Here is a 56,350-nt window from a genome sequence, read left to right as displayed (position 1 = left end):
TCCGCGGCGACGGGCATCATCGCCGCGAACCACATCCTGCGCGCCGAGGGCGGCGCGGCGGAGCCGGTGCGCTCGGTCCGGCCCCGGGGGCTGCTGGCCGGTCGCCGCACCCCAAACCGACAAAACACAACATAAGCAACGGTACGCTGCCGTACGCTTGGTTGATCAACCGTCGATCGACCGGGCGGGAGGGCAGCGGGGGATGTCACCACTGCACCGCGCCGGCGCGGAGAACCGCCCACCGACCAGCGAGATCGGCCACGACGACGCGTACCCACTGATCCGCGACGAACGGGCCTGCATCGTCACCGCACTGCGCCTGGGCTGGTGGATGGCCGACGCCTACCACCACGGGCAGCACGCGGAACTCGCCGTACCCGCCAAGGCCCGTCCATCCGTACCGCCGGCCAAGCTCTCCAACCTCACCGAGATGTCCCCCCACCGGCGCATGCGCATGTACCTCGACGGGGTGGACGTCGCACTGGCCCAGATCGCCGAACTCACCAGGCACACCGGGCCGGTGCCCGACACGTCGGCCGCCCGGGCCCTGCTACCCGCCCTGGGCCCGCCCGACCCCGCCGATCCGGTGCCGCTGCTGCTCGCCCTGGACGACCTCAACGTCGAGGTGCTGCGCTGGGCGATGGCCACCAACCACCGGGTCGGGCTGGCCTACCGGTTGGGTCGATCAGTGGCCGACACCGTCCGGGCCGGCGACGCCGCCCAGTTGCTGCGGCAGTTCGGCGGTCGGCAGATCCAGATCAGCCGCTGGCTGGACGAGTTGGCCAGCGTGCTGCCGCCGTACTCGGCCGCGGTGGTGCGCCGGTCGCTGGCCGCCTGGGCGACGGCGGTGGACCGGGCCGGCCACGGTGACCCGGCCGAGCCGGCGCCCGCCGAGCTGAGCCGGGCCCTGCGGGGCCAGGGTGACCTGTGGCGGGACGTGCTCACCGGCGGCCTGCACCCCCGCGACCTGCTCGACGAGGAGGACTACGCGGTGATCGCCCGCAACCTGATCATCCGGGATCGACGGTTGGTGGCGCAGGCGGCGCGGGGCATCTTCTGGCCCGTCCTCGTACCCCTGCTGTTGGTGCTCTTCGCGGTGGTCGGCGTGAGCGCCGCCGCGGCCGCCGGCTCACCGACCACCCGGGCCACCGTGGCCCTGGTGGGTCTCGGTGCCGGGCTTGCCGCGATCTGGCGGTCGGTCTCCGGGCCGGCGCTGGCCGTCGCCGGCGAGGTCAACCGGCCCCTGCTGGACAGCGAACTCACCGCGCGCATGGCCCTGCGGCTGAACCGGCCGCTGACCACCGCCCGGCGCTCGGTGGTCGTCGCCCCCCGGACCCGCCGTCAGCGCCGTCCGGAGGAGCCGGGCGACCGATCGAAATACGTTGCCCGGCTGTCCCACCCCGACCTACCGTGAGCGGGCAAGGTCAACCACCGCCGCGGGAGCAGAACATGACGATGTCGCACGTCACCACCGTGCCGTCGACGCTGCCCGGCGACGGTTGCCGAGCGGAAGGTCCCCGGGCGGGCCGGCCCGACTGACGCGTCCCCGTACGCGCCGAGCCGCCCCGTCCACCAGCCGGACCGGGCGGCTCTTCGCTGTCCGTCACCATCGTGAAAGGAGTCCCGGTGGACGCCGTCCTCGTCGTCAACGCCGACCTCGGCCCGCTGCACCGGGTCACCGTCCAACACGCCGTGCGGATGCTCTGCCGCCGGGTCGCCGAGATCCACGAGGCCGAGCCGGACCAGGTGATCGGGGTCTTCCCGATGCCCCGGGTGGTGCGGCTGGTCCGCTACGTGGTCACCCGGTGGAGGTTCAACTCCGGGCCGGCCTGGTCCCGCTCCGGGGTGCTGCGCCGCGACGACAGGTGCTGCGCGTACTGCGGTGGCCCGGCCTCCACCATCGACCACATCCTGCCCCGCTCGCGCGGCGGCCGGAACACCTGGCGGAACACCACCGCCGCCTGCTACGGCTGCAACCAGCGCAAGGGTGACCGGACACCGGCGGAGGCGGGCATGCCGCTGCGCCGGGAGCCGGTGAACCCGGGCTGGGGGTCGCTGGCCGGGCGGTGACGGACCGGCCGACGGGAACGGGGGGCCGCGTTCCGGGCACGTACCGGGGCGCGGCACCCGTCGGCCCCGGTCAGACGGCGCGTTCCTTCACCTGCGGGTTCGGACGGCCGTTGGGGCAGTTCACCCGGATCTCGCTGCGGTGCTCGGTGGAGGTCAACTCGACCCGGATCTGCTTCGCCGGGCCCGGGTCGTACGCCTCCGCCCGAAACCCGGGCGCGGGTGCCACCGCGAGCACCTCGGCGGAGTTACCCACGCAGCGGACGGTGATCGTCCCCCCTTGCGCCGGCACGGGCACGTCCGCGGAAAGGGTGGGCGTCGGCGCGGTCTGGCCGAGCGTGGTCGGCGTCGGGCCGGGCGCGGTGGCGGTCGGGGCCGCTGTCGGGGCCGGGGTCGCCGTCGGGCCCGGACCGGCCGGGGGGCCGGTCCGGGCAGCGGGCGCGGTCTCCTGGGCCGGCGGGACCGCGGACGGCCCGGTCGTGATCTCGTCGGCCGGCTCCACGGCGCCCGGCATCCCCACGGCGGTGGTGCCCGGGCCCCGGCCGGTCGGGGGAGGAGTCTCCCCCGGTCGACGATTGCCGAAGTCGCCGAGCGACCCGGCGATCGTGATCGCGGTGAGCACCGCGCCGCCGACCGCCAGGATGGCCAGACGCCGACGCCGACGCCACGACAGGCGTCTCGTCGGCCCGGCCGAGTCGGCGGTCGCGGTGTCGGTCGGCTCGGCTGAGCCGGCCTCCGGTGCCGCAGTGACGCCCGTTCTCTCTGAGCCTGCTCCCGGTGCCGCGGTGACGCCCGTATCCTCTGAGCCTGCTCCCGGTGCCGCGGTGGCGTCCGTTTCCTCGGACGTGGCTCCGTTCATGGCGGTGAGCAGGATGCGGGCCGCTTCGGTGGCCGGTGGCCGGTCGGCGGGGTCGCGGGCCAGACACCAGCGGTAGAGCCGGTGGACCTCGGGCGGCACGCCGTCGATCTCCGGCAGCGGGTCCGGCTCGACGTGCGTGTGCGCGCGGAGCATCCCGGTCTGCGTCTCGGCCGACCACGGCAGCCGACCGGTGAGCACCCGGTGCAGCAGCAGGCCCAGGGCGTACACGTCGCAGGCCGGCAGCACCTCGCCGGCCTCCAGTCGCTCCGGGGCGAGATAGGCCGGAGTGCCCAGCAGTCGCCCCTCGAAGTCGATCTCCGACTCGCCGGCGACGGCCGCGATGCCGAAGTCGAGCACCTTCGCGCCGGTCGGCGTGAGCATCACGTTGCTCGGCTTAATGTCGCGGTGCACCAACCCCTGTGCGTGCGCGGCCGTGAGAGCGGAGGCCACCTCGGCGCAGACCCGTAAGCCGGCACGCGGCGGCAACGGCCCGGTCGTCAGCCGTTGTTCGAGAGTGAGACCGCCGAGCAACTCCATCACCACGAACGGGACCGGGGAACCGTCCAACGGCGACTCACCATAGTCGTACACGCCTGTGACGTGCGGATGCGACAGTCGGGCAGCCGCCTTGGCCTCGGCGCGGATCCGCCGCCGAGCGGAGGTGTCCGAGGCGACGAGCACCTTCACCGCGACATCCCGTTCGAGCACCTCGTCGTACGCGCGGTGCACCACCGACATGCCGCCACTGCCGAGGCGCTCCAGGAGCCGATAGCGGCCCGCAAGCAACTGATCACGCTGCACGACGGACAGCCTGCCGTACCGGCCGGCAGCGGGCCACCCCGGATCGAGGTGTCGCGATGAGTGGTATCGAAGTGCGACTAACGGTCGCGGAAGTCCGGGTGGTTACCGAGAAATGCCTCGCCCCGGCGGGCGTTGCGGAGGATCGACACGATCAGCACCACCCAGAACGCCAGCAGCAACCCGCCGGTCACCGCGTGGAACGGCGCGTACCCCACGAAGACCTGACCGACGCTCGTCATCAGCAGCCCCGAGCACAGCACCGCGAGATAGCGTTGCTTGACGAACTGTTCGGCGGTCTCCACGAGCAGAGCCCGGTCTTCGTCGACCTCGGGTGCGTCGCGTCGAACCTGCCGATCCAGCCGACGACGGTGCGACCAGCCGAGGCCGAGCAGGGGCGACTGTCGTCCCGACCGATAGCGGCCGGTGCCGACGATCCAGACGGCTGCGGCCACCTCGATGACGACTCCGGCAAGCACCAGGACGAGCCCGAGTCTGCTGACCCAGCGCGGCGGGTCACCGTCGAAGAAGCCGGTGTTCTGGCCACCCATCGCCACACCGACCGCGATTGCGCCGACCACGGCGGCCAGCAGCACCAGGAGCACGATCAGACGGAGCCGATGCTGGCCTCGCTCGGTCCGGTCCGGATTCGTCGCTGCCGCGTCCATAGTGGTCCCCCGATCACCGCGTGCAGCGGGAACTACCCATCGACCGCGACCGCGCAAACCGATCAGTCGTCGGTCGGTGGCCGCCAGGCGAAGCGGGGCGTACGCCGCTCGGCCATCGCCGCGACCCCCTCCCGGGCCTCGCCGGTGCTCGACACCTTCCGGTGCCACCAGGCGATCCGCGCCGGCCCGGCCCGGTCGTCGACGATCTCCTTCGCGGCGGCGACGCTCAGCGGCGACCGCTGGGCGATCGTCGCGGTCAGCTCGTCCAGCCGCGCGGCGAGCCGGTCGCCCGGCAGCACCTCGTCGACCAGGCCGATCCGCAGGGCGCGCTCGGCGTCGATCAGCTCGGCGGTGAACAGCAGGTGCTTGGCGGCGGACGGGCCGACCAGCCCGGCCAGCCGGCGGGTGGTCGGCGCCGGATAGACCAGCCCGAGCCGGGCCGGCGGTACGCCGAAACGGGCGTCGTCCGCGGCGATCCGCAGGTCGCAGGCGACCGCGAGCTGGGCCCCGCCGCCGACGCAGGCACCCCGGATGGCGGCGATCGTCGGCTTGGCGAAGCGGGCCAGCCGTTCCTCGGCGGCCACCGCGATGCTGCTGTCACCGGCGTCCAACAGCTCGGCCAGGTCACCCAGGTCCGCACCCGCGCAGAACGCGTCGCCCGCGCCGGTGAGCACCAACGCCCGGACGTCCGGGTCGGGTTCCAGCCGGTCGAGCAGCTCGGGGAGCTGCCGCCACATGGTGGCGGTCATCGCGTTGCGCCGGGCCGGGTTGTGGATCACCACCGTCGCGACCGGTCCGGTCACCTCGACTGTCAACTCCGCGTCCGACACGTCCGCCCCTCCCCCGTCCCCCCCGCGACGGCGCACGCCGCCGCGGGGGACCCTGACGGCCAAGATTGCCAGAAACGGCGCGCACTGCCGCCGGCCGGGTGGGGGAACCAACGCTCGGGGTGGCGCGTCCGACGGAGATGAGACCCGCATCGACGACCGCCGTCACGATCGCGCTCCTGACCGCCGTCCTGACCGGTTGCACCGGCGTCGACCGAGCCCCCACCCCGCTCCCGCCCCCGGTCACCACCGCTGCCGGCCCGACCGTCGTCGCCACCCCGCCGACCGGCACCGCCACCCCGCCGCCGACCGTCGTCGCCACCGTCGGCCCCGGGACCGGTGGCGCGCCGACTCGGGTGATCTTGCGCACCTCCGGCGGCTTCGCCGGCCGTGGTGACGCCGTGACCGTCGAGCCGGACGGTCAGTGGACCGCGGTGGACCGGGTCGGCAGTCGGCGTACCGGCCGACTCATCCCCGCCGACCTGGGCCGCCTGACCGGGCTCGCCGCCGACCCCCGGCTGGCCGCCGAGGCGCGGCAACCGACCCGCTCGACAGTCTGCGCGGACGCGTTCGACTACCGGCTCACAGTGGGCGGCACCGAGACCGGGTACGTCGACTGCCCGGCCGACGCTCCCCCGCCGCCGGCCACCCAGGCGCTGGTCAAACTGCTGCTGCGCACCACCGGCGCTCAGACCAGGTAGTCCGCGGGCAGGCCGGTGCCCCGCAACTCGGGCGGAAGGTGCGCCACGTCGTTGACGGCGACCAGATTCGGCGGGCCGGCCGGGCTGTACCGGATCACGGTCAACCCCGCGTTGTGCAGGTTCAGGCCCAGCCAGCGCCGCTCCGGCGCGTCGAGGGCGTGCCGCACCAGCCAGGCGATCAGGAAGGTGTGCGTCACGACCAACTCGCGCACCGGCTCGTCGCCGATGGCTGCCTCGCCGGCCGGCCCGGCGAACCGGCGCACCGCCGCCGCCGTCACCCGCGGCCCGTCGACCCGCTCGGCCGCCGTGAACTGGGCCAGGAACTTTGCGTACGCCGGGGGCAGGTCGGCCGGGTCCGTGTCGTGCGGGAGGTGGTCACCGGCCAACTCCGTCGCGTACACCGGAACGTCGGGCAGCGACGTGGCGACCAGCTCGGCGGTCTGCGCGGCCCGGCGCAGCGGCCCGTGGTGGACGGCGGCGAACCGACGGCCCCGCAGGCGTTCGCCGAGCAGGACGGCCTGCCGCCGACCGCGCTCGGTGAGGCCGGTGTCCGGTTCCCCGGCGTCCGGCTCCCCCGGCTCGGTCAGATCCTGCTCGGCGTGGCGGGTCAGGTACAGCACGCGGGTCACCATGCCCATCGCAACACAGCGGACGAGATGGTCTCGACCCGCGTCCGCTCGGCTAGTGCCGCGGGAACATCTGGCCGATGCGGATCCGGTTGCCGAACGGGTCCCGGATGCCGAAGTCGATCCCGTACGGGCGCTCGGTCGGCTCGTCGGTGATCTCGACGCCCTTCGCCACCAGGTCCTCGTGCGTCTTACGGGCGTCGTCGGTGGTCATGAAGAGGTACCCACCGAGCGCGCCCTTGGTGAGCAGCTCGCGGACCTGCTCGGCGGTGGCCGGGTCCAGTGCCGGCGGGCCCGGCTTCTCCAGCAGGATCTCCCGCTCCGGGTCGCCGGGCAGGTTCACCGTCAGCCACCGCATGAAGCCGAGATCCTGGTCGGTGTTGACCTCCATGCCGAGCTTGTGCACGTAGAAGTCGAGCGCTTCGTCCTGGTCGAGGACGTAGATCTGGGAGCGGCTGATCGCGTTCATCGTCATGCCCATGACGTTAGAGGTCGACCGTGACCTGCTGCTTATCCAAAACTGCTGGGTCGGGTCCAGGCTTTGGCGAAGCACGACGGCACGTCGACAGGTGCGACGCGTTGACGCCGGAAGTCCGAGGGTGACGTGCCGACGATCTGCCGGAACGTCCGGCTGAACGTACCCAGGCTGCTGAACCCCACGGCGTAGCAGATGTCGGTGACGTCCCGGTCGGTCTCCACCAGCAACGCCATCGCCCGCTCCACCCGCCGACGTTGCAGGTAGCGGTGCGGGGTCTCGCCGAACGTGGCCCGGAAGGTACGGATGAAGTGCGCCTCGGAGACGTGCGCGATCCGGGCCAGCGCGGGGATGTCCAGAGCCTCGGCGTACGCCCGGTCCATCGCGTCCCGCGCACGCAGCATCGCCCGGTTCGACTCCTCCACCGCGCGACTCATCGGCCCCCGTCCCGCCCCCGCTCGCTGCCCGGCCCCAGGCTACGCCGGGTACTTCGCCGTCCGGTCGTGTGGCGCGTGCGCGCCGTGGGTCGCCGAAGCGTTCGCACGCGTGCCGGCTGTGCGCCGCCCACCCGCGGTAGTCGTGGCGGCGACCAGCAGCAGAGCGGCGACGCCGAGCAGGGCACCGAGCAGCACCGTGCTGTGCACGCCGTGGCCCGGTAGCGCGAGGCCGGCGACGAGGGCACCACCGGTGATGCCGACGTTGACGGCGGCGGAGACGGTGGCGGCGGCGAGGTCGGAACGGCCGGGCGCCACCTGCAGCACGACGCCACCGAGCACCGCGGTGAACGCCGCGAACGCCAGCCCGGCCAGCGCGAGCAGAGCCACGGCAGCCGCCGGCCGGTGGCCGATCGCGTACAGCCCGAGCAGTGCCACCGACTGCAGCGCGATGGTCGCGACCAGGGCGAGCCACGGGCTGCGGTCCACCACCGCTCCGACGGCGAGGATGCCGAGCACGCTGGCGACGCCGCGCGCCAGCAGGATGGCACCGACCGACGAGGCGGAAAACCCGCTGACCTCGGTGACGAACAGCGCGACATAGGTGTATGCGGCGATGGCACCGGCGGTCGTCAGGATGGCCACCGCGACCAGCAGCCAGAAGCGGTGGACGTCGGGTGTCGCGCCCCGGGCGGCGTGTCCCTCGTCCGGCGGCGTCGACGGCAGGAGCGCGGCCACCGCGACGAGCACGATCGCGCCGAGCCCGGCCACCGCCAGGAACGACACCCGCCAGCCGGCGCGTTCGCCCAACCAGGTGCCCGCCGGCACTCCCAGGACCAGGGCGACGCTGCCACCGGCGAAGACGATCGCGACCACCCGCCCGCGCAGCCCGGGTCGGAACAGCTCGGCCGCGGCCGGCACCACCACCGCCCAGAACAGGGCGTGCGTCGCCGCGGTTGCCATCCTGGCCGCCAGCAGCAGCGCGAACGTGCTCGCGAACACCGTGATCGCGGTGCTGACGACGAAGCCGGCCAGGAGCGCCGACAGGAGTCGTCGGCGCGGGATCCTCCTGGCCAGGGCCGTCAACGGGATCGACGCGACGACGACCACCGCGCCGTACGCGGTGACGAGCATGCCCACCTGCGACGGCGAGACGGCGAGGTCCGCGGCCATCGGGAGCAGCAGGCCGATCGGCAGCGCCTCGGCGGTGGTGTAGAGGAAGGTCCCGCCGGCCAGGCCGAGCAACGCTCCCACTGCTCGCCGGTGACTCATCCGACCCCTCCGATCGTTACCGCCAAAACCGTCTATGCCAGTAACAAACTAACGGCGCACCCGGTGCAGGTCAACTGGTAAAGTTCGTTTTGATGGAAACAGTCGAGGACGTCACGCGGATGCACCTGGTGGGCGGCAACCTCGCCCTGGACTTCGTCAACACCCGCACCGGTCCACCCAGCGGGCCCTCCGACGACGACGTGCTCACCGGCTATCCGGAGCTGGTCGCCTGGGGCGTCTACGCGGGCGCCCTCACCGAAACAGAGGCGACAGCGTTACGCCGGCTGTCCCGCAACGATCCGGACGGCACCCGCGCTGCCTTCTCCCGAGCGCTGAGCACCCGCGACTACCTCGACGAGGTGTTCCGACCACTGGCCGGCGGCCGGTCTCCGAGCACACCCGCGCTGGCCCGGCTGCGCGACGACGAAGCCGACGCGCTCGCCCACGCACAGCTCGCGGGCGGAAGCACGTTCGCGTGGGTCTGGCGAGACGACCGGACGCTCGCCCGACCGCTACGGCCGGTGGTGCACGCGGCGGTCCAACTGCTCACCACTGGTGCACTGGACCGGATCAAGGGGTGCGGCGGCTGCCGCTTCATCTTCAACGACGAGAGCAAGAATCGCAGTCGCCGCTGGTGCAGCATGGACGACTGCGGGACCGCCGAGAAGATGCGCCGCTACGTCGCCGCGCGGCGCATCCGAGCGCCGCGGTGAGCGCGCTCTGCGGAGCCGGGATCCCGAACGGCGAGGCGTCGGCGTCGCGGTCAGCCGGTCGACTCGTGGCAGCCCTCACCGGTAAAGGCCCGATGGAATTGGAGCCCCCGGCCACGATCGAACCAGCGACATCTCGCTTGCAAGTTCTGTGCGCCAGGTCCGCACACGTCCAGCGACGGCTGCACGCTCGGAGCCTCGTCCGACAGCCCTCCGCAGCCTGCCGCCGTCCGGTTGTGTTGCTGTCAACGTTGCTGTAGGCAGCCTCGCTGCCGATAACGTAGCCAGCTGCCGCTCTAAGGAGAATAGGCCGCTTATACTCGGCCGGTCAGCCTCGTCCTGTCTGGTCTGGGTCTGGCGGCCTGCTCGAATCGGGCCTCACGTTCGTAGTCGTTGGTCTTCTGACCTTCGTCGCTCCCCTGCTGAAGCACCTGCTAGACGGCCGCAGAAGCCGCACTCGTTCAGCGGGACGAGCGAGAAAGAGGAGGTTGACCATGGGTGAAACAGTTCGCAAGATCGCGTCTGGCGTCTTTGCCACTGTCTACGCCATCGGCTGCAACGCGACAGGAGCGGCGTTCCTGGCCTGGACCAGACAGGATGAGCAGCAGAACGGGACCGGTGGGCAGCCTCATCAGTTCGACAACCACAGATAACGAAGCCTGGGCCGGCTTGGTCGTCGGGCCGGCCACGCCTTGTCACCTGGGCAGGCGTCGTTACCAGTGGTCGTCGTTGGTCGCTTGCGACCGTCCTCTGACGGCCTGGTGACGGCCTAGCCCTAGCCGTTGCCGCCTTGCCCAAGCCTGCCTCCTCCAGGGACCCTGGAGGACCAGAGCCACACGAGAACGTCAGAGGGCATCTCTACCCTTACGGACGGTTGAGGATTCGCTGGCTGCAACTAGCCTGCTACGTAGGTTCTGGTAGCCCCAGTCCCCTACCGCCAAGGGAGCGACAGATGGCGCGTTCACGGCAAAAGGTCCGGTGCTGGGACCTGAGGGGTCGGTGCATGGACTGATGAGTCGACAGACCTCGCCTCTCATCACTGCCGCGAGTGTAGGAGCGCTGCTCTCGCCCCTCGCCCAGGCCGTCACGGTTGGTGGTATCACCTGGAATGCGAACCGGGGAGCCAGCAAGGAGGGCGTCGTCCAGGTCCGCACCATGCTAGAAGCCCTAGGCCCCTGCCTGCTACGCCTTGTGGTGAATCCCCTGGCACCAAGCGAACCTAAGCTTCAGTATCTCGTCGGCGCCGGTCGCGACAGATTCTCAGCTCGCCGTCTGTGTATCAATGTCCCTCATCGCCCGATCGCGGGGACTCACAAGCACCGCGTAGAGCCTGGAACTTCTGAGGAGGGCGTCTACGAACCCACAGATATTCCGGAAGTTCCGCTTCAACCCAGGGTCGCTCCGGGTACATATCGTGCGATCCTTGAGGCGTTCGCGGGCGAGTGCTTCATCCAGATAGCATCCGATTTTACCTGGTCAGAGCCGTGAGGAGGGGAACCGTGGACTCAGCAGCCACCGTGGGCGCGATCCTACGCACGATCAACGATCAGACTGTCGTCCGTCCCTACGGCGACGGGCTCCTGGTAGACCTACCGCTGACGTATGGTGACGGGGATGTGGTTCGGATCTTGGTAGAGCCCATGGGATCTGGGTTCCGGGTATCAGACCGCGCTGTTGCTGCCACTCAGCTCGCCATGTCAGGCGTGAACGTGAACGCTGGACGTCCCGCGGAAGCGTTCGCAGAGACCGTACGAAGCGCTGGACTCAGTGGAGTCAACGCTGTCCCCGGGGAACTTGCGACCTTCGGGGTCGCTGATCAACTCGGACGAATGGTGCTAGACGTTGCCCAGGCGTCCATGCGCACCGAGCAACTCCGCTGGCTGGCGGTACGCCACACTCCGACTAGATTCCCTGACCGTGTAGTGGGTCGGGTTAAGAGCTGGGCGCAGGATAGCCGCCAGGTTCAGCGAGAGGCACCGCTAGTCCTACGATCCGGCCGGAAGCGGCAGGTGACGCTTCGTGTCTCTAACAACGATCGCTCCGCCTATGTTCAGGCGGTTAGCCTACGAGATCGTGACCATGCGGCAGAGCACTGCTACTACATCTTCGACCTGTCAGATGTGCCGAAGGAAAACCGGATCGCGGCACTCGATGGCGCTCGGACGGACTGGCCAGGTGAAATTGTAAGCGAGCTGACTCAGGTGGGTGATGTGGAGTTTTTTGCGGATCCGCTGAGTCTAGAGCGACAGCTCGACAAGATTGTCCCGCCAGCGCAAGCAGCGTTACAGAGGTAAGCGCGGCGGGACCCCTGGGGGTCCAGGAAACCCGAAGCTCGTTCTAACCTGGCGTCGCCAGCGCCGCTCGCTGCCATCCCGGCTGCCGTCGACCCGCACCCATGGAGCAGGCCGTCGCCCGGTCCACCACGTCAAGCGGGCCTTGACGCACCGTCGGACGCTGGCGGGTCGGGCGGTGCTCTGCTCTGCTCGCCCGGGTCGACGGCAGGCGGGATGGCTCCCACTGCAACCGCCCACGGACCGCGAGCCGCCGACGGAGCCCCGGCCATCCTGGAGCAGGAGCGCCCCGCCGGAGCCGCAGTGACCGCCACCCGAGGATCGCCGCCAACTCGCCGACCTTGCCGGCGTGCGCTCCCCCACGCCGCGCGGGTGCTGGCCACGCGGCCCAGCCGGCTGCCGGCCCGTCACCCCACTGGGAGACGGCCTGTCGTCATTCGGCGCCCACCGGGTTACCCGCTCTCCGCGCCAGCCGCCGGGCGTGTTGCGTGACCGGAGTCGGAGCGTCAGCGGAGCGACGGGCGCGCGCCCTGGCGGCGGCGCGTGCGGCCCGTTCAGGACCGCCTTCAAGACGTACAGAAACTTTGCACAACATAGCCGGCAGTCCGGCAGTCCGGCAGGATCTTGTCTGCGCTGACCAGGTCACCAACCCGGCGCGTCGACGTAAAGATCACACTCAAGGTCTACACGCCAACCTCGACGCGATACGTCAGGCGCTCGGCAAGCTCGACGGGGAGCTCTCGTGAGTCCATCCGGCTGCTTCGGGGCGGGCACAGCCCCGAAACGCCTTGTGGATATGGAGCCCCCGGCCGGGATCGAACCGGCGACATCTCGCTTACAAGTCCTGAGCGACCAGTCCGGCGTTGTCCGTCCCTGGTCGTGACTTCGGAGAGTCGTTCATCGGCGTGTCGCCTCGGTCGAGCAGATCCAGGCCGGTTGCTGTCACGGTTGCTGTCAGCAGCTACCGCGAGCCAGACTGGTTGAGGCAATCTGATCCGTATGCCAGAAGCCACGCATGTTGCCCGCGATCGGTTTGTCCGAGATGTACTAGTCAATGTCATGGCGAACTTAATCGCCGCAGCAATTATCTACATTGGCGGTGTAGCCGCAGGCTTAATTCCCAGAAATTCCAAATTGCTTCTTACTTGCATTTATTTACTTTCCGCGTCCGTAATCTTCGGTTTCATGATGGCTTCTTCGAGATTGCGTAGGCTGGCGGGTCCGCCAGCCTATTACGCTCGTCTAGCATTTACCGCAGCAGGAGGGCTGCTAGGCGTAACATCCCCATTTGTTTTCGGCAGACAAGATGGTTACCACATGTGGATCTCTATGCCAATGGGCGTATCTATGCTCGTCCTATTCGCAATCATCGCCACTTCACGAACCGCCCGACAGCGATACGGCATCGGTGTGCCGCATTCCCAAAACGAGGTTGACAGACTCGCAGCCAGCGCCGATCCGCCGACTCCTTGACCCCCAGGCAACCAACAGGGGTCCCTGACCTGCCCGATGATGCGCGGCTAGCAGTGACATGCGTCCGGGGCCGCCCATGAGCGTCCACCGCCGCCCGGGTCGGTCGTCACCCAGTTAGTCACTCAGGTGCCCGGTGAACTCACATCGATGGCCGCTTCTTGTCGACGTTTCACAAGGTTTTGTGCTCCGCGTGCCTCCCTGACGGTTCCTTGGCTCGCGACGTACCGGTTCTTGCCGGGTAACTGCCGGAGGGACATCCACCGTCTGAACCGTGGCAGAACACCACCCATCAGCATAATGGACGACAGCGCGATGAATTCCTTACGTGTTTGGTCATATTCAAGGTGATTATCAGCCCTCTTATCCGGCTCGGACAAAATTGCCGAATTGATTGCTGCTCTAACGAACCGCCTGGCTGTTCTTGTTGCCCGAACCGGAGAGAGCAGCGCGAATTCTTCCTGCGTACGCGCAAGTTGAACAACTAGCTGGACCCTCTTCTGATCTCTCTTGGATACCTCACTGAAAGCGTGACTGGCCAACATCGATCGCAGTCCCGGCCAAGCCACCTCCAAGAGCCTGTCCCCGTCGACATGTTGGACATCGCTCGGGTCGAACTTCTTGTACGCCTCGCTCAGCAGAAAGATTTTCGCTGCTTCTCTCTGTGCAGTGGTCAGCGTGTCGAGATCACCCGAGATTCGGTCCAGGTCTGTGACCTGGATCTGATCAACCAGGGCCGTCATATGAAGCTCTTCGCCAGCCCGAAGCAAGCTAACGCAATGGTTGTAGCGCTCGACCCTCAACCACTTTCGATACTCGGTGTTGCGCGTGAGAAGGTGCCCAAGCAGCACCCCTACGATCGTCGCTCCTGCCGTGATCGAAACGGTGGTGGCCTGAACATCCATGCCCTCAAGTACACCGCATCCATCCCGTCTGCCGTCGACCCGCTCTCTGGGGAGTGGGCCGCCACCCGACCCGCCACGTCAAGACGGCCTTGACGCACGTTCGGACGCTGGCGGGTCGGGTGGTGGTCTGCTCGGCTTGCCCGGGTCGTCGGCTGGCGGGATGGCACGCGCAACCACCCACGGACCGCAACCCGCCGACGGGCTTGCAACCATCTCGGAGCCCGAGCGCCCCCTCCGGAGGCGCAGTAACCGCAACCCCGGGACCGCCGCCAGTTCGCCGACGCGGCCGGCGTGCGCTCCCCTGCGCCGCGCGGGCTCGTGGTCGAGCGGCCCGGCCGGCTGCCGGCTCACCATCTGGCCAACGCTCCCTGTCGTCCTGCGGCGGCCCTTTGGGCTTTCCGCTTCCGCGCCAGCCGCCGGGCGTGTTGCGTGGCCGGAGTCGGAGCGCCAGCGGAGCGACGGATGCGCGCCCAGGCGGCGGCGCGTGCGGCCCGTCTCGGGCCGCCTAGAAGACGTACAGAAACTTTGAACCACTTCGCCGCCAGCACGCCGCCAGCTCGGCAGGCGCCCGAACACGGGATGGTGCGCGGACCGGGTGCGTGAGTCCCGCTGCTGTCAGTCAGCTACTTCGGGGCGGGCACAGCCCCGAAATGCCTTGTGGATATGGAGCCCCCGGCCGGGATCGAACCGGCGACATCTCGCTTACAAGGCGAGTGCTCTGGCCAGCTGAGCTACAGGGGCGCGTGCGTCGAGGTCAGCATAGCGAGTGGCGTCCCGGACATCCCGCTCGCGATGCCTCCCCAGCACGGGAAACGTCAACAACCCGACGCACAAGGGTTCACCGTCGCGTCGATTGATGGCTGAGCGTGCCCGAGTGACCGGAATGCGTACCCCGTGGGCGAGGTTGGAAGCTGCCCTACCTTGGCAGCAAGATGAAAGCCGTTTACGGTTCACTCACACGGACGACAGCCCCGGCGCCCCCGCGACCGAGCCGCCGTCCGCTGACCGGCACGGACACGTGCCTGTCGCTCCTTCACTCGGATCGTCCGGCACGTTCCTGCCGGTGAAAGGAAGCGCTTCACCATGGCTACGGTCACCTACTCCAAGGCGTCCCGGGTCTACCCGGGCCAGGAGCGTCCCGCCGTCAACGAGCTCAACCTCGAGATCGGCGACGGCGAGTTCCTCGTCCTGGTCGGCCCCTCCGGTTGCGGCAAGTCCACGAGCCTGCGGATGCTCGCCGGCCTGGAGGACGTCGACGCCGGGTCGATCTACATCGACCAGCGTGACGTCACCCACCTTCCTCCGAAGGCCCGCGACATCGCGATGGTCTTCCAGAACTACGCGCTCTACCCGCACATGACGGTGTACGAGAACATGGCGTTCGCCCTGAAGCTGCGCAAGACCTCCAAGTCGGAGATCGACCGGCGGGTCAAGGAGGCAGCGGCCCTGCTCCAGCTGGAGGAGTACCTCAGCCGCAAGCCGAAGGCGCTCTCCGGTGGTCAGCGTCAGCGTGTCGCGATGGGCCGGGCGATCGTCCGCGAGCCGCAGGTCTTCCTCATGGACGAGCCGCTGTCGAACCTCGACGCCAAGCTGCGTGTGCAGACCCGTACCCAGATCGCGTCCCTGCAGGCCAAGCTGGGCGTCACCACCGTCTACGTCACGCACGACCAGGTCGAGGCCATGACCATGGGTCACCGGGTCGCGGTGCTGCTCGACGGTGTCCTCCAGCAGGTGGACACTCCCCGCGCGCTCTACGACACCCCGGCGAACGTGTTCGTCGCCGGCTTCATGGGTTCGCCGGCCATGAACATCAAGACCGTCGCGCTCAACGAGCGGGGCGCCGAGTTCGCCGAACTGAGCATCCCGCTGACCCGGGAGCAGGTCGCGGCGGCCCGCGCCGAGGGTGGCGACGGCAAGGTGACCGTGGGCTTCCGCCCGGAGGACTGCGACCTGGTCAGCCCGACCGAGGGCGGCATGCCGGTCGTGGTCGAGCTGGTCGAGGACCTCGGCTCGGACGCCAACGTCTACGGCCACGCCGCGCTGGGCGGCAGCTCGGAGCGCTTCGTCGTGCGCACCGACCGGCGCACCATGCCGAACATGGGTGACACCGTGTTCGTCAAGCCGCGTACCGGTCGCAGCCACGTCTTCCACGCCGCCACCGGCAGCCGGATCTGACGTAACGCCAACCGACAGGGGCGGTCCGCTTCGGCGGGTCGCCCCTGTCGTCGTACCCAGGAGGGCTTGTCACACCACGGAGCCAGCGCGGATGTGGCTCCGCGGGGTGACTCGGCGGGGTGGGCCGCGCCCGTAGCGTTGCGGCACGCCAACCCGAGGAGACGCCGTGTCCGCCACCGCCACCGCCCAACCGCTCAACCGTTCCCGGCCGTACCGGATGGCTCGCCTGACCGGCCGCAGCCTGGCCTACTGCGCGACGCTGGTGCCGGTCGCCCTGCTCGCACTGGTGACCGCCCCGCTGGGCGGAGCCGGTGCCGCAGTCGCACGCTGGCGGGCCCTGCGTACCGGACTGCTCGGCCTGCCACCCACCGCCGTGCCCGGCCGGCGGCCCGGCCCGGTCGCGGTGCTCGGTCACGCGCTGCTCAGCCTGCTCCTCGGCGCCGTCGCCCTGTTGCCGCTCGGCGTCCAACTGCTGCTGGTGCTGCGTGGCGTGCTCTACGGCGTGGTGGACCCCGGCCCGTACGACCACTCCTGGGGTGGTCCGAGCCGGGGCGGCGCGTGGCTTGTGCACTTCCTCGTCGGCCTGCCGATCGCCGCCGCCGGGCTGGCCGCGCTGATCGGTATCGCCGCCGTGCACCAGCGGCTGACCCGACGTCTCGACGGGGAGCGGAGCCCTCGCTGGCTGATCCCGACCGCCCTGCTGATGGCGTCGGCTGGTGCGGTGCTGTTCGTCGCCTGGAGCCGGCAGATCTGACGACGAGGCCCCCTTCCGCGCTGGGCGGAAGGGGGCCTCGTCGGATGTCGTTACAGCTCGACGGCCCGTCGGCGGGCGACCTCGGCCAGGGTGACCGCGGCGGCCACGCTGGCGTTGAGCGACTCCACCTCGGAGATCATCGGAATGCTGACGGTGAGGTCGCAGGTCTCCCCGACCAGGCGGGACAGGCCCCGCCCCTCGGAACCGACCACCACCACCAGCGGACCGACCGCGGCTTCCAGGTCGTACAGGTCGGTGTCGCCGTCGGCGTCCAGGCCGACCACCATGAAGCCGGCGTCCCGGCACGCCTTCAGCGACCGGGTCAGGTTTGTCACCTGCGCCACGGGCACCCGCGCGGCCGCGCCGGCGCTGGTCCGCCAGGCGGTCGCGGTGATCCCGGCAGCACGTCGCTCGGGTACGAAGACACCCTGCGCGCCGAACGCGGCGGCCGACCGGATCACGGCACCCAGGTTGCGCGGGTCGGTGACACCGTCCAGCGCGACAAGCAGCGGGGCCTGCTGCTCCAGGGCGGCGGCGACCATGTCGTCGAACGGCTGGTACGCGAATGGCGGCACCTGCAATCCGACACCCTGGTGCAGCACGCCGCCGGTCATCCGGTCCAGCTCGGCCCGGCTGATCTCCAGGTTGGCGATGCCCCGGTCGGCGGCCGTCCGAATGATCTCGTTGATCCGGTCGTCCATGTCGATGCCCTGGGCGACGTAGAGCGCCGTCGCCGGCACCTGGGCGCGCAGCGCCTCCAGCACCGGGTTACGCCCGACCAGCAGCTCCGGCGTGTCCTTGGACGGGTTGGACTTGCGCCCCGGCGCGACCCGAGGACCGCCCCGCCCGCCGGCAGCGCCCCGCCCGCTGGCAGCGCCCCGGCCGCCGGTGGCAGCACCCCGACCCCCCGGTACGCCCCGACCGCCGCCCCTGCCCCAGGTGGTGTCCTTGCTGCCCGGCTGACCGATCTTGGGGGCGCGCCCCTCCTCGGCCGCCGCGCGGCGCTCCTTGTCCTGCTTCCAGGCGGTGCGCTGGGGCAGCTTCTCGGTGCCCGAGTAGCCCTTGTGCCACGGCCGCTCGTCGGCGGGCAGGGTGCGCCCCCGCCCGGCCAACGAGTCCTTGTTCTTGCCGCCGGTGCCCTTGGGGGCGCCTGCCTTCGACGTCAGTCGCCGGCCACGGCGCTGCGAGTTGCCGGCCATCAGTCCTGCTCTCCAATAGTCCAACGGGGGCCCTGGGGGGTGTCCTCGACCACCACACCGGCCAGCTTGAGCTGGTCACGTACCGCATCGGCGGCGGCCCAGTCCTTGCGGCCCCGGGCCTGCGCGCGCTGCTCCAGGGCCAACGCGATCAGGGAGTCCACCACGGCGCGTAGATCATCCGTGCGGCCACCGCCGGTCCAGGCCGGGTCGAGGGGGTCGACCCCGAGGATATCCAGCATCGCCCGTACCACGGCCAGGGTGGTGCGGACGGTCACATCGTCGCCAGCGCTCAGCGCGGTGTTGCCGTCCCGAATGTGCTGTTGCAGCACGGCCAGGGCGGCGGACGTGTTGAGGTCGTCGTCCATCGCCGCCACGAAGCCGCCGGGCAGGTCACCGAGCTGCCCGGCACCGACCCGCTCGGTCGCCCGCTGCACGAAACCCTCGATCCGGCGGTACGCGGTCGCCGCGTCGCGGAGCGAATCCTCCGAGTAGTCGATCACCGAGCGGTAGTGCGCGGCGGCGTAGTAGTAGCGCAGCTCCACCGGCCGCACGCCGAGCGAGTCCACGTACGCCAGGTCGAGCGCGTTGCCGGCGGACTTGCCCATTTTGGCCCCGCCGATGTTGAGCAGCCCGTGGTGCACCCAGAATCGGGCGAACGGCAGCCCGGCCGCCTGGGACTGCGCGATCTCGTTCTCGTGGTGCGGGAACGTCAGATCCAGACCACCGCCGTGGATGTCGAACTCCGGGCCGAGATAGCGCCAGCACATCGCCGAGCACTCGATGTGCCAACCCGGGCGCCCCAGGCCCCACGGTGACGGCCAGTAGGCGTCCGCCGGCTCCTCCGGTTTGGCGCCCTTCCACAGGGCGAAGTCGCGCGGGTCCCGTTTGCCCCGGTCGGGGGCGTCCCCGGCCGACTGCATCGCGTCCGGGGACTGACCCGACAACGACCCGTAGGCCGGCCAGGACGCCACGTCGAAGTAGACGTCGCCGGAGCCGTCGGTCGCCGGGTACGCGTGCCCGTCGGCGATCAACTTCGTGATCAGCTCGTGCATCTCCGGGATGTGCCCGGTGGCGCGCGGCTCGTAGGTGGGCGGCAGCACGTTCAACGCCCGGTACGACTCGGCGAGGAGCAACTCGTTCGCGTACGCGATCGACCAGAACGGTCGCCCCTGCTCGCCCGCCTTGACCAGGATCTTGTCGTCGATGTCGGTCACGTTGCGGATGAAGGTGACCTCGTAGCCGGCGGCCAGCAGCCAGCGACGCAGGACGTCGTAGTTGACGCCGGAGCGAAGGTGACCGATGTGCGGCGGGGCCTGGAGGGTGAGACCACACAGGTAGACCCCCACCTTGCCGGCTTCCCGCGGGACGAAGTCCCGCACCGATCGGGTGGCAGTGTCATACAGGCGTAGCGTCACCGTACAAGGGTAGCTGTCCGTGCCTGTCCGGGTCGGCCGGTGCCGGGTCGTACGCTGCCAGGCGTGGATGCGACCGCACGCGCCGGTGAGCCGCCGACCAGCCCCAGCGCTGCTTCGGGGCAGGCTGACGCCGTCCGCAGGCAGGGTGACGACGTCACGGGGCGTGCCGGCGAGACGTCGCAGACGCTCGACCGTGGGTTACGGCTGCTGCACCTCGTCGCCGACGCCCCGGGCGGCCTGACCGTCACCGAGGCCGCGAACCGGCTCGGCATCGGCCGGGCCGCCGTCTACCGGCTGGTCGGCCCACTGACCGGGCACGGCATGCTGCGCCGCGACAGCGACGGCCGGCTGCGCCTCGGCGCCGGGTTGCTACACCTGGCCCGACGGGCCCAGCCGCTGCTCGCCGAGGGGGCACTGCCCGCCCTTCGCCGCCTCGCCGAGCAGGCCGGCGCGACCGCACACCTGACCGTCGTCGAGGGTGGCGAGGGGGTCGCCCTGGCCGTGGTCGAGCCAAGCTGGACGTCGTTCCACGTCGCGTACCGCACCGGGGCACGGCATCCGCTGGACCGGGGGGCGGCGGGCCGAGCAATCCTGGCCGGTCGAGCCGGGGAGGCTGCGCCGGTCAGCAGCAGCGGAGAGTTGCAGGCCGGGGCGTACGGGGTGGCCGCGCCGGTGCTCGGCGTACCCGGCCTGGAGGCCAGCGTCGGCGTGGTCGCGCTCGCCCCGCTGGACGTCGACACCATCGGCCCGCAGGTGCTGGCCGCCGCGACAGCCATCACCACCGCCCTCAGCTGATCCCGGCCCGCCGCCCCGCCGCCTCACCGGCTTGATCAACTCGGGTTCATGAAAGTCGCGGTGTCCCAAGGCCATCGACCGCCCGACTTTCAGAAACGCGAGTGGATCACCACCGGCGGGCCCAAGCGCGGGCGGGGCCGCCGGTGCCGTAGCACAATCGGCAGGCGGATTCGTGGTTGTCCACAGGTCCGGCGGCACGCGCGGGCGGGGTTGTCCACAGGGGTTTCGGTGGCCAGTCGGTGGTCGGCACGCTGCTTGGCATGCCGCCACGTCCGCATCGCCCCGATGCCCTGACCTGGCAGGTCTTCCGCGGCTCCGACGCTGTCCGGGACGGCCTGCTCACCGAACACCAGCTGCGCAACTCCGCCTGGGTGCGGCTGCGCCGCGACATCTACGCCGACGCGCGGCTGGAGCGGGACCACGCCCTCGCGTGTCGCGCCGCGCTCCTCCGACTACCGCCAGGAGTGGTGGTCGGCGGCCCGTCGGCCGCCTACCTGCACGGCGTCCAACACGCCGCGAGTTTCACCGACGATGTGCACGTCCTGGTGCCCCGAACATTGCGGGTCGGCCCCCAGCGCGGCCTCAGCGTGCACGTCAACGCCATCACTCCGCTCTTGGCGGGCGAAACCCCAGAGCCGGCCGCGCCCGCACCAACGAAACGGCGACTGCCAGGCACCAGACCACCATCAGCCGCAGGCCAACCGCCGGACGCCGGACGCCCGCCAGACGCAGCACGCCCGCCAGACACGAATCGACCGCCCGACGCAGCACGACCGTCGAGCGCTGGACGTCCACGTGATGCAGCGCGACCTACGGGAGCCGGGCGCCCACCTGCCGGCGGCACGTCACCCGGCCCAGCACGACAACTGTCCCGTCCGGCGGCAGCGTCCGTCAGAGCAGGGGTGATCGTGACGGCTCGGCCGGGCGTCGGCTGGGCGGCGACCAGCACACTCGGGTCCAGCGAGCGAGATGTCCCGATCCCCCGGTCCGACCCTGGGCGGGCCGCCTGGGAAACGGCTGTCTGGCTCGATCCGGTTCGGGCCGTCGCCATCGTCGACTCGCTGCTCGGGCAGGGGTTGGCCGATCGCGACACCCTGGCCGCCCTGGCTGCTCGCAACGCCAACCGGCCCGGTGGGCGACGAGCGCGTTGGGTCTTCGACCTGGCCGACGGCGGAGCCGAGTCTCCGCCGGAGTCACACCTACGGGTGCGGTTGGTGCTGGGTGGGCTGCCGCGCCCCGCAGTGCAACATCCGGTACGCCTGCCCATCGGCGTTGTCCTGCACCCCGATCTGGCCTGGCCGCAATATCGGGTAGCGGTGGAGTACGACGGGAAGTGGCATTCCGACGCGGAGCAACTGCACCGCGACCGTCGTCGGCTGAACCTGCTGGTCAACGCGGGCTGGCTCGTCCTGCACGTGACCAGCCGCCGGTTGAACGGCGAGTTCCCGGCGGTGCTTCGGGAGGTGCGGGACGCACTGGTCAGCCGCGGATGGCGCCGGGGATCGTCCACAGTCTCGGGTTCATGAAAACCGCGGTGTCCCGCAGGCACCATCACCGCGCCTTCCTGAAAACCGAGTCGATCATGAGGGAACCCGAGTCGATCATGAGCGCCGACACGCGCCGACCGGCTCTCGACTCACACACCGACCGCGTCGACGCGCAGATCCGCCAGCGCGGCTGGCAGGTCGGCCAGGCTGGAGACTTCGGCATCGGGCATGAAATCGCCCGGACGAGGCAGCCCGTGCCGGTTCAACCACACCGATCGCAGGCCCACCCGCCGAGGTGCCACCACGTCGTGCTCCCACGAGTCACCGACGTACACGATCTGCTCGGCCGGCACCCCGGCTGCGGCGACCACCGCCGCGTAGAACTCCGGCGCCGGTTTCTTGGGCAGGCCGTTGTCGTGGGCGTACACCTCGAAGGCGAACTCGCCGGCGAGCCCGCAGCGTTCGGTGCGGCTGTTGCCGTTGGTGGCGAAGCCGAGCGTGTACCGGGAGCGCAACGCCGCCAGCGCCGCTGGCACGTCCGGGAAGGGTCTGGTGAGGGCGAACCGGCGAGCGAAGAAGAGGGCGACGACCTCGTCCAGGTGGTCGTTCAGCCCGGCGCGGGCCAGCGACCGGGCCAGCGCGGCGCGGCGGATCTCCGCCACCGGGGCGGCCCTCAGGTCACCGAAGACCGCGCCCCAGTCCGATTCCAGCTCGGCGAGTGTCACCTCACTCGCCGCCGGGGCGCGCCGCCGCATCTCGTCGAGGACGGCCACCAGTCCGCCGGTCACCGCCGGGCGCAGGTCGAGCAGGGTTTCGTCGGCGTCGAACACCACAGTGGTCAGCACGGTCCCCACTGTGTCACCGACCGTCGAACGCCAGCTCACCGACCATCGAACCGCAACCCACCAACCGCCGAGGCCTCACTCACCGACCGTCGAGTGCCAGCGCCGGCTCGGGCGAGGTGGGCGTGGATGCCGACGGCGTCCCCCGCAGCTCGTCGAGTCGAACCAGCGCGACCCCGGCGACGATCAACGCGCCGCCGAACAGCTGCCAGCCGGTGGGCAGTTCGTCCAGGAAGAGCCAGGCGATCAGCACCGCGAAGAGCACCTCGGTCAGCCCGACGAACGACGACAGCCGGGGGCCGAGGATCCGGGTTCCGGCGATGCCGGCCAGGTACGCGATGACGGCTGCCACCAGCGAGAGCCCGGCGATGGGCAGCAGCCAACTGGTGGTCTGTCCGGCGAAGACGACCGCACCGAAGGTGGCGTGCAGCGGCAGCAGACCGGTCAGCCCGATGAGGAGCAGCACGGCGGCGCCGACTGCCATTCCGCCGCTGGCCATGGCGACCGAGGGCAGTCGGGGGTCGACCCGCCCGGCGAGCACGAAGTAGCCGGCCAGGCCGAATGCCGCACCCAGGCCCCAGAGCACGCCCACCGGGTGGAAGTCGGCGGTGCCGGCGAGATCGAGCACGAAGGCCAGCCCGGCCAGCGCGGCCACCGACCCGGCCACGGTGAGCCGGCGGGGGCGCTGCCCGTGCCGCAGCCACATCCAGCCGACGACGAGGATGATGCCGAGGTATTCCAGCAGCAGCGCGACACCGACCGGCAGGTAGCGCACGGCGTTGAAGAAGCACACCTGGGCCAGCGCCACCCCGAGCAACCCGAACAGCCCGATGGCCGAGGCGTTGCTGCGCAGCACGGCCCACCTGCCGCGCAGCGACAGCAGGGCGGGGATCGCCAACACCAGGGCGGCGATGCCGACCCGGGCGATCACCGCGGACTCGGCGGACCAACCGGCCTCGATCAGGGAGCGGGCGAACGTGCCGGAGGTGGCGAAGGTGACCGCGGAGAGCAACGCCAACGCGGCCCCGGCAGCAGGTCGTGAGTGCATGTCGCGCTCCTCGGGTCGGCACCGTGTCATGAGCAAACTATCCTTGTGCCGATGACGCTAGGCGGAAGCTATGACAGGAGTCAAGATGCTATTTGCTCATGACACCGAGTGTTCGCTGATCGCCGCCACCGCGCTGGTCAACACCACGGGTCGGGACGGCGAGTTGCTGCCCGACGTCGCCGCGCTGGACGCGTTCTTCGTCCGCTACTCCTACAGCGGCCGACACGAGCACACCGACGCCGAGTTGCGCGCCGTCCGGGAGTTGCGGCCCGGGCTGCGCCGCATCTGGTACGCCGAGCCGCCCGAGATCGTCGCCATCGTCAACAGCCTGCTGCTGGAACACCAGGCACTGCCCCAACTGATCGAGCACGACGACGAGCCGTACCACCTGCACGCCGTGCCCCGCGACGCGCCGCTGGCCACCCGGATCGCGGTGGAGGCGGCGATGGCCATGGCCGACCTGGTCCGCGCCGGTGAGCTGAGCCGGCTGCGGATCTGCGAGTACCCGGACTGCGACAACGTGGTCATCGACCTGTCCCGCAACCGATCGCGGCGGTTCTGCGAGGCCGGCTGCGGCAACCGCGCCGCCGTGACCGCCTACCGCGCCCGCCGGGCCGCCGGCCGTTCCTGACCGACTGTCGCCCACTCCTCGGCCCGCACCTCGTACTCCACCTCACCCTGCTCGGTCCCCGGAATCGGGTCGTCCCACTGCAGGTGGAACGTCCGCACGTAGCGCAGCCCAGCCTTCACCAGCACCCGCCGCGAACGGTCGTTGACAGTCATCGTCTCGGCCCAGACCCGACGCACCCCGACAGTCTCGAAGGCGTACCGGACCAACGCCCGCGACCCCTCGGTGGCCAGCCCACGCCCCCACGTCGAGCGGCGCAGCCGGTAGCCCAACTCGGCCTCGGTGCCATCCGCCGACGGGTCGAGCGCGAACCACCCCAGAAACTCACCCGACTTCCGATCCAGCGCCGCCCAGCGCCCCAGCCCGGGATGCCGCTCGTACTGGGCCAGCAGCCTCGGCAACTGCTCATCCCGCACTGTCGCCAGCGGCGTGGCCACACCACCGCTGAGAAACCGCATCACCTCAGGGTCGCTGTCCAGCTCGACAAGCGCGTCCACGTCGGCCATGGTCAGGCGCCGAAACCGCAACCGCTCGGTGCGGGGCAGGTCACTCATCACGGGATCATCCCGCCGCCGCACACCACCGTCGAGCCGTTTATCCGCGCAACATCGGCGAAGTTGCGGCTACCAACCCCGCGACCACCGTCGCGGGCGAGGCGGTCGCGTCAGCGCGGGGGCGCGACCACGAAGAGCCGCCAGGAGTACGCGTCGACAACCAACACGGGCCCGTCCGAGTCCTTACTGTCCCGCACCCCGACCACGTCCCCCAGATTCGTCGCCACCTCGACGCAGTTGGCGTCCTGGTTGCTGCGGCTGCTCTTGCGCCAGCGAGCGCCGGTCAACTCCACCACTCGGCCACCTCGTTCATCAGCTCGATGGACGCCTGCGGCGGCAGGGCCTCGCCCAAGGTAGCCTCCCAGACCCGCTGCAACCGCAACAGATCCTGCGGCTGGTCCAGCTCCTGGCCCCGAACCTGACAGTCCAAGTAGGCCAACTCGGTGTCGTCGGGCAGGACGGCGAGGGCGAATTGTCCGCCGAGCCCCGGATACTCCTCGGCGGATCGCGGCACGATGTGCAGCCGGACCCGAGGGTGCCCGGTGGCGATGCCGACCAGGTGCAGCGTCTGGTCGCGCATCACCTTCCGCCCGCCCACCCGTCGCCGCAGCACCGCCTCGTCCAGCACCGCCACGATCTGCGGCGCACGCTCGCTGTGCAGCACCTCCTGATGCTCCATCCGGGCGGCCAGACGCCGTTCAACCTCGTCGGGAGCCAGCAGGCCACCCGCCTCAAAGACCGCTCGCGCGTAGTCTTCCGTCTGGAAGAGCCCCGGCACGTAGCGAGGTTCGTACCACCGGACCGCCCGCGCCTCCGCGAGGATTGCCCGCCAGCCGCGTAGCCAGACCTGGGCCTTGTCCAGGCTGACCAGCTTGCTGGCCATTCGGCCGAACAACCCGCCGGTGTCCAGGGCATTGTCGACGAGTTCCAGGTACTTGGTGGTGGGCTGTTGCTGGCCCAGCTCGATGGCGCTGACCATCGACGCCGAGTAGTTGACCGCCTTCGCCAGCTCGTCCTGACTCCAGCCCCGCCGAGCCCGCGCCCGGCGCAGCTCCGCGACCAGGAACGCCGCCGCCGTCATCTGCCCATCGGCCATGCCTGCCGCCCTCCACCCCGCTGACGATCAACTCCAGCCGGCCGCCAGCGACGACGCCACCCGACGCAGGGCGGCTATGACGACGCGGCCAAACCCTTCCGACCGTAGTCGTCTGATCACCAGACTGTGAAGCGCGACGCCGCTCCCCGTCCCCCGGGTCTGTCGGCGTCGCACGGGACCGCCCGTTCCCCCGTGCCGGGCGGTCCCACCTCCCAGACCCCAATCACGCCGACCACCCCGACCAACCCCGACTGACCCCGCAAGATCGTGCTCGATCGTGGAAACCAACACCGCTGCGTTAGGGCTCTAGCCGGCGGGGTCAACCCGGGACAGGAAGTGCCCGATCGGGGAGCGGGTTGGGCCCGACTTGGCGATCATGGAGTTGTGGTGCCGACTTTGGGGGTTTACGGGCGTTCTGTTACCCACCACAACTCCATGATCGGCGAGGCAGTGCTGGTCGACGAACAGCCGGTCCACCTAACGCAACGGCGTTGACATCCTTGTTCGAGCGCGATCTTGGCCCGGCCCGGACGCAGCCCAGCCCGGGACGCACAGCCCGGCCCCGACGCACAGCCCGGCCCGGACGCACAACCCGGCCCGGACGCACAACCCGGCCCGGGACGCGCGGGGAGCGCGGCGTGACGCCACAGACGATTCAGCCCGACAAGGAAGGCCGCCGCATGTCCCGGACCGCCCCGGACGACCGCGCCACGACTCCACGTCGACCGCACCTGGCCCTGCGACCGCTCTGGCTGTGCCGGGTCTGCGCCGCGCCCTGGCCCTGCCCGGTCGCGCGGCTCACCCTGCGCCAGGAGTACGCCCACGACCGGGTCGGGTTGAGCGTCTACCTGTGCTCGGTCCTGCACGAGGCGGCCGCCGACCTGTACCGGCTCAACCCGCACGACGGCCCGGACCCGGCGGCGCTCTTCACCCGCTTCCTCGGCTGGGCCAGACCACGCGGCGACGCGCGCTGAGCGGGCACCCCCGACTCAGGGGTGGGTCATCCGGAGCAGGTCCAGGGCCTCGTCGAGCTGGGTCTCGGTGAGCTTGCCGGAGTCGACGTGACCTCGGGAGATCACCACCTCGCGGATGGAGGTCTGCTTGGCCAGCGCCTCCTTCGCGATCGAGGCGGCCTCGTCGTACCCCAGGTAGCGGTTGAGTGGGGTGACGATCGACGGTGACCCTTCGGCGTACGTCAGGCAAACCTCGGCGTCCGCGACCAGGCCGGCCACCAGTCGGTCGGCGAACAAGCGGCTCACCGCGGAGAGCAGCCGGATCGACTCCAGCAGGTTGCGGCCCATCACGGGGAGCATGACGTTCAGCTCGAAGTCTCCCTGGGAGCCGGCGAAGCCGACAGTCGCGTCGTTGCCGATCACCTGGGCGCAGACCTGCCGCATCGCCTCGGCGACCACCGGGTTGACCTTGCCGGGCATGATCGACGAGCCGGGCTGGAGGTCGGGGATCCGCAGTTCGCGCAGGCCGGCACGGGGGCCGGAGCCCATCCACCGGACGTCGTTCGCGATCTTGTAGAGGCCGACCGCCACGGTACGGAGCTGCCCCGAGGTCTCCACCAGCGCGTCCCGGGCACCCTGCGCCTCGAAGTGGTTGCGCGCCTCGGACAACGGCAGCCCGGTCGACTCGCGCAGCCTGGCGATCACGGCGGCGGCGAAGCCGAGCGGGGTGTTGATCCCGGTGCCGACTGCGGTGCCACCCAGTGGCAGTTCCGCCAGCCGGGGCAACGCGCCTTCCAGCCGGTCGATGCCGTAGCGGACCTGGGCCGCGTACCCGCCGAACTCCTGACCCAGGGTGACCGGGGTGGCGTCCATCAGGTGGGTGCGACCGGCCTTGACCACCGTCTCGAACTCCGCCGCCTTGGCCTCCAGCGCTGCCGCGAGGTGGGCCAGCGACGGCAGCAGATCCTCCACGATGAACTGGGTGGCGGCCAGGTGGATCGAGGACGGGAAGATGTCGTTGCTGGACTGGGAGGCGTTGACGTGGTCGTTCGGGTGCACCGGCGAGCCCAGCTCGCGGCTGGCCAGGGTGGCGATCACCTCGTTGGTGTTCATGTTCGACGAGGTGCCCGAACCGGTCTGGAACACGTCCACCGGGAACTGGTCGTCGTAACCACCGTCGGCCACGTGCGCGGCGGCGGCGGCGATCGCGGCGGCCACGTTCGCGTCGATCACGCCCAACTCGCCGTTGACCTCGGCCGCCGCGCCCTTGATCTGGGCGAGCGCCTTGATCTGGGCTGGTTCGATGCCCCGGCCGGAGATCGGGAAATTCTGCACCGCACGCTGGGTCTGTGCCCGCCACAGCGCCTCGGCGGGCACCTCCACCTCGCCCATCGAGTCGCGTTCGATCCGGTAACCGGTCGCCTCTGGAGTCGTCACACATACCATCCTGCCGCGCCCATCGCCGACTCGCAGATGATCCGTCAGCCCAACTCGGCGAGCAGGCGCTCCACCTCGTGCCGGCCGGGTGACTCGATCTGGCGGAACAGGACCAGCGCCCGGCTCAGGTGTGCGCGCGCCGCGGCCGGGTCGGTCGTACGCAGGCAGCGGGCGATGCCCTCCAGTGCCCGGCCCTGCTCGTGTCGGGAACCCAGCCCGGTGGCGTCGACGAGCACTCGACGATGCAGGTCGAGCGCGCTCGTCACGTCGCCCTGATCCAGGATGGCGCGGGCCAGCAGGTTGCGTGAGCCGCACTGGGCGACGCGGTCCCCCACCTCGGTCATCGCGACGAGTGCCGCCCGGTGCAGGTCTGCGGCCTGTTCCGGGCGCCCGGCCTCCCGTTCCATCATCCCGATCTCGTTCAACACCTCACCCTCACCGAACCGGCTGCCCGCCTGTCGCTTGAAACGCAGCGCCACCCGCAGCAACCGGGCGGCCGGCACCACGTCACCCATCCGATGCCGGATCATTCCGAGGTGCCCGAGGGCGTTGCCGATCCGGCGCGGGTCGCCGACCTCGCGAGCGATGCCCAGGTGTCGTCGGGCAACGCGCAGTGCCTCGTCGTGCCGCCCCCACAGGAGCAGGGTCATCGCCAGGTTGTTGAGTTCGTTCGTCAGCGCCACCGTGTCGCGCATCCGCGTCGCCACCGCGCGGGCCTCGTCGAAGCACTCCCGGGCGCGGCGGAACTCGAAGTTGGCGGCGTACGAGCTGCCCAGGTTGCCGAGCGTGTTGCGGAACCCGCCGCGTAGACCCAGCCGGCGGAAGATTGCGAGTGACCTTTCCATGACGCGGATCGACTCGGGAAAATCACCAAGCCGGTAGTGGGCCGAGGCCAGATAGTTGAGCATCGTCGCCACGGCCCGGTCGTCGCCCAACACCTCGGCGGCGCGCAGGCCGATGGTGTGTGTCTCGATCAACTCGTCCAGCCGACCGCCCTCGAACTGGGCGTACCAGCAGGCCCTCGCCAACTGCCAGCAGTACTGGAGGAACGCCTCGGTCTCCGCCAACCGGACCAGGGCGGTCCACCCGGCCAGGTTCTCGTCGAGCCAGGCCTGGCCCTGCTCGGCGACGAGCGCGACCAGGTCGGGGCGGAGCGGCCCCGCCACCACGATCAGCGAGTGCAGCGAGGAGAGCTCCTTCGTGCGGGCGATCGCCGTGGCGACGTGCAGATGGTGGTCGAGCAGGCGCTCGATCCCGTCCCGCCGCTCGGCTGCCCGTTCCGGCTCGGCGACCAGGGTCCGGGCGTACTCGCGGACCAGGTCGTGCAGCCGGTACCGGCCCGGCTCCGTCTCCTCCACCAGGTGCGCGTCGACCAACTCGTCGAGCAGGTCCTGGGCGTCGGGCAGGGGCAGCTCGGCGAGGACGGCCGCGACCGATTTGTCGAACCGTACCCCCGGGTGCAGGCCGAGCAGCCGGAACGCACGCTGCGCCGTCGGCGGCACCTGGGCGTACGACAGGGCGAAGGCGCGGGCGACGGACCGGTCACCCGCTTCGAACTCGGCCAACGGATCGGACCGTCTCGTCAGCCGCTCGGCCAGGTCGGCGATGCGCCAACGGGGACGGTGCGCGAGGCGGGCACCGGCCAGCCGGATGGCGAGTGGCAGGTGGCCGCAGCGGCGGACGACCTCGGTGGCCGCCTCCGGCTCGGCCGCCACCCGGTCGACGCCGACCACGTGCCCGAGCAGCTCGATCGCCTCGTCCGTGTCGAGCACGGGCAGTGACGACGGTCGACCCTCGTCCACTCCGACCAGCCGGCGCCGACTGGTGATCAGGACGAGGCAGTGCGAGCCGTTGGGCAGCAGCGGTGTCACCTGGTCGGCGGTGGCGGCGTTGTCCAGCACCAGCAGGGCCCGTCGGCCGGCCAACTCGGTGCGCCAGAGCGCCAACCGGTCGTCCTGGTTCGTGGGCACCCGTTCGGCGGGCACACCGAGCTGCCGCAGCAGCGTGGCCACCGCCGCGGCCGGTGTCAGCGGGGTGCGCTCGCTGTGCCCGTGCAGGTCGATGTAGAGCTGGGCGTCCGGGTAGTCGTCCGCGAGGGCGGTGGCGACGTGCACCGCGAGGGTGGTCTTACCGCTGCCGGCCATCCCGTCGATGAGCTGGATTCGTGCGCCGGCCTCCACGTCCTTCACCAGACGGGCCAGCGTCTGCTGCCGACCGGTGAAGTCACCGATCGCCCGGGGCAGCGAGCGGACCGGAACACTCGGCGACGACGCCCGACCGGCCAGGACGAGATCGCCGGCGAGCACACGCTGATGCAGCTCCTGAAGCTCGGCGCCGGGCTCGATGCCCAGTTCGTCGGCGTAGAGCCGCCGCCCCTCCCGGTAGACCGCGAGCGCCTCGGCCTGCCGACCGACCGAGGAGAGGGCGAGCATCAGTTGGCCGCGCAGTCGCTCCCGCAGCGGGTGCTGGTCGATGCTCTCGGCCAGCTCGTCGATCAGCTCGACGCCTCGACCGAGACGCATCTCGACGTCGACGCACTCCTCCAGCGCGGTCAGGCGCTGCTCGTCGAGGGCCTGGGCGCGGCGGCGGATGCTCTGGCTCGGGATACCGCTGAGCGCAGGCCCCCGCCAGAGCGCCAGGGCAGCGCGGAATCCGGTACGCGCGTCGTCCAGCCGACCGGCCGCGGCGGCGGCACGGGCCACCTCCACACCCCGGACGAACACCTCGACGTCCAGGTCGTTCGGTGCGGTACGGATGCCGTACCCCGCCGGGTCGGTGACGATCGCCTCCGGCGACAGCCCGAGTTCGGCGAACCGGCGGCGCAACCGCGACACACAGGTCTGCAACTGGGCTCGGACGGTGGCCGGTGGCTGCTCCTCCCACACCGCGTCGACCAGCTCTTCGACGGGCACGAGCCGGCCGGCCCGCAACAGCAGCATGGCGAGGACGATCCGGTCTCGACCAGCGGTGACTGTGGACTCACCACCGCCCACCCGCAGGGGCCCCAGGATCCCGAACCGCATCTGCTCCCCCGCCTTACTGGCCCGACCTCCAGCAGAGTAGTCCGACGGTCACGGATCGGCCCAGTCAGGCGATAGCGATGTGAGAGCGGATCGGCAGCGGTGTATCGGACACTCTCTCTGGGTTGTCGGTGACGGCATCCGACGGGGGCGGTGCGCCCGTCCCAGGGCCTTGGCGGGCCAGGCGCACCGATGTCGGTACAACACGGGCGACAAAAGGGGCGTCGAGCGAATTCGCTCGACGCCCCTTTCGTGTACGCGACGGTCGGCGGCGGCCGACGGTGCTGGTCAGGTCAGCGGCGGCCGACGGTGAGCACCGGCTTGGTGACCTCGGCGAAGAAGTCGTTGCCCTTGTCGTCGACGACGATGAAGGCCGGGAAGTCCTCCACCTCGATCTTCCAGACCGCCTCCATGCCCAGCTCCGCGTATTCGAGGACCTCGACGTGCTTGATGCAGTCCTGGGCGAGGCGGGCCGCGGGGCCGCCGATCGAGCCGAGGTAGAAGCCACCGTACTGCTGGCAGGAACGGGTCACCTGGCCGGAGCGGTTGCCCTTGGCGAGCATCACCTGCGAGCCACCCGCGGCCTGGAACTTCTCCACGTAGGCGTCCATCCGGCCGGCAGTGGTCGGGCCGAAGGAGCCGGACGCGTACCCCTCGGGGGTCTTCGCCGGGCCGGCGTAGTAGACGGCGTGGTCGCGCAGGTACCGCGGCATCGGCTCGCCGGCGTCCAGCCGCTCGGCGATCTTGGCGTGCGCGATGTCGCGGGCCACCACGAGCGGGCCGGACAGCGAGAGCCGGGTCTTCACCGGGTATTTCGACAGCTCGGCGCGGATCTCGTCCATCGGCCGGTTGAGGTCGACCCGGACCACCAGTTCGGCGTCGAGCGCGTCGTCGGTGACGTCGGGCAGGAAGCGCGCCGGGTCGGTTTCCAGTCGCTCCAGCCACACGCCCGACGGAGTGATCTTGGCGACCGCCTGCCGGTCCGCCGAACAGGAGACGGCGATCGCCACCGGGCAGGACGCGCCGTGCCGGGGCAGCCGGACCACCCGTACGTCGTGACAGAAGTACCGGCCACCGAACTGCGCCCCGATGCCGAAGTTGCGGGTCAGCTCCAGCACCTCGGCCTCCAACTCCAGGTCGCGGAAGCCGTGCGCGCTCATCGAGCCGGAGGTGGGCAGCGCGTCGAGATACTTCGCGCTGGCGTACTTCGCGGTCTTCAGGGCGTACTCGGCGGAGGTGCCGCCGATGACGATGGCCAGGTGGTACGGCGGGCAGGCGGCGGTGCCGATCAGCCGCAGCTTCTCCTCCAGGAACTGCATCATCCGCGTCGGGTTGAGCAGCGCCTTGGTCTCCTGGTAGAGGTACGACTTGTTGGCCGAGCCGCCACCCTTGGCCATGAACAGGAACTTGTACGCGTCGGGGTGCCCGTCCGGGTCCTCGGCGTACAGGTCGACCTGGGCCGGCAGGTTGCTGCCGGTGTTCCGCTCGTCCCACATGGTCAGCGGGGCGAGCTGGGAGTAGCGCAGGTTGAGCTTGGTGTAGGCCTGGTAGACGCCCCGGGAGATGGCCTCGGCGTCGCCGCCGTCGGTGAGCACGTGCCGGCCGCGCTTGCCCATCACGATCGCGGTGCCGGTGTCCTGACACATCGGCAGCACTCCGCCGGCGGCGATGTTGGCGTTGCGCAGCAGGTCCAGTGCGACGAACCGGTCGTTCGGCGAGGCGGCCGGATCATCGATGATCGCCCGGAGCTGGGCCAGGTGCGCGGGGCGGAGGAAGTGCGCGATGTCGTGCATCGCCTCGGCGGTCAGCGCGGTGAGCGCGGCCGGCTCCACAGTGAGGAACCGGCGGCCTCCCGGGCCGTGTACGACGTCGACGCCCTCGTCGGTGACCAGACGGTAATCCGTCTGGTCGGGGCCGGTCGGCAGCAGGGGGGCGTACGAGAATGCGGCGGCACTGCTCATGAGCGGCAAGCCTAGGGCAGACCGGTCGATCACTCCCACCCGCCGGGCGGGTCCTGGGACGCCGCTCTCATCCCGCGGACCCGTCGCCCGCTCACCCACCCGGTGAGCAGGCCACTTAGGGCCTGTGTCAAAGCCCCTGGCCGGCCTGCGGCGGGCCCAGACGACGACCGGCCGCGTTGGAGATTGGCCCGGCTACAACACCGGTATCCGGGCCAATCTCCGCCTTGCCGGATCGCCGTCTGGACTCCGCCTCGGCTCGACCGAGGACTTTGACACAGGCCCTAGCCGTCCTTGCCGCCGTCCGGGTCGGGGCAGAGCTCGCCCTTCGGGCCGCAGTCGCCGTTGTTCTGCCCACCGGGGCCGGTGCCGCCCGGCCCGGGATTCCCACCGTCGCCGGGTGAGCGGGCGGGCGAGCCTCCGGCAGCGCCGAAGCGGACATATCCGATCTCGCGCCCCTCACCGATGATCATGCCCTGCGAGCCGACCGCGAGGGCGTTCGCCGAGGTGCGCAGGACGGCCAACTCCCGGCAGGTGCGCGGGTCCACCGCGACCAACCGGGACGGCTTCTCGTCCGCGACCACCGCCGCGTACGGGGTCAGCGCGGCACCGGCCTTGCCGCTGGCGGGCCGAGTCCACAGCACCCGGTCGGTGCCGAGCTGACGGGCGACCACCGAACGCTTGTCGGCCGCCCGGAACACCGCGTAGCGGTCGTCGACCGCGATCAACTTGGTGCCCGCTTCGCCGACCCAGAGCAGCCGGCCATCGTACCCGTCGATGACCGCCTCGCGGCCGTCCGGGCCGACACCGATCAGCACGTTCCGCGCACCCTGCGGGTCCTCGCGCTGCACGCAGCCGGCGCTGTCGGCGGTCCGTAGGTTGATCCCGGCCCGCTGCCAGGCCTCCTGCCCGGTCGCCGGGTCGCGGGCCGAGATGGCGAAGTAGCAGGCGCCGTCCTGGGAGCGGGCGGCGATCCGCAGCATCCGGCCGCCCACCACGGACAGCCGCTCGTCCCGGCCGGGTTCGACATTCTGCAACACCCGGCCGGTGGCGGTGTCCACCACGTGCACCCGGCCGTCCACCGGGAAGCCGAGCAGCGGTGGCGCGGGTTCCGCACCGGCCACCCCGTCGTCGATCCGGGTGGCGGTGAGCCGGCGGGTGCCGCGCAGGCCCGGATTGTCGGCGAGCAGGCCGCTGTGCACCCCGGGCAGGAAGGCCGTCCAGATCGGCGCGGTGCCGCGCGGGTCCCAGGCGCTCAGGGTGCAGTCGGTGGCGTCCGTGCAGCGGGCGTCGAGGAGCAGGTTGCGGTAGGTCCACACGGCCACCGCGTCGCCGTCGCGTCGCCGGGTCGCCCCGGTGGTCGGGTCGAGCAGCTCGTACCCCTTGACCAGGAGCTTGCCCACGGCGACGACCGGGTCCCGGTCACCGCCGGCGACCGCCGCCCAGTCGGCCTTGCGCTCCCAGAGCTGCGCGCCGGTGGCCAGGCTGCGCGCCTCGACCCGGGTGCGCTGCTCGACCACGACGGCGTCGCCGGCGATCGTCACACTGCGCGGGGTGCCGCCGATCCGTTGCTGCCAGACCACGTCGGGCTCGGAGATGGGCTCGCTGCGGTCCACCCAGTCCCACAGGCCGGGGAAGGGATTCCACACGCCGGTCGCGGCGAGGGCGACGACCACGGCAAGGCCGAGCAGCAGCCCCCCGCGCACCCTCCCCTTCGCCACCCGCACACCGTAGCCACGATCGCGGATCTTCCGTGCCCTCGCGCCGCCGTGTCGCCGCGCTTTCTGCGCTCGGAGGTGTTACAGCGCCCGTATGGCGCTGCGGACGAGGGGAAGCGTGCGGTATGGGATCTGCTCGGCCAACGCGATGATCGTCGACGCCCGGGTGATGCCGGCGGAGGAGACGATCTGGTCGATGACCCGCTGGAGGTCGGTGTTCGAGCGGGCCACGATCCGGCAGAGCAGGTCACTGGAGCCGGTGATGGTGTGCGCCTCCAGCACCTCGGGGATGGCGGCGAGGTGCGCGGTGACCGGGTCGTGGCCGTGCCGCTGGCTGATCTCCAGGGTGACGAAGCTGGTCACCCCGAACCCGATCGCGGCCGGTGCGATCTCCGGGCCGAAGCCACCGATGACGCCCCGGTCGATCAGCTTGTCCAGCCGGGCCTGCACGGTGCCCCGGGCCACCCCGAGCCGGCGGGAGCACTCCAGCACCCCGATCCGCGGCTCCTCGGCGAGCAGTTCGATCAAGCGCACGTCCAGTGCGTCGAGCTGTACATTCTGCTCACCATTCATGAGTGTTGACCATACCGAATGCGCAACCTGACCAGCATTTACCCGGACAGTTGCCCAGCCGATGCCCGCACCGCGATCCTTCGGTCAACAACCGGCCCACGAGGCCGGCCGGTACGCGAGGGAGGCCATCATGACCCAGGCGATCGACCGACCCCAGTCGACCGAGGACGTCGACGTCGACCGGCTCGTCGGCGCTGTCGACCACGACATCAGCCACGACCCGTTCCCGGTCCGGGGCCTCGACCACGTGCACTTCCTGGTCGGCAACGCCAAGCAGGCCGCGCACTACTACTCCACCGCGTTCGGCATGACCTGTGTGGCGTACCGCGGCCCCGAGCAGGGCTACCGCGACCACGCCCAGTACGTGCTGACCAGCGGCTCGGCCCGGTTCGTGCTGACCGGCGCGGTGCGCCCGGACGCAGACGGCGCCGAGCACGTGGCGAAGCACAGCGACGGGATCAGCGACATCGCGCTGGAGGTCCCGGACGTCGACGCCGCGTACGCGCACGCCGTCGCGCAGGGCGCCGCCAGCGTCGTCGAGCCGCACGAGGTGACCGACGAGCACGGCACGGTCCGGATGGCCGCCATCGCCGCGTACGGCGACACCCGGCACACCCTCGTCGACAGGTCCCGCTACACCGGCCCGTTCCTGCCCGGCTTCGCCGCCCGCGGCCCGATCGTGGACCGGCAGCCGATGATCGCCGCCGGCATCCAGCCGAAGCGCTTCTTCCAGGCCGTCGACCACGTGGTCGGCAACGTGGAGCTGGGCCGGATGGACGAGTGGGTCGAGTTCTACAAGCGGGTGATGGGCTTCTCCAACATGGCGGAGTTCGTCGGCGACGACATCGCCACCGACTACTCGGCGCTGATGAGCAAGGTCGTGGCGAACGGCACCCGGAAGGTGAAGTTCCCGCTCAACGAGCCGGCGATCGCCCGGAAGAAGTCCCAGATCGACGAGTACCTGGAGTTCTACCAGGGCCCCGGGGCGCAGCACATCGCCGTCGCCACCAACGACATCCTGGCCAGCGTCGACGCGATGCGCGCCGCCGGGGTGGAGTTCCTGGACACCCCGGACTCGTACTACGAGGACCCCGAGCTGCGGGCCCGCATCGGCAAGGTGCGGGTGCCGATCGAGGAGCTGAAGGCCCGCAAGATCCTCGTCGACCGCGACGAGGACGGCTACCTGCTGCAGATCTTCACCAAGCCGGTGCAGGACCGCCCGACCGTGTTCTTCGAACTGATCGAGCGGCACGGCTCGCTGGGCTTCGGCAAGGGCAACTTCAAGGCGCTCTTCCAGGCGATCGAGCGAGAGCAGGAAGCACGCGGCAACCTGTAACACTTGCGAGCGTGACGCAGCCTCCGTCGTACCCGACGCCGCCGGTCGGTGGGCCCCAGCCCGCCACCGGCGGCTTCGCGCCGCCGCCCGGACCACACCCCCAGGGGTACGCCGCGCCGCCGCAGTACGCCCCACCCGGGTACGCCCCGCCGCCGTGGCCCGCCGGACCACCCGGCCCGCTGCCGCCGACGCTGAGCCCGGGTGGTCAGCCGCTGGCGAGCTTCGGCGACCGGCTGCTCGCCTGGCTGATCGACACGGCGTTGGCCAGTGCCGTGTCGCTGGTGCTGTTCCTGCCGTTCTTCCTCGTCCTCTGGTGGCGGATGGTCACCGAGATGACCCGGACCAACCCGGACGGCACGCTTGTGGAGCCCGACATGGCGACCTTCTTCGTCGAGTTCCTCCTGCCGATCATGCTGCTACAGCTCGGGCTCTTCGTCGTGACGCTCGGGCTCTACTGGCTCTACCACGTGGAATACCTCAAGCGCGGCGGTCAGACGCTCGGCAAGAAGGTGCTGAAGCTGCGTGTGGTGCCGATCGACCCGACCCGCACGCTGGACCGGCGGATGGCCGGCCGGCGCTGGCTCGTGCAGTACCTCGGTGGCTCGTTGGTCCCGGGAGGCGCCTACGTCGACGGCCTGTGGCAACTCTGGGACAAGCCGTGGCAGCAGTGCCTCCATGACAAGTTCGCCGATACCGTCGTCGTTAAGGTGTCCACGTGAGCGAGCGCAACGACCGAAACAGCAGGCAGCGAAGCGGAGCGGCGGCGTGAGCGAGCGCAGCGAGCGAACCAGCAGGCACAGGAGCGTGGCGCCGCGCGCCGTCGCGCAGCGAAGCGGAGCAGCGGCGTGAGCGTTCAGCCCGGCTGGTATGTCGACCCGGCCGACAGGGAGACCCAGCGTTACTGGGACGGCGAGGGTTGGCTCGGTGCACCCATCTCCGCCGACGCCACCCCGCCGGACGGTCCTCCGCCGGTCGAGCCGCCGCCGGCGCCGGTCACCTCGGCCGTGCCCGCCGCGGCGGGCACCTCGGGCCCGGGGACCGTCGCGCCCGGCGGGCCGCCGCAGCAGGGTCCACCACCGGGGTACGGCCCGCCGCCGGGGCAGGGCCCAGGCTGGGGTCCGCAGGGCGGTCCGTCAGGCTGGGGGCCACCGGCCGGCCCGCCGGCCTGGGGTCCGCAGGGCGGCCCGCCAGGCTGGGCGCCTCCGGGTGGCCACCCGGGTTCAGCACCCCTGCCCGGGCACCCGGGTTGGGTGCCCCCGCCCGGTCACCCGGGTTGGTCGATGCGACCGCCCGAGCCACGACCGCACGGCCTCCGGCTGGCCGGCTACGGCCGCCGGTTCGTTGCTCGGCTTATCGACTTCGGCCTCCTCCTCGCACTGAACATCGTGGCGAACGGCTGGTTCGTCTGGCGCTGGGTGCAGGAGTGGACCCCGTACTGGCAGGAGATCTTCCGGCGGGCGGCCCGGGGTGACACCTCCGCCGAGGGCCTGCCGTTGCCCGACCAGCAGGCCAACTCGCTCCTGGTGGTGATCCTGCTGGTCGCCACCGCGCTCTGGCTGGCGTACGAGGTGCCCGCCATGGCCGCTGGTGGGCAGACCGTCGGCAAGCGGGTGATGCGAATCCGGGCGGTGCCGATCGCCGCCGACCAGCCGCTGGGCATGGGCCGGGCACTGGTCCGGTGGAGCCTGCTGGGTCTGCCGACTCTGATCTGGTACTGCGCAGGGATCGGCCTGGTGGTGCAACTTGTCGACGCCCTCTCCCCACTCTTCGACCAGCCGCTGCGCCAGGCGCTGCACGACAAACGCGCCCAGACGGTGGTCGTCGAGGTTCCCCACCACACCGGACCCACCCCCTCGAACGACCGCAACCACCCCCCGGGAGACACCCCATGACCGACTCCGGACGTCACCAGCCGGCGCTGCGGCTGACCCGCGCCGACCTGGACGCGCTGCCCAACTACGTGCCGGGGCGCAGTCCCGCCGACCTGGCTCGGGAGTTGGGCCTACCGGAGGCCATCAAGCTGGCCAGCAACGAGGTTCCGTACGGGCCGCTGCCCGGCGTGGTGGAGGCGGTCACCGAGGCGATCAGCACCTCGCACCGCTACCCGGACATGGGCGTGGTCGCGCTGCGGGAGGCGCTGGCCCAGCGGTACGGGGTGGACGCCGACCGGATCGCCACCGGCTGCGGGTCGGTGGCGCTCGCCGAGCACCTGGTGCGGGCCACCTGCCTGCCCGGCGACGAGGTGCTCTACTCGTGGCGGTCCTTCGAGGCGTACCCGATCATTGTGGCGACCAGCGGCGCGACAAGCGTGCGGCTGCCCAACGACGCCGGGCACGGGCACGACCTGGCGGCGATGGCCGCGGCGGTGACCGACCGGACCCGGGTGATTTTCGTCTGCAACCCGAACAACCCCACCGGCACCGCCGTACGCCGGGTCGACCTGGACCGGTTCCTCGACGCGGTGCCGGACGACGTGCTGGTGGTGATCGACGAGGCGTACCGGGAGTTCGTCACCGACGCGGAGGTGCCGGACGGGCTCGACTACCTGGACCGGCCCAACGTCGCGGTGCTGCGCACCCTGTCCAAGGCGTGGGGGCTCGCCGGGCTGCGGATGGGCTGGCTGGTCGCCCAGCCGGTGGTCGCGGCGGCCATCCGCAAGGTGGCGACCCCGTTCTCCAGCAGCACGGCGGCCCAGGCCGGGGCACTCGCCGCGCTGGCACAGGCGACGGAGATGGAGCGGCGCTGCGCCCTTGTCGTCGCCGAGCGGGACCGGGTCACCGAGGCGCTGCGCAAGTTCGTGCCCGAGGTGCCGACGAGCCAGGCCAACTTCGTCTGGCTGCCGCTGGCCGAGCGGGCGGTGGCGTTCGGCAAGGCGTGCGAGGCGCGCGGGGTGATCGTGCGGCCGTTCGCCGGGGACGGGGTTCGGGTCACCATCGGCACCCCCGCCGAGAACGACGCGTTCCTGGCCGCGGCGGAGTCCGCACTGACCTGACCCGGAACGGGTCATAAGCGTTGTTTGTCCACTTCCATCCCGCTAACTGCCCTATCTTCCGAAGTAGCCGGCTGTGTCGAGGAATCACGCCGGCTCACTTCGAGAACGGGGTAACCAACAGTGCGTACTGCCAAGATCTGTCTCGCCGGAGCGGCCGCCGCCGCGATGGTCGGCTTCCTCGCGGCACCGGCCGCCGCCGCGCCGACCGACACCACCACCGTCACCTTCGAGGTGGAGGCGGGCACCCTCGACATCGACGCGCCGGCCACCGCCGACCTGGGCGGCGGCGCGCCCGGCACCACCATCACCGGCCAACTCGGCCCGGTCACGGTCACCGACTCCCGGGGTGCGGCGGACGCCTCCTGGGTGGCCACGGTGACGGCCAGCGTCTTCCAGACCGGCGGCGGCACCCCCGCCGAGACGGTTCTGCCGGGGGAGATCGACTACTGGTCCGGCCCGGCGACGGCGACCACCGGCACCGGCACCTTCACGCCCGGTCAGGCCAACGCCGGCGCAGCGGAGCCGCTGGACAGCGTCACGCCGGTCACGGCGTTCACCCACACCGGTGGCACCGGTGGTAACACCGCGACCTGGAACCCGACCCTGATCGTCAACGTGCCGCTGGACAGCATCGCGGGCGTCTACACCGGGACGGTGACGCATTCGGTGGCCTAGCCGCCACGGCCGGTCGACCGTCGCGGTCGCGCTGGCGCTGCTCAGCCTCGCCGGTCCGGGTCTGTCGACCCGGGCCGGCGCGGTCGAGCCGGACGCCGACGACCGCCTCGGGATACGGCTGCTGGAGGCGCCGACCAATCGCCGCGACGACCCCCGGGCGTTGCGGTACATCGTCGATCACCTGCCGCCGGGCACCACCATCAAGCGGCAACTGCTGATCAGCAATCGCACCGACGAGGCCCGCCGCATCGACGTCTATCCGGCGGCGGCCACCGTGGAAGGGTCCGAGTTCAGGTTCGGCGAGGGCCGCGCGACAAACGAGCTGACCTCGTGGATCACCCTCGACAAGTCCGTCGTGGAGGTGGAACCGTGGGGCGAGGCCCGGGTCCTGGCCACCATCGTGGTGCCGCGGGCCGCCTCACGCGGCGAGCGGTACGGGGTGGTCTGGGCGTCCGCCACCTCGGCGCCCCGCTCCGACGGGGAGGTCACCCAGATCCACCGGGTCGGCGTCCGGATGTACCTCGACATCGGGCCAGGCGGCGAGCCGGTCTCCGACTTCTCGATCGGTGAGCTTCGCCCGGCCCGCGACCCCGAGGGCGTGCCCTCGGTGACCGCCCAGGTCACCAACACCGGTGGTCGTGCCATCGACCTGACCGGCTCGGTCGCCCTCAGCGAGGGACCGGCCGACAGCCGAGCCGGCCCATTCCAGGTCGGACAGGGCGTCACCCTGCCGCCGGGCGGCTCCGGGCAGGTCATCGCCCGGCTGCCGGCCGAGCTGCCGAACGGGCCCTGGAAGATCGAGGTGAACCTGGAGAGCGGGATGGTCAAGCGCAGCATCACCGCGCAGATCGAGTTTCCCGACGCGGGTCAGGTCGGCAAGCGGGGCAGCGTCATCTCCCGGATGACGTCCGCCTGGACCGTGGCGGCAGCCGTCGCGGGCCTCCTGCTCATCGCCGGCCTCGTGATGCTGGCCCGTCGATCCCGGCGGTCCACCCGGCCCCCCACCGGCCGTCCACGGGAGCGGGTCTCGGCCGGACACTGACGCCACGCCGGCGGCCGCGCAACGCATCGGCCGCCGGCGGCGGACTCGGGTCAACCGCCGACGGCCGGCGTACGTCACACGCGCCGCCAGCGACGGGCGGCGAGCCCACCGACGATCAGCAGGAGCACGCCCAGCCCGACGAGCAGCAACGTCGACCCGCCGGAACCGGTGACCGGCAGTTGACCGTGGCTGGGCGTGGGCTGGGGTGGTGCCGGCGTGGGTTGCGTCGGCGTGGGCGTGGGTGGCGCGGGTTGCGTGGGTGTGGGCGTGGGCGGCGTGGGTTGGGTGGGCGTCGGCGACGCCGGCAGGATCTCGAAGGTGACGCCGGTGTCCGCCGACGGCGCCGCCCGGACGGCAGCGAACCCGCGCGCCGAGGCGGGATCCGCGCCCAGCACCGGCGGAACCGCCAGCGCGAGGCTCGCGGCGGCGGCCAGTGCGCCGCCCACGAGGTAGTTGGCTGCTGTCCTGCCCATGCGCCGACCCCTTCCCGAGGAAAACCTGAACCGCGAAAAACATATCCTTTACCGACAAAAGGTATGGACGGTTCGGATCCTCGGGCGCCGAAGACGCCACGATCAGGTGGCGGCCAGGATCACCGCCTCCGACGTCAGGTAGTAACGCTTGTCGTCCCCGTCGGGGTCCACCGGCCTGCGGAGCCGTTCCACCGCGACGAAGCCGCCCCCGACCCCCACCGCCCCAGGCGCCCAGCCCGTCCCGTCCCGCCCGACGTTGAGCGAGAAGCGGGACAGTTGCCCACCGGTCGCCGGGTCCAGCGTCACCAGGTCGTTGGTCTCGGTCAGCAGGTGCACCCGGCCGGGCTGCGCGGCCAGCACCCGTACCGCACCAAGATCGGCCGACCGCCACAGCTCCGCGCCCGTACGCGCCGAACGACCCACCGCCACCCCGTCGAGCACCACGACTGCCCGTTCACCCACCACCGTGGCCCCGGCCGGATCGAGCGCGGGGGCGGCGACCGGCTCACCGGTGCCCAGCAGCCATCCCCGGCCGGCCGCGTCGCCCGGTCCAGCGGTGCGCAGGGCCGGGCAGTCCGACCGGCCGGTACGACAACCGAGCGGAGTCACCACCAACTCGTCCGCCCCACCCGGCGGCCGCCACCGTTCGCGTACCGCACCCGTCGCCGCGTCCCGGAACTCGACAGTGGCCGGGCCGGCGCACCGGTCCAGACCGATCAGCTGCCCGGAGGCGGTGGTGCCGACGTCACTGCGGCAACCGCCGGGCAGGTCGACCCGCCACAGCTGCCGACCGCCGCGCACCTCGACCCCGCGCGCCTCGGCGTCTCCGCTGGCCACCACCACCGTGCGACCGTCCGGAAGTTCGGTGAGATGCAGCCCGCTCGGGTCCCAGACGGTGGCCGCACCGGTACGGCGTACCACCGCAGCGCTCTTCACGGGCTCCGGGCCGTCGGCCCTCCACAGCACCCGACCGGTCGGCGCGTCGAGCGCGACAAGGCGACCGTCGGACCAACGGCTCACCACCGTGCTGCCGCTGGCCACCACCCCGGTCAACTCCGCCGGCCAGCGCCGGTACGACCAGTACGGGGTGGTCCGGTACCGCCAGTCCACCGGCCGGTCGGCGTAGACCTGGCGGTGCGCGGCGTACACCCGCAGTCTGCCGTCCACGATCAACGGGGCGACCGGCAGTCGACCGACCACGCCGGCAGCCGGTTGGGCCGCGGGCGGATAGTCGGCTCGGGCCACCGTGCTCACCTCGGCCGGCGCGAGCACCCGGTAACCGATGACCACGACGGCCACTGTCGCGAGCAGCGCCACGACCGCCATCGCGAGCCGTCGTCGGCCCCTCGGGATCCCCATGCCGCACCTCCGCCCGGCACCCTACCCAGGGCAACCGGCCGGACCCCGCGCAGGTCACGGCGACCACGTGCGCAGGGTGACCGGCCGCGCTCAGGCGGCTTCGACGGAGCCGGCACCGGCCGCGATGGCCAGGTCGGCGAGGTCGCGCCGGAGTGCCACCTCGACCGCCCGCGCGGCGAGGTGGCCGAGCAACAGCGCCACCACCCGGCCGTACGGAGCGGTCGGCACGGCCTCGTGGGTGACGGTGACCGCCGTACAACCTCGTCGGCGACGCCGGACCTGTCGCAAACTCCAGGTGATCCGGTAATCCACGCCGGCACCGGAGGAACACAGCACCAGCCGGTGTGGGGCCTGTGTCTCCACCACCAGGAACTCTTCGGTCAACGTGCCGCCGTCGGGCTGGGCGCGCTCCTCACGCCAGGCGGTGCCCGGCCCGAACGGACCCGGGGTGAGCACCTCGATCGGGCCGGCGGCGGTCAGCCGGACCGCGCGGCCGGGCAGGTCGGTCAGCAGACACCAGACATCGACAGCGTCCGCCTCGATGAACCTGGTAACCGCCACCGTCGACATGCCAGCCTCCCGTGTCCCCGACGGTACGCGGAGTAAGCGCCAGCCGTGGCCCCCCGGAACGAATTTTCCACAGGTGCGGACCTGCGGGCGCTACGGCTTGAAGAGGAACACCTGCACACTGTCGTTGAAACAGGACACCTGGGCGACAGCGGTGCCCGCCGTTCGGCCACCGTCGATCGGGCCGACGCACATCTTCGGTGCGGTCGCGGGGTGCAGCCGGTAACCCTGGCCCGCGTTCGTCTGGACCGGTTCGAGAATGAACCGCTGATCCGGACGATCGCAGTAGCCGCGCGGTGCCAGCAACTGCCCGTGGGCGGTCGATGGTCCGCCGTTCGGGTCGGGGTCGACCTGTAGGCATCCGCCACCGCCGGACGGGCGCGCCCAGTAGATCTGGTACGTGTTCGTCGCCACCTTCCGCAGCTCGCTGGCGGCGGGCTCGGCCTCGGCACACGGGACGATCACGGCCACCTCCGGCCGGTCGTTCCCGGGTTCCGGACCAACGCCCACGCAGTTCGACCCACCGTCGGTGGCCGCCGGCATCATGCGGTACGTCCCGGCCGCGGGCAGCGCGGCGGCGGCCGGCTTCGTCGGCGATGCCTTGGGTGACCTCGGCGCCCTGGTCGTGGGCGCGGGGACGACGATGATCGACGGAGCGCTGGGGCTGGCTGTCCTCCCGCCGCGATCCTTCGACAGCAGTTGCCCCCCGTCGTCCTGGGCGACTGTCGGCCCCGCCTGCACACCTGCCGGGCCGTCGCCCCGGTTGGCATCGCGGAGCGCCCGGACCGCCACGCCGACGGCTACCAGGACCAGCAGGACAACCATCGCGCCGAGGAGCACGCGCGTCGACCAGCCGGCCCGAAAAGCCAGCGGCGGCACGAAGTCGCGCAGCCGCAGCGGTGCGACGGCCACCCCGTCGGCCTCCGCGGCCCGCTTGCGGTGCAGCCCCGACCAGGCGCCGTCGCGCCGGTTCCGCACGACCGTGGCCAGCGGCCCGTCGGAGTACGCGTGGACACGCGACGGCCGATCCACGGTCGGGACGGATTCGCCCGCGGCCGGCTCGGGCGGCGCGTCAGCCGGCTCGGGCGGCGCGGCGGCCAGCTCGGACCGCGCGTCAGCCGGCTCGGACCGCGTTGCGGCCGAGTCGGACCGCGTCGTAGCCGAGTCGGGCGGCGCGGCGGCCAGCTCGGACCGCGTTGCGGCCGGCTCGGGCTCCCGGGGCGATGCTTCGAGTTCGCGCGGGGCGGACGAATCCGGGGCGGCCGCGTATCGGTACGGCTTGTCGGCGACGGCGGCTGGCTTGCCGCGTGTCGATCCGGCGACAGCCGACCCACTGGTCACCGTGTCGCTGCTGCCCGGCTCGTCGGCGGTCGTCGTCTCCGGCGGCTGCTCGCCACCGCGTTCCCAGTCGGTCACCTGGGACAGTTCGGCCGGTAGGGGCGGTACCGCGTCGAGCAACCCCCACGGCGGGCGGACCCTCGGCTCGTCGGCGATCGAGTTGGCACCGGCCATCCCCGCGGCGGCGACGACGGTGGCGACCGGCTCGGGCTGACCGGCCGCGGCCGCAGCGAGCCCCTTGCGCACCGTGATCCAGGCGTCCACCGTGTCCTGATCGCCGCCGCAGGCCCGGACGAAGGCCGCGACCAGCTCCTCCCTCGGCAGGGTGGCCCGGCCCAACGCCGTGTTCAGCGTGCTGTGCGGCAGCACGTCGCCGGCCTCCTGCGCCTTCCTCGTAACCTGCCGAATGGTCAGTCCGGACCACTGACGAAGCGCGCGCAGCTGGGCCACGAACTCGGCCGCCGAGCCGGCGGCCTGTGGGTCAGGCGCCCCACCGGCGGTGGGCTGCTCGTTCGCCATCGACAGTTCCTCCCCCGCGCTCAGGCAGCCCGACACGCCGGCTGGCGCATTCGTGCGCCGACTCCGCTCGATGCTGACCGGGCCCGGTCGACAGTGGACGACCCACCGCCCGGCCGATTGAGCATGGCCGGGCGGTGGGAACGTTTCAAGTCGGTACGACTGATGATCAGGCCGGAGAGTCGGCGAGGGTCACCTGAGCGAGGCCCTCGGCGGTGCGCCGACTAGTAGGTGAAGCACTTGTGGTGCGTGGGGTCGTACGCGCGGATCTTGTTGTAGACCCGTGAGCAACTGCCCTTCTCCGTGATGGTCTGCCAGGCCGATGGCTGACACGATCGCATGTCACCGCACTGGTTGGTGCGGTAGGAAGCGGCCCCGGCCATCCAACCGCGGACGATGCTGCAGTTCGTCAGCTGCTTGTAGACGTACTCGCCGCCCCCCGAACGGAACTGCACGTACGCGTCGCCCGGCCTGGAGTTGCGGGTCGCCCAGAACCAGGGCGACGTCTTCTGCCACTGGAACGTACGGCGCGGGTTGTACCGCTTGTATCCGTGCCCTTCGCACGGCCTGGCCTTCTTCGCACCGGCGGCGGCCCGATCGGCGGTGACCTCGTTGCTCTGGGCCAGTTCGCCGCTGTCCTCGGCGGCGTCGGAGTCGGCGTCGGCGTCGGCGTCGGCGGCGCTGCCCTCGGCCAGCTCGCTGCCGTCGGCGGCGGCCCGGTCGGCGGTGACCTCGTCGCCCTCGGTCAGTTCGCTGCTGGACCGTTCGGCGATGGCCCGTTCGGCGCTGCCGTCGTTGCCCTGGGCCGAGGTGCCACTGGAGCCTTCGGCTGCGGGCTGGATGACCTGCACGCGACTCTTGGCGGCGTTGGCGTTGTCACCCGAGCCGGTCACCAGGGCCAGGATCACGCTGAGCGCGGCGAGCAGGGAGATGATGCCGAGGATTGCGTTTCGTGTGTTGGGGCGAATTCCGCCCACAACCGAATGGGTTCTCATGTCCTCCAGACCAGCTGTACGAACTGGTCTCGGCAAGCGATCCGACGCCTGGGACAGTCCCGGACGACCACCGGGACAGGCCCTGGACGACAGTTCGGCACCGGTCGTCGCCGACCGGTGCCGAAACGGCGGTCAGCGTTCGAAACGACCGACTCGAATCGCGCCGATGAACGCCGTCCACCCAGGCGGGCTGACCGCGAGTGTGGGGCCGGCCTGGTCCTTGGAGTCGCGGATGGCGACCAGACCACGGACATCGACCAGGTTGTCTGCCACTTCCACGCAGAGTCCCTGGTCGTTGGAGCGGCTGCTGGTACGCCAGACCGCGCCCGCGAGATCGTGCATAGTCGTTACCTCCGTGTGCGATGGGCCCCACCGCCGCTGGCAACCAGGAGGGTGGCCCGGACCGTGCGGCGAGGCGACGTATCCGGACGATCAACGGATCAACCAGGGCCGGCGGTCGCACAGCCGGTGCGACCACGGGTCCCATGCACGAGACGGACGGAACGAGCCCGCCCAGCGGGCCGGACGGAAGCGGGCCGGACGGAAAGGGGCCTACTCAGCGGGCCGGACGAATCGTGCCGGTGACCTCGCCCAGGGCGATGGTGGTGCCGTCCGGGCCGGGCGCGGTGGCGGTGATGGTCACCGTGTCGCCGTCGGCGAGGAAGGTGCGGCTCTCGTCGCCCACCGGGACCGGCTCCGTCCCGCCCCAGGTCAGCTCCAGGAACGAGCCGACCTGCGACCGGTCCGGGCCGGACACGGTGCCGGAGGCGTACAGGTCGCCGGTGCGCAGTGCCGCGCCGTTGACGGTGAGGTGGGCCAACTGCTGGGCCGGTGTCCAGTACATGGTGGCGAACGGCGGCTCGCTGACCAGTGCGCCGTTCCACTCCACCGCCAGCCGAAGGTCCAGGCCCAGGTGCGGCACGTCGCGCAGGTAGTCGACCACCGGCGGATCCTGGTCGGGGGCCGGTACGAAGGCGTCGCCGAGCGCGTCCAGCGGCGTGACCCAGGCCGAGACCGAGGTGGCGAACGACTTGCCGAGGAACGGGCCGAGCGGCTGGTACTCCCAGGCCTGGATGTCCCGAGCGGACCAGTCGTTGACGAGCACCACCCCGAAGACGTGGTCGGCGAAGTCGTCGACGGACACCCGATCGCCCAGCTCGCTCGGTACACCCACCACGAAGCCGACCTCGGCCTCGATGTCGAGGCGTACCGATGGGCCGGTGACCGGGCCCTCGGCGGAGGCCCGCTGGCCGGTCGGCCGGGTCACCGGCGTGCCGGAGACGACCACCGTGCCGGCCCGCCCGTGGTAGCCGATCGGCAGGTGCTTCCAGTTGGGCAGCAGCGCGGGCTGACCGGGGCGGAAGATCTGCCCCACGTTCGACGCGTGGTGCTCGGAGGAGTAGAAGTCGACGTAGTCGGCCACCTCGATCGGGAGCAGCAGCTCCACGTCGTCGAGGGGCACCAGCATCGGCTCCACGTCGGCCCGGTGCGTCGGGTCGGTCAACAGCTCGGTGATCCGCTGCCGTACCGCGACCCACTGCGGACGGCCCAACGCCATGAACTCGTTCAGGGTGGGCCGGCACAACGCACCGGCGGCCAGCACCAGCTCCGCGGCCTCCGCCGCGGCCAGGTCGAACACCCACGACCCGATCCGTACGCCGATCCGTGGCTCGCCCCCGTCGCGCCGGAAGACCCCGTACGGCAGGTTCGTCACCCCGTACGGCGAACCGTCAACGCCGGTCACCCAGGTCATGCGTCGTAGCCCCCGTTCACCAGCCCCAGCCGGATCAGATCGGTAAGTGGTTCCAGGATGCTGCACGAGCCGAAGCCGACCCAGAGTGGGCGGGGCTCGTGCAGCCGTGCGGTGGCGCGTTCCAACAGGGGGCGCGGGTCGAGCGCGGTCAGCAGCTCGGCGACCCGGCTCACGCCCGCGCCGTCGGCGGCGGCCAGCGTCGCGGCCAGCACGTTGGCGTACCCGTGGTGGGTGAACCCGGTCTCCGGGTCGAGGTGCCGGACGGCCTGGTGCAGCCCGGCGGTGAGCTTGAACGGCAGGTCCCGGTCCCGGCAGGCGCAGATCACCGCGGCCAACTCGGTCGGGGTGGGGAAGAGTTCGGCGGCCAGCCCGCCGGTGCGGAACTTGGCGGCGATCGGCACGCCGTCGGCCCGGGCGGCGGTGAGCGCGTCCAGCGCGCCCATCAGCCCGAAGGTCAACGGAAGCTCGGCGTACACGGCCTCGACGCCCGACATGGTGTCGATCAGCCGCAGCAGCTCGGCGATGCCGGGCAGCGGGTCCTCACCGCGCTTGGCGACCGCCACCTCGACCTGACGCGCGGTGACACCGTCCGGTGCCAGGACCGAGAGCGTGAACGGCAGGTTCCCGATCCCGGTGTCACCGATCAGCCCGATCACCAGGCCCTCGCCCGGGTCGACCAGAGCACTCAGCTCGCCCGCCGCGATGGTCGAGGCGGGGATCAGCAGCGGACCGACCAGGTCCGCGTACCAGGCGGCGCGGTGCTGCCGGTGGGCAGCCAGGGCGTCGGGCAGCGCGGCGCTGCCCGGAGGGAAGACGGCAGCGTCGTCCACCAGGCCATCGAGGAGTACGGGCACCTGCGTTGACACGGAACAAGAATGTACGGGACGCTACGAGGAACGGACAACAGCGTCCGATTATCGGACGCCTTCGGCCGGTGAACGGGAAATATCGGGAGGCGAGATGCCGTATTACCGCAGCGTCGGCGAGGTGCCGCGCAAGCGCCACACCCAGTTCCGGCAGCCCGACGGCAGCCTCTACGCCGAGGAGCTGATGGGCCAGGAGGGCTTCTCCTCCGACTCGTCCCTGCTCTACCACCGGCACGCGCCCACCGCGATCCTGGCCGCCGACGAGTTCACCCCGCCCGCGTTCACCCGGGCACCGAACCTGCCGCTCAAGCCCCGCCACCTGCGCACCCACAAGCTGGACACCGGCGGCGCCGACCCGATCCTCGGCCGGCAGTACCTGCTCGCCAACGACGACGTCCGAATCGGTTACGTGCTCGCCGACCGGCCCTCGCCGCTGTTCCGCGACGCCACCGGCGACCATTGCCTCTACGTCGAGTCGGGCACCCTGCGGGTCGAGTCCCCGTTCGGGGCGCTGGACGTAGTCGCCGGCGACTACGTCGTCATCCCCACCTCGACCATCCACCGGCTGGTGCCCACCGGCGACCAGCCGGCCCGGCTGCTCGCCGTCGAGGCCTCCGGGCACATCGGCCCGCCCAAGCGCTACCTCTCCGTGCGCGGCCAGTTCCTGGAGCACTCGCCGTACTGCGAGCGCGACGTCCGTGGCCCCGACGCCCCGCTGCTCGTCGACGGCGAGGAGGTCGAGGTGCTGGTCCGCCACCGGCGCGGTTGGACCCGCTACGTCTACGCCCACCACCCGTTCGACGTGGTCGGTTGGGACGGGCACCTCTACCCGTGGGCCTTCTTCATCCACGACTTCGAGCCGATCACCGGCCGCATCCACCAGCCCCCGCCGGTGCACCAGACCTTCCAGGGCCCCAACTTCGTCATCTGCTCGTTCGTGCCCCGCAAGGTCGACTACCACCCGGACTCGATCCCGGTGCCGTACAACCACCACAACGTCGACTCCGACGAGATGCTCTTCTACACCGGCGGCAACTACGAGGCCCGCCGCGGCTCCGGCATCGAGCAGGGCTCGATCTCGCTGCACCCGTCCGGGTTCACCCACGGACCGCAGCCGGGCGCCGCCGAGCGTTCCATCGGCGCCGACTACTTCGACGAGTTGGCCGTCATGGTCGACACCTTCCGCCCCCTGGACCTCTGCGACGCCGCCAACACCTGCGAAGACGAGGGGTACGCCTGGACCTGGGCCCGCCGGAGCTAGCCCTCCCCCGGCCGACCCCACCCCTCCCGGCCCCGTACCGCCCGTGCCGCCCTCCGGCGGGTCGATCATGGAGTTGTGGTGGGTGACAAAGAGCCCGCGACATTACAAAACAGGCACCACAACTCCATGATCGACACGGGCCCCGCCCACCCTCTCGCGATCTTGCAGTTTCTGCTCGGGCTTAGGGGACTTTCCGACGACCGAAAATGCAAGATCGACGGGGGTACGGGGCACGGGGCGCGGGCAGGGCGTTCTTGCGGGGGCGAGCTGCCGTGCCATCGGTCAGGGGCGGATGGCGGTTCTGGTGAAGATGGCGAACTCGGCTACCGCCGTGGCGACGATGGTCAGCACCAGGGGCCACGGGGAGCCGGCCACCGCGTAGACCAGCAGCAGCAGCGGCGCGGCGGCCACGGCGTAGATCGCCAGGGCCATCGCGCGGTCCGAGTGCAGCAGGGCGGGGAGGACTGTCCGGGTCAGTCCCGGCAGCCGGGCCGCGAGCTGCCAGACGACGATCCCGCCGGTGAGCGCGGCGAGGACCGCCAGGATGCGGGAGAACCCGTCGTTCGCCGACGCCGCGAACGCGACGAGCACCGCCGCCACCAGTGACCAGCCCGCGCCGTAGAGCACCAGGCGGTGCAGCCCGTACGCGAGGGTCCGTGGCGAGTCGATCCGGCTCGGGCTGATCGTCACCGCCTCGGCGACGTGTGCCAACGCCTCCGACCAGCGGCGCTGCTCCAGCCGCAGGACACCCACGTCGTGCGCGGCATCGGTGAGACGTGGGTCGAGCCGCAGCGCCTCCCGGTAGGCCCGCTCGGCCAGGTCGAACAGGTCCAGGCGGGCGGCGACCAGACTGAGCACGAGGTGTGCCTGCGACTCCTCCGGGGCCAGTTCGACGCCACGCCAGGCCGCGTTCAACGCCGGTTGGCCGTTACGGGCGTCCGCCAGGATCGCCGCCGCGCTCCGCTGGGCGTACGCGTCGGCCGGGCCAAGGACGAGGATCCGATCCGCGGTGGCCGCCGACTCGGAATACCGCTCCAGGTCGGCCAGCGCCATGGCCCTGGCGACCAGCGGCGGAAGTGACTCCGGGGCGGCCGCCACGGCCCGGTCCGCGGCGATGAGCGCCTCGGCTGGGCGGCCGGCGGCCAGGTGCACCCGGGCCAGCATGGTGAGGGCGTCCACGTCGTCCGGCTGGAGGGCCAGCCCGTAGGTCAGCTCCCCGGTCGCCTCGTCGTGGCGGCCGAGCTCGGCGAGAAGTTGGGCCCGCTGGACGTAGCCGTCGGCGGCGGACTGGTCGGGGGCCGGGTCGCTGGACATCGCGGCGAGCTTAGGCGGCCGGCGCGTCGTACACCAGGGCCACCGCCACGCCGGCAAGCCCTTCCTCGCGGCCGGTGAAGCCGAGCCCGTCGGTGGTCGCGGCGGAGAGGGTGACCGGAGCGCCCACGGCGGCGGAGAGCACCTCCTGTGCCTCCGCACGCCGCTTGCCGATCTTGGGGCGGTTGCCGACGACCTGCACCGACACGTTGCCGATCTCCAGGCCGCTGGCCCGCACCCGGCGGGCCGTCTCGGTCAGCAGGGCCACCCCGGACGCGCCGGCCCACTCCGGCTGGTCCACCCCGAAGGCGGAGCCGAGATCACCGAGACCGGCGGCGGAGAGCAGCGCGTTGCAGGCGGCGTGCGCGACCACATCGGCGTCCGAGTGCCCGGCGAGGCCGTCCTGGTCGGGCCAGAGCAGACCCGCGACCCAGCAGGGCCGGCCCGGCTCGAACGCGTGCACGTCGGTGCCGATGGCCACCCGGGGAACGATCATGAGCAGAGAGTACGCGTCAACCGGACGCGGCAAGCAGGTGCTCGGCCAGCGCCAGGTCGAACGGCCTGGTGATTTTCAGGGCGTACTCCGAGCCCGGCACGCAGCTCACCGCGACGCCCTGCTTCTCGACAAGCCCGGCGTCGTCGGTGAGCGGGTCGCCGGCCGCGGCGTGTGCGGCACTGAGCACGGACCGGCGGAAACCCTGCGGGGTCTGCACCGCGCGCAGGGCGGAACGGTCGACGGTGCCGAGCACCACCTCGTCGGCACCGACCTCCTTGATCGTGTCGACGACCGGCAGCACCGGGATCACCGCGGCCCGTCCGTCGCGGACGGCCGCCGCGACGGACTCGACGAGCTCGGGTGGGGTGAGCGCCCGGGCCGCGTCATGCACCAGGACGATCGTCGGGCCGGCGGGCACCGCGGCCAGCGCGGCGGCCACCGACGCCTGCCGTTCCGCACCGCCCGCGACGACGATCACCGGCGCGACCGGGGCGAGCAAATCGCGGACGGCCTGCACGTCGGCGACCGGTGCGGCCACCACGATCGTGTGCACCGATGGTGCGGCGGCCAGTCGACGCACGGCGTGCACCAACAGCGGCTCGCCGGCGAGCAGACGCAGCGCCTTGGGTCGGCCGGGGCCGAGGCGTACACCGGCACCCGCCGCAGGCACGAGGACCGCGACGTCACCGCGCGGATTGAGCTGCGCGGTCACGTCGCGGTCCTCGGTGGTTTCTTCGCTGGGTAGTGGGAAGACGATGCTGTGCGGACTAGGCCTCGGTCAGGACCTTGTCGAGCAGCGTCTCCGCCTCATCCTTGGTGCTCTTCTCAGCCAGCGCGACCTCGCCGACGAGAATGTCGCGGGCCTTCGCAAGCATCCGCTTCTCGCCCGCGGAGAGGCCCCGCTCCCGCTCCCGGCGCCACAGGTCACGCACGACCTCGGCGACCTTCAGCGGATTGCCGGAGGCCAGCTTTTCCAAGTTGGCCTTGTAACGCCGCGACCAGTTGGTCGGCTCCTCGGTGTGCGGAGCCCGCAGAACGTCGAAGACCTTGCCGAGGCCCTCTTCGCCGACAACCTCACGAACGCCCACGATCTCGGCGTTCTCAGCCGGCACCCGGACCGTCAGGTCACCCTGCGCGACCCTCAGGACGAGGTATTGCTTAGGCTCGCCCTTGATGACCCGAGTCTCGATTGCCTCGATGAGTGCGGCCCCGTGGTGGGGGTAAACAACGGTCTCGCCGACACTGAAAACCATAGGTTCGAAACCCCTTTCGCTGTGTCTAGGGTAACACGCTCAGGCACCGATGTCTCACCGATGTCCTGACCGTTGGCGCAGCTCAGGGGCCCTGTGAGAGGTCTTGCTTCAGCTTGACAGGCGGTCAAACCGATGGTTCAAACACGCTCCGTAACGTGCGGATGACTGCCCGGCACGAGTGAACAGAACGTCGAGATCAAGGGCAATGCGCTCCTCCCATGGTATCCCGGCCAGCGGGAATGCGCCCAGATGTAGCGGGAGGTGCCCCTGGTGCGCGACCCTGGAGACCGAGCCGCACTCCGCTCTCGAGACCCTCCAGGAGGTCCGATGGGCAAGCCGGATGCCGAGGGCCACGGGCCGACCGAGGGCCTGCCCGGCCTGCCGCCCGAGTGGGGCCGCGTCGTGATCCCCGACGACGCCTCGACGCTCGCCAGCGAGGCCGCCCAGGTGCGTCGCGAGCTGCGCCGCGCCGCCGCCGGCCACCGCTCCGGCCACCTCGCCCTGCCACTGCTGGTGCTGATGGTCGCGGTGCTCACCACGATGGCCGGCCTCCTCGCCGTCGCCTGGCCACGCGCCAGCCGGGGCACCGACCGCCCGACCCCGGCCCCATACTCGCCTCCCGCCACCGTCGCCGGCCGCGCGCTGCCCGCGCTGGACCTGGTCGACGCCGCCCAGGAGCCGGTGCCGCTCCGCGGCCTGCTGCCCGCCATGATCATCCTGGTGGACGGCTGCCCCTGTCCCGAGCGGATCGGCGAGGCCGTGGCGGCAGCGCCGGCCGGAGTCGTGGTGATCACCGTGGCCGGAGGGCGGACGGTCGCGACCCCGCCACCCGACCGCAGGGGCGTCCGGGCGCTGGCCGACCCCGCCGGCGGGCTGCGGTCGTTCCTGGGCCAACCGGCCCGCCCCGGCACCCTGACCGCGCTGCTTGTCGACCGCGACGGTGTGGTGACCCGGGTGTTGCCCGACCTGGGGACCGTCGACTCCTACCGCAGCGACCTGAGCGCCCTCGCCGGCTGACGCCACACACCCCACCGGGTCAACGGGGCAGGCCGACGACTTGCGCCTCGACATCGATCTCGCGCACCCCGACTGTCGACAGCGCCACCCGGAACGGCCTGCCGTGCGACAGAACCTCGGTGGTGGTGATGGTGCCGTCGCAGTCGATCTCGGACGGCCCGGCCAGCTCGCCGTCGAAGACCGTCACCGACAGGGTGCCCGGCCTGGTGCACCGGTACTGCAGCAGGTAGCGGGAGTCACCGCCGCCCGCCTGCCGGACGACGCGCTGCCCCGGCGCGAGCACCGTCCGCTCCCGCCAGATCGTCTCGCGGAACGAGGGCAGCTCACCCCGGAAGAAGAGCCAGCTCGGATCGCCCTCGATGTCGATGATCGTGCCGTTGGCCGGGTCGATCACCGCCCGCGGGGCATCCACCGCCCGGACGGCCGCCCCCGTCTCTCCGTCGACCCGCGCGGTCAGCTCACCACCCCGGACCAGGGCGCGATCCAACGGTGTGCTGACGCTGGGCCCCACGGCAGGTGTGGCCGTCGCACCAGCCGGCCCGGCCACCGGGGAGGGCGCGGCCGATCGCCACCACCAGCCACCGGCGACCAGGACGGCCACCGTCGCGCCGAACAGCACCGCCGAGCGCAGCCGCTCATCCGCCATCGCATCCACCCATCCAGCGTAACGCCGCAGGTGGCGGAGACTCAGTCCTGTCGATCGAGCAGGGCAGCATACAGGGTGAGGCCGGGGCCGAAGGCCAGCATGACGACCCGCCGAGCCGCCGGCGTCGAACGGCCCAACCGGTCCAGGATCAGCAACACGGTTGGCGACGAACAGTTGCCGTGCTCGTCGAGCGTCGCCCGGGACGCCGCCAACCCCTGCGGAGGAAGGGCCAACTCCCGCTCCACCACGTTGAGGATTCGCGGACCACCCGGGTGCACCGCCCAACCGTCCACGTCGGAGCTGGTGACACCGTGCCGGGCCAGCATCTCGTCGACCAGGCCACGGACGTGCCTCGAGAGCACCTGCGGCACCTTCGGCGACAACCCCATCCGGAAGCCGGCATCGGTGACGTCCCAGGTCATGTGGTCGGCGGTCGAGGTGTCGGTGACCGCGGTGACCTCGCGTAACGCGTACCCCCGGCCGCCGGGCACGACCACGGCGGCGACCGCGGCGTCCGAGAAGAGCGCGTGGGAGACGATCTGCTGGGTGTCCACCCGGGCGCTGGACGGCTGGATGTGCAGGCTGGTCAGCTCCGCGCAGAGCAGTAGCGCCGGCCGCCCCCGCGCGGTGACGAAGTCGCTCGCCGCGCCGAGCCCCGGCAGCGCCGCGTAACAGCCCATGTGGCCGATGAACATCCGC

At 71.3% G+C, this 56,350-nt stretch carries 54 protein-coding genes and 1 tRNA gene (2 of these 55 running past the window's edge); 20 read left to right on the top strand and 35 right to left on the bottom strand.

Annotated features, from left to right (window positions below; genetic code table 11):
- The 3 genes from AB0B14_RS22870 to AB0B14_RS22860 all read left to right on the top strand — a co-directional run.
- On the top strand, positions 1–135 hold the end of the coding sequence (locus AB0B14_RS22870) for an FAD-dependent oxidoreductase (RefSeq protein WP_357524044.1). The gene continues 1,419 nt to the left of window position 1, outside the view; only the last 135 of its 1,554 coding nucleotides appear in the window; its start codon lies beyond the left edge, outside the window; the stop codon is at positions 133–135.
- A gap of 67 nt (positions 136–202) precedes the next feature.
- Complete coding sequence (locus AB0B14_RS22865) at positions 203–1,414, top strand: hypothetical protein (RefSeq protein ID WP_357068087.1); 1,212 nt, start codon at positions 203–205, stop codon at positions 1,412–1,414.
- Between the two features lie 212 nt (positions 1,415–1,626).
- A complete protein-coding gene (locus tag AB0B14_RS22860; RefSeq protein ID WP_357068085.1) occupies positions 1,627–2,070 on the top strand; it encodes an HNH endonuclease in 444 nt (147 codons plus the stop codon).
- Between the two features lie 70 nt (positions 2,071–2,140).
- On the opposite strand, the gene AB0B14_RS22855 is transcribed toward AB0B14_RS22860, so the two are convergent.
- The 3 genes from AB0B14_RS22855 to AB0B14_RS22845 all read right to left on the bottom strand — a co-directional run bounded on the left by AB0B14_RS22855 (position 2,141) and on the right by AB0B14_RS22845 (position 5,222).
- A complete protein-coding gene (locus AB0B14_RS22855; protein WP_357068083.1) occupies positions 2,141–3,727 on the bottom strand; it encodes a protein kinase in 1,587 nt (528 codons plus the stop codon).
- A gap of 77 nt (positions 3,728–3,804) precedes the next feature.
- Positions 3,805–4,392 (bottom strand): hypothetical protein, encoded by a 588-nt coding sequence (locus AB0B14_RS22850; protein WP_357524042.1) that lies wholly within the window; start codon positions 4,390–4,392, stop codon positions 3,805–3,807.
- A gap of 62 nt (positions 4,393–4,454) precedes the next feature.
- Positions 4,455–5,222, bottom strand: a complete 768-nt coding sequence (locus AB0B14_RS22845; protein ID WP_357524040.1) for an enoyl-CoA hydratase/isomerase family protein — start codon at positions 5,220–5,222, stop codon at positions 4,455–4,457.
- A gap of 137 nt (positions 5,223–5,359) precedes the next feature.
- Here AB0B14_RS22845 and AB0B14_RS22840 point away from each other — a divergent pair, with 137 nt between their 5' ends.
- Positions 5,360–5,920, top strand: a complete 561-nt coding sequence (locus AB0B14_RS22840; protein WP_357524038.1) for a hypothetical protein — start codon at positions 5,360–5,362, stop codon at positions 5,918–5,920.
- On the opposite strand, the gene AB0B14_RS22835 is transcribed toward AB0B14_RS22840, so the two are convergent.
- From AB0B14_RS22835 to AB0B14_RS22820, 4 genes are read right to left on the bottom strand one after another with little or no spacing between them, the layout of a single operon-like run.
- On the bottom strand, positions 5,908–6,552 hold the full coding sequence (locus AB0B14_RS22835; protein ID WP_357524114.1) for a histidine phosphatase family protein: 645 nt from the start codon (positions 6,550–6,552) through the stop codon (positions 5,908–5,910). The genes AB0B14_RS22840 and AB0B14_RS22835 overlap by 13 nt on opposite strands.
- 49 nt (positions 6,553–6,601) lie before the next feature.
- Positions 6,602–7,021, bottom strand: coding sequence for a VOC family protein (locus tag AB0B14_RS22830; protein WP_357068073.1), 420 nt, complete (start codon positions 7,019–7,021; stop codon positions 6,602–6,604).
- Between the two features lie 35 nt (positions 7,022–7,056).
- Positions 7,057–7,458 carry an AraC family transcriptional regulator gene (locus AB0B14_RS22825; protein ID WP_357068071.1) on the bottom strand — a complete coding sequence of 134 codons (402 nt, stop codon included), beginning with the start codon at positions 7,456–7,458 and terminating at the stop codon, positions 7,057–7,059.
- A gap of 39 nt (positions 7,459–7,497) precedes the next feature.
- Positions 7,498–8,727, bottom strand: a complete 1,230-nt coding sequence (locus AB0B14_RS22820) for an MFS transporter (protein WP_357524036.1) — start codon at positions 8,725–8,727, stop codon at positions 7,498–7,500.
- A 92-nt stretch (positions 8,728–8,819) separates the two neighbouring features.
- On the opposite strand from AB0B14_RS22820, the gene AB0B14_RS22815 reads away from it, so the two are divergent.
- Both AB0B14_RS22815 and AB0B14_RS22810 read left to right on the top strand, forming a co-directional pair.
- Positions 8,820–9,440: an ABATE domain-containing protein gene (locus AB0B14_RS22815; RefSeq protein WP_357524034.1), complete on the top strand. Its 621-nt coding sequence runs from the start codon at positions 8,820–8,822 to the stop codon at positions 9,438–9,440.
- Positions 9,441–11,446: 2,006 nt separating this feature from the next.
- Positions 11,447–11,731, top strand: a complete 285-nt coding sequence (locus AB0B14_RS22810) for a hypothetical protein (RefSeq protein ID WP_357524032.1) — start codon at positions 11,447–11,449, stop codon at positions 11,729–11,731.
- A gap of 1,592 nt (positions 11,732–13,323) precedes the next feature.
- Here AB0B14_RS22810 and AB0B14_RS22805 read toward each other — a convergent pair.
- Together AB0B14_RS22805 and AB0B14_RS22800 are read right to left on the bottom strand one after the other, a co-directional pair.
- Positions 13,324–14,103: a hypothetical protein gene (locus tag AB0B14_RS22805; RefSeq protein WP_357524030.1), complete on the bottom strand. Its 780-nt coding sequence runs from the start codon at positions 14,101–14,103 to the stop codon at positions 13,324–13,326.
- A gap of 664 nt (positions 14,104–14,767) precedes the next feature.
- Positions 14,768–14,844: transfer RNA gene (locus AB0B14_RS22800), tRNA-Thr, on the bottom strand.
- Positions 14,845–15,186: 342 nt separating this feature from the next.
- Here AB0B14_RS22800 and ugpC point away from each other — a divergent pair.
- Both ugpC and AB0B14_RS22790 read left to right on the top strand, forming a co-directional pair.
- A complete protein-coding gene (gene ugpC / locus AB0B14_RS22795; RefSeq protein ID WP_357068065.1) occupies positions 15,187–16,278 on the top strand; it encodes a sn-glycerol-3-phosphate ABC transporter ATP-binding protein UgpC in 1,092 nt (363 codons plus the stop codon).
- 166 nt (positions 16,279–16,444) lie between these two features.
- Positions 16,445–17,032 carry a hypothetical protein gene (locus AB0B14_RS22790; RefSeq protein WP_357524028.1) on the top strand — a complete coding sequence of 196 codons (588 nt, stop codon included), beginning with the start codon at positions 16,445–16,447 and terminating at the stop codon, positions 17,030–17,032.
- 50 nt (positions 17,033–17,082) lie between these two features.
- On the opposite strand, the gene rlmB is transcribed toward AB0B14_RS22790, so the two are convergent.
- Both rlmB and cysS read right to left on the bottom strand, forming a co-directional pair.
- Entirely contained in the window at positions 17,083–18,231 is a 1,149-nt protein-coding gene (gene rlmB / locus AB0B14_RS22785) for a 23S rRNA (guanosine(2251)-2'-O)-methyltransferase RlmB (RefSeq protein WP_357068061.1), read from the bottom strand.
- Positions 18,231–19,646 carry a cysteine--tRNA ligase gene (cysS, locus tag AB0B14_RS22780; RefSeq protein ID WP_357068059.1) on the bottom strand — a complete coding sequence of 472 codons (1,416 nt, stop codon included), beginning with the start codon at positions 19,644–19,646 and terminating at the stop codon, positions 18,231–18,233. Before cysS ends, rlmB begins: the two co-directional genes overlap by 1 nt.
- A 63-nt stretch (positions 19,647–19,709) precedes the next feature.
- Between cysS and AB0B14_RS22775 the strand changes: the two genes are divergently transcribed.
- A complete protein-coding gene (locus AB0B14_RS22775; RefSeq protein ID WP_357068056.1) occupies positions 19,710–20,441 on the top strand; it encodes a helix-turn-helix domain-containing protein in 732 nt (243 codons plus the stop codon).
- A gap of 908 nt (positions 20,442–21,349) precedes the next feature.
- Positions 21,350–21,967 (top strand): DUF559 domain-containing protein, encoded by a 618-nt coding sequence (locus AB0B14_RS22770; protein ID WP_357524026.1) that lies wholly within the window; start codon positions 21,350–21,352, stop codon positions 21,965–21,967.
- 110 nt (positions 21,968–22,077) lie between these two features.
- Here AB0B14_RS22770 and AB0B14_RS22765 read toward each other — a convergent pair whose 3' ends face one another.
- Positions 22,078–22,773: an HAD family hydrolase gene (locus tag AB0B14_RS22765; protein ID WP_357068052.1), complete on the bottom strand. Its 696-nt coding sequence runs from the start codon at positions 22,771–22,773 to the stop codon at positions 22,078–22,080.
- A 79-nt stretch (positions 22,774–22,852) separates the two neighbouring features.
- A complete protein-coding gene (locus tag AB0B14_RS22760) occupies positions 22,853–23,818 on the bottom strand; it encodes a DMT family transporter (RefSeq protein ID WP_357068050.1) in 966 nt (321 codons plus the stop codon).
- An 85-nt stretch (positions 23,819–23,903) separates the two neighbouring features.
- Here AB0B14_RS22760 and AB0B14_RS22755 point away from each other — a divergent pair, with 85 nt between their 5' ends.
- Positions 23,904–24,449 (top strand): CGNR zinc finger domain-containing protein, encoded by a 546-nt coding sequence (locus AB0B14_RS22755; RefSeq protein ID WP_357068048.1) that lies wholly within the window; start codon positions 23,904–23,906, stop codon positions 24,447–24,449.
- On the opposite strand, the gene AB0B14_RS22750 is transcribed toward AB0B14_RS22755, so the two are convergent.
- From AB0B14_RS22750 to AB0B14_RS22740, 3 genes are all read right to left on the bottom strand, one after another.
- On the bottom strand, positions 24,416–25,000 hold the full coding sequence (locus AB0B14_RS22750; protein ID WP_357524024.1) for a GNAT family N-acetyltransferase: 585 nt from the start codon (positions 24,998–25,000) through the stop codon (positions 24,416–24,418). The genes AB0B14_RS22755 and AB0B14_RS22750 overlap by 34 nt on opposite strands.
- A gap of 110 nt (positions 25,001–25,110) precedes the next feature.
- Positions 25,111–25,296, bottom strand: a complete 186-nt coding sequence (locus AB0B14_RS22745; protein ID WP_357524022.1) for a DUF397 domain-containing protein — start codon at positions 25,294–25,296, stop codon at positions 25,111–25,113.
- On the bottom strand, positions 25,284–26,096 hold the full coding sequence (locus AB0B14_RS22740) for a helix-turn-helix transcriptional regulator (RefSeq protein WP_357524020.1): 813 nt from the start codon (positions 26,094–26,096) through the stop codon (positions 25,284–25,286). Before AB0B14_RS22740 ends, AB0B14_RS22745 begins: the two co-directional genes overlap by 13 nt.
- A 680-nt stretch (positions 26,097–26,776) precedes the next feature.
- Between AB0B14_RS22740 and AB0B14_RS22735 the strand changes: the two genes are divergently transcribed.
- A complete protein-coding gene (locus AB0B14_RS22735; protein WP_357524112.1) occupies positions 26,777–27,070 on the top strand; it encodes a hypothetical protein in 294 nt (97 codons plus the stop codon).
- A 15-nt stretch (positions 27,071–27,085) separates the two neighbouring features.
- Here the strand turns inward: AB0B14_RS22735 and AB0B14_RS22730 are convergent, their stop codons facing one another.
- The 5 genes from AB0B14_RS22730 to AB0B14_RS22710 form a co-directional block, all read right to left on the bottom strand.
- Positions 27,086–28,495, bottom strand: a complete 1,410-nt coding sequence (locus tag AB0B14_RS22730) for a class II fumarate hydratase (protein WP_357524018.1) — start codon at positions 28,493–28,495, stop codon at positions 27,086–27,088.
- A gap of 35 nt (positions 28,496–28,530) precedes the next feature.
- A complete protein-coding gene (locus AB0B14_RS22725; protein WP_357524016.1) occupies positions 28,531–31,509 on the bottom strand; it encodes a BTAD domain-containing putative transcriptional regulator in 2,979 nt (992 codons plus the stop codon).
- A 290-nt stretch (positions 31,510–31,799) separates the two neighbouring features.
- On the bottom strand, positions 31,800–33,467 hold the full coding sequence (locus AB0B14_RS22720; protein ID WP_357068037.1) for a fumarate hydratase: 1,668 nt from the start codon (positions 33,465–33,467) through the stop codon (positions 31,800–31,802).
- 281 nt (positions 33,468–33,748) lie between these two features.
- The gene (locus AB0B14_RS22715; protein WP_357524110.1) at positions 33,749–35,158 is read right to left on the bottom strand and encodes a PQQ-binding-like beta-propeller repeat protein; all 1,410 of its coding nucleotides are present in this window, start codon (positions 35,156–35,158) and stop codon (positions 33,749–33,751) included.
- A 105-nt stretch (positions 35,159–35,263) separates the two neighbouring features.
- Positions 35,264–35,755, bottom strand: a complete 492-nt coding sequence (locus AB0B14_RS22710; RefSeq protein ID WP_357068035.1) for an Lrp/AsnC family transcriptional regulator — start codon at positions 35,753–35,755, stop codon at positions 35,264–35,266.
- A 130-nt stretch (positions 35,756–35,885) separates the two neighbouring features.
- Here AB0B14_RS22710 and hppD point away from each other — a divergent pair, with 130 nt between their 5' ends.
- The 6 genes from hppD to AB0B14_RS22680 all read left to right on the top strand — a co-directional run bounded on the left by hppD (position 35,886) and on the right by AB0B14_RS22680 (position 41,800).
- Positions 35,886–37,091, top strand: coding sequence for a 4-hydroxyphenylpyruvate dioxygenase (gene hppD / locus AB0B14_RS22705; RefSeq protein WP_357068033.1), 1,206 nt, complete (start codon positions 35,886–35,888; stop codon positions 37,089–37,091).
- Positions 37,092–37,102: 11 nt separating this feature from the next.
- Entirely contained in the window at positions 37,103–37,810 is a 708-nt protein-coding gene (locus AB0B14_RS22700; RefSeq protein WP_357068031.1) for an RDD family protein, read from the top strand.
- Positions 37,811–37,936: 126 nt separating this feature from the next.
- The gene (locus AB0B14_RS22695; protein ID WP_357524014.1) at positions 37,937–38,983 is read left to right on the top strand and encodes an RDD family protein; all 1,047 of its coding nucleotides are present in this window, start codon (positions 37,937–37,939) and stop codon (positions 38,981–38,983) included.
- Entirely contained in the window at positions 38,980–40,083 is a 1,104-nt protein-coding gene (gene hisC / locus AB0B14_RS22690; protein WP_357524013.1) for a histidinol-phosphate transaminase, read from the top strand. Before AB0B14_RS22695 ends, hisC begins: the two co-directional genes overlap by 4 nt.
- A 120-nt stretch (positions 40,084–40,203) precedes the next feature.
- On the top strand, positions 40,204–40,758 hold the full coding sequence (locus tag AB0B14_RS22685) for a hypothetical protein (RefSeq protein WP_357068025.1): 555 nt from the start codon (positions 40,204–40,206) through the stop codon (positions 40,756–40,758).
- A 160-nt stretch (positions 40,759–40,918) separates the two neighbouring features.
- Positions 40,919–41,800 (top strand): hypothetical protein, encoded by an 882-nt coding sequence (locus tag AB0B14_RS22680; RefSeq protein ID WP_357068023.1) that lies wholly within the window; start codon positions 40,919–40,921, stop codon positions 41,798–41,800.
- A 74-nt stretch (positions 41,801–41,874) separates the two neighbouring features.
- On the opposite strand, the gene AB0B14_RS22675 is transcribed toward AB0B14_RS22680, so the two are convergent.
- The 8 genes from AB0B14_RS22675 to AB0B14_RS22640 all read right to left on the bottom strand — a co-directional run bounded on the left by AB0B14_RS22675 (position 41,875) and on the right by AB0B14_RS22640 (position 49,667).
- Positions 41,875–42,273, bottom strand: a complete 399-nt coding sequence (locus AB0B14_RS22675; protein WP_357524011.1) for an LPXTG cell wall anchor domain-containing protein — start codon at positions 42,271–42,273, stop codon at positions 41,875–41,877.
- A gap of 102 nt (positions 42,274–42,375) precedes the next feature.
- Complete coding sequence (locus AB0B14_RS22670) at positions 42,376–43,632, bottom strand: PQQ-binding-like beta-propeller repeat protein (protein ID WP_357524009.1); 1,257 nt, start codon at positions 43,630–43,632, stop codon at positions 42,376–42,378.
- 90 nt (positions 43,633–43,722) lie between these two features.
- Entirely contained in the window at positions 43,723–44,202 is a 480-nt protein-coding gene (locus AB0B14_RS22665; protein WP_357068017.1) for an SRPBCC family protein, read from the bottom strand.
- A gap of 90 nt (positions 44,203–44,292) precedes the next feature.
- The gene (locus AB0B14_RS22660; RefSeq protein WP_357524007.1) at positions 44,293–46,056 is read right to left on the bottom strand and encodes a helix-turn-helix domain-containing protein; all 1,764 of its coding nucleotides are present in this window, start codon (positions 46,054–46,056) and stop codon (positions 44,293–44,295) included.
- A gap of 221 nt (positions 46,057–46,277) precedes the next feature.
- Positions 46,278–47,048: a hypothetical protein gene (locus AB0B14_RS22655; RefSeq protein WP_357524005.1), complete on the bottom strand. Its 771-nt coding sequence runs from the start codon at positions 47,046–47,048 to the stop codon at positions 46,278–46,280.
- 132 nt (positions 47,049–47,180) lie between these two features.
- A complete protein-coding gene (locus tag AB0B14_RS22650) occupies positions 47,181–47,390 on the bottom strand; it encodes a DUF397 domain-containing protein (RefSeq protein WP_357068011.1) in 210 nt (69 codons plus the stop codon).
- A 214-nt stretch (positions 47,391–47,604) separates the two neighbouring features.
- Positions 47,605–48,801: a fumarylacetoacetase gene (gene fahA, locus AB0B14_RS22645; protein ID WP_357068009.1), complete on the bottom strand. Its 1,197-nt coding sequence runs from the start codon at positions 48,799–48,801 to the stop codon at positions 47,605–47,607.
- A complete protein-coding gene (locus AB0B14_RS22640; RefSeq protein WP_357068007.1) occupies positions 48,798–49,667 on the bottom strand; it encodes a hypothetical protein in 870 nt (289 codons plus the stop codon). The genes fahA and AB0B14_RS22640 overlap by 4 nt, the downstream gene beginning before the upstream one ends.
- A gap of 94 nt (positions 49,668–49,761) precedes the next feature.
- Here AB0B14_RS22640 and AB0B14_RS22635 point away from each other — a divergent pair, with 94 nt between their 5' ends.
- On the top strand, positions 49,762–50,928 hold the full coding sequence (locus AB0B14_RS22635; RefSeq protein WP_357524003.1) for a cupin domain-containing protein: 1,167 nt from the start codon (positions 49,762–49,764) through the stop codon (positions 50,926–50,928).
- Positions 50,929–51,210: 282 nt separating this feature from the next.
- On the opposite strand, the gene AB0B14_RS22630 is transcribed toward AB0B14_RS22635, so the two are convergent.
- The 4 genes from AB0B14_RS22630 to AB0B14_RS22615 are packed head-to-tail and all read right to left on the bottom strand — an operon-like array spanning position 51,211 to position 53,988.
- Positions 51,211–52,242, bottom strand: coding sequence for a tetratricopeptide repeat protein (locus AB0B14_RS22630; protein WP_357524001.1), 1,032 nt, complete (start codon positions 52,240–52,242; stop codon positions 51,211–51,213).
- A gap of 10 nt (positions 52,243–52,252) precedes the next feature.
- Complete coding sequence (gene ispF / locus AB0B14_RS22625; RefSeq protein WP_357523998.1) at positions 52,253–52,735, bottom strand: 2-C-methyl-D-erythritol 2,4-cyclodiphosphate synthase; 483 nt, start codon at positions 52,733–52,735, stop codon at positions 52,253–52,255.
- Positions 52,736–52,751: 16 nt separating this feature from the next.
- Positions 52,752–53,447, bottom strand: coding sequence for a 2-C-methyl-D-erythritol 4-phosphate cytidylyltransferase (ispD, locus tag AB0B14_RS22620; RefSeq protein WP_357067999.1), 696 nt, complete (start codon positions 53,445–53,447; stop codon positions 52,752–52,754).
- A 55-nt stretch (positions 53,448–53,502) separates the two neighbouring features.
- The gene (locus AB0B14_RS22615; RefSeq protein WP_007073334.1) at positions 53,503–53,988 is read right to left on the bottom strand and encodes a CarD family transcriptional regulator; all 486 of its coding nucleotides are present in this window, start codon (positions 53,986–53,988) and stop codon (positions 53,503–53,505) included.
- A gap of 327 nt (positions 53,989–54,315) precedes the next feature.
- Here AB0B14_RS22615 and AB0B14_RS22610 point away from each other — a divergent pair, with 327 nt between their 5' ends.
- The gene (locus tag AB0B14_RS22610; RefSeq protein WP_357523996.1) at positions 54,316–55,005 is read left to right on the top strand and encodes a hypothetical protein; all 690 of its coding nucleotides are present in this window, start codon (positions 54,316–54,318) and stop codon (positions 55,003–55,005) included.
- 19 nt (positions 55,006–55,024) lie between these two features.
- Here AB0B14_RS22610 and AB0B14_RS22605 read toward each other — a convergent pair whose 3' ends face one another.
- Both AB0B14_RS22605 and AB0B14_RS22600 read right to left on the bottom strand, forming a co-directional pair.
- Complete coding sequence (locus tag AB0B14_RS22605) at positions 55,025–55,660, bottom strand: hypothetical protein (protein ID WP_357523994.1); 636 nt, start codon at positions 55,658–55,660, stop codon at positions 55,025–55,027.
- Positions 55,661–55,692: 32 nt separating this feature from the next.
- Positions 55,693–56,350, bottom strand: partial view of a type III polyketide synthase gene (locus AB0B14_RS22600; protein ID WP_357523992.1) — the 3' portion only. The gene runs 392 nt beyond the window's last position; only the last 658 of its 1,050 coding nucleotides appear in the window; its start codon lies off the right edge, out of view; it ends in the stop codon at positions 55,693–55,695.

Origin of the sequence: Micromonospora sp. NPDC049171 (assembly GCF_040648275.1) — a bacterium.
Taxonomy (GTDB): domain Bacteria; phylum Actinomycetota; class Actinomycetes; order Mycobacteriales; family Micromonosporaceae; genus Micromonospora.
This window is presented reverse-complemented; position numbering and strand designations above follow the sequence as displayed.

Bases quoted from the DNA above. Each gene is read 5' to 3' on its own strand.
- AB0B14_RS22865 (WP_357068087.1), top strand. From the start codon at position 203: ATGTCACCACTGCACCGCGCCGGCGCGGAGAACCGCCCACCGACCAGC.
- AB0B14_RS22850 (WP_357524042.1), bottom strand. From the start codon at position 4,392: ATGGACGCGGCAGCGACGAATCCGGACCGGACCGAGCGAGGCCAGCAT.
- AB0B14_RS22840 (WP_357524038.1), top strand. From the start codon at position 5,360: ATGAGACCCGCATCGACGACCGCCGTCACGATCGCGCTCCTGACCGCC.
- AB0B14_RS22835 (WP_357524114.1), bottom strand. From the start codon at position 6,552: ATGGTGACCCGCGTGCTGTACCTGACCCGCCACGCCGAGCAGGATCTG.
- AB0B14_RS22830 (WP_357068073.1), bottom strand. From the start codon at position 7,021: ATGACGATGAACGCGATCAGCCGCTCCCAGATCTACGTCCTCGACCAG.
- AB0B14_RS22825 (WP_357068071.1), bottom strand. From the start codon at position 7,458: ATGAGTCGCGCGGTGGAGGAGTCGAACCGGGCGATGCTGCGTGCGCGG.
- AB0B14_RS22820 (WP_357524036.1), bottom strand. From the start codon at position 8,727: ATGAGTCACCGGCGAGCAGTGGGAGCGTTGCTCGGCCTGGCCGGCGGG.
- AB0B14_RS22815 (WP_357524034.1), top strand. From the start codon at position 8,820: ATGGAAACAGTCGAGGACGTCACGCGGATGCACCTGGTGGGCGGCAAC.
- AB0B14_RS22805 (WP_357524030.1), bottom strand. From the start codon at position 14,103: ATGGATGTTCAGGCCACCACCGTTTCGATCACGGCAGGAGCGACGATC.
- ugpC (WP_357068065.1), top strand. From the start codon at position 15,187: ATGGCTACGGTCACCTACTCCAAGGCGTCCCGGGTCTACCCGGGCCAG.
- rlmB (WP_357068061.1), bottom strand. From the start codon at position 18,231: ATGGCCGGCAACTCGCAGCGCCGTGGCCGGCGACTGACGTCGAAGGCA.
- AB0B14_RS22760 (WP_357068050.1), bottom strand. From the start codon at position 23,818: ATGCACTCACGACCTGCTGCCGGGGCCGCGTTGGCGTTGCTCTCCGCG.
- AB0B14_RS22755 (WP_357068048.1), top strand. From the start codon at position 23,904: ATGCTATTTGCTCATGACACCGAGTGTTCGCTGATCGCCGCCACCGCG.
- AB0B14_RS22750 (WP_357524024.1), bottom strand. From the start codon at position 25,000: ATGAGTGACCTGCCCCGCACCGAGCGGTTGCGGTTTCGGCGCCTGACC.
- AB0B14_RS22740 (WP_357524020.1), bottom strand. From the start codon at position 26,096: ATGGCCGATGGGCAGATGACGGCGGCGGCGTTCCTGGTCGCGGAGCTG.
- AB0B14_RS22735 (WP_357524112.1), top strand. From the start codon at position 26,777: ATGTCCCGGACCGCCCCGGACGACCGCGCCACGACTCCACGTCGACCG.
- AB0B14_RS22730 (WP_357524018.1), bottom strand. From the start codon at position 28,495: ATGGTATGTGTGACGACTCCAGAGGCGACCGGTTACCGGATCGAACGC.
- AB0B14_RS22725 (WP_357524016.1), bottom strand. From the start codon at position 31,509: ATGCGGTTCGGGATCCTGGGGCCCCTGCGGGTGGGCGGTGGTGAGTCC.
- AB0B14_RS22720 (WP_357068037.1), bottom strand. From the start codon at position 33,467: ATGAGCAGTGCCGCCGCATTCTCGTACGCCCCCCTGCTGCCGACCGGC.
- AB0B14_RS22710 (WP_357068035.1), bottom strand. From the start codon at position 35,755: ATGAATGGTGAGCAGAATGTACAGCTCGACGCACTGGACGTGCGCTTG.
- hppD (WP_357068033.1), top strand. From the start codon at position 35,886: ATGACCCAGGCGATCGACCGACCCCAGTCGACCGAGGACGTCGACGTC.
- hisC (WP_357524013.1), top strand. From the start codon at position 38,980: ATGACCGACTCCGGACGTCACCAGCCGGCGCTGCGGCTGACCCGCGCC.
- AB0B14_RS22675 (WP_357524011.1), bottom strand. From the start codon at position 42,273: ATGGGCAGGACAGCAGCCAACTACCTCGTGGGCGGCGCACTGGCCGCC.
- AB0B14_RS22670 (WP_357524009.1), bottom strand. From the start codon at position 43,632: ATGGGGATCCCGAGGGGCCGACGACGGCTCGCGATGGCGGTCGTGGCG.
- AB0B14_RS22665 (WP_357068017.1), bottom strand. From the start codon at position 44,202: ATGTCGACGGTGGCGGTTACCAGGTTCATCGAGGCGGACGCTGTCGAT.
- AB0B14_RS22660 (WP_357524007.1), bottom strand. From the start codon at position 46,056: ATGGCGAACGAGCAGCCCACCGCCGGTGGGGCGCCTGACCCACAGGCC.
- AB0B14_RS22655 (WP_357524005.1), bottom strand. From the start codon at position 47,048: ATGAGAACCCATTCGGTTGTGGGCGGAATTCGCCCCAACACACGAAAC.
- AB0B14_RS22650 (WP_357068011.1), bottom strand. From the start codon at position 47,390: ATGCACGATCTCGCGGGCGCGGTCTGGCGTACCAGCAGCCGCTCCAAC.
- fahA (WP_357068009.1), bottom strand. From the start codon at position 48,801: ATGACCTGGGTGACCGGCGTTGACGGTTCGCCGTACGGGGTGACGAAC.
- AB0B14_RS22635 (WP_357524003.1), top strand. From the start codon at position 49,762: ATGCCGTATTACCGCAGCGTCGGCGAGGTGCCGCGCAAGCGCCACACC.
- AB0B14_RS22630 (WP_357524001.1), bottom strand. From the start codon at position 52,242: ATGTCCAGCGACCCGGCCCCCGACCAGTCCGCCGCCGACGGCTACGTC.
- ispF (WP_357523998.1), bottom strand. From the start codon at position 52,735: ATGATCGTTCCCCGGGTGGCCATCGGCACCGACGTGCACGCGTTCGAG.
- AB0B14_RS22615 (WP_007073334.1), bottom strand. From the start codon at position 53,988: ATGGTTTTCAGTGTCGGCGAGACCGTTGTTTACCCCCACCACGGGGCC.
- AB0B14_RS22610 (WP_357523996.1), top strand. From the start codon at position 54,316: ATGGGCAAGCCGGATGCCGAGGGCCACGGGCCGACCGAGGGCCTGCCC.